This is a genomic window from Halomonas heilongjiangensis (genome assembly GCF_002879645.1).
Taxonomy (GTDB): Bacteria; Pseudomonadota; Gammaproteobacteria; order Pseudomonadales; family Halomonadaceae; genus Halomonas; species Halomonas heilongjiangensis.
In genome coordinates, this window is the sequence record NZ_PNRE01000010.1 from 1 (window position 1) to 40,668 (window position 40,668).

Consider the following 40,668-nt stretch of genomic DNA (forward strand, 5'->3'; position numbering starts at 1 on the left):
GGCCGGCGTGTCGGCGAGCAGGGCCGCCTCGTCCAGTTCCACCACCAGCGAGGGGGAGTCGAGGGTGAGCTCGCTACCCGGGGCCAGCACGCCCTCGTCGAGTGCGAGATGGCCGCTCAGGCTACCGCGGCCGGCCAGGGTCAACCAGTCGAGTCCTCCCAGGTAGGGGTTGAAGAGGTCCCAGGCATCGGCTCGGGCGGCCACGGTGAGGTCGCCGGAGAGGAAGCGGGCGGCGGCCGCCCCCGGGTGGTCGGCGGGTGCGAAGGGGGCCACGGCGGCGGTCGCTTGCAGGCCGATGTCGTTGGCCAGCGGCTCGCGGCCACGGCGCAGGGTCGCCGTCTCCAGCATCAGCTCCAGCCGCTCCACCCCGACACGGCGCTCCTCGAGGGTCAGGCCGGCCAGACGCAGCCGTCCCTCGCCCTCGAGCTCGTGATCACCGACCCTCAGCGAGCGTAGGCCGTGGGCCTCGAGCAAGCGGATCTCGAGGCGCCGCGAGAACAGGGCCATCAGCGAGAGATCGAAGGTGGCCGCCTCGACCTCGAGGCGCAGTGGCAGGTCGTCGTCCTGGCGTTCCAGCCGCAGCGACTCGACGCGCAGTCGCCCGGGCCACCAGCTGCGACTGCCGGTCCAGCTCGCCGAGAGGCCGGGCGCTGGTGTCAGGCGCGCCTGGACCCAGGCGGTATCGAGCAGCCAGTTGACGCCGGCCAGGTAGCCGACGACGAGCACCAGCGGCAGGGCCGCCAGCCACCACCACCGGTGTCTCCGGTCGTGCCGGCTGGACGGCGCATCCGGGGTCTCTCCTTGCATGGATTACCGCTCCTGGGATTGTCCCGGGTCATGGTAGCGCCCGGGAAGGCTTCGTTGTCGCGGGTTTTATGGCATCATCTGCCCTCCGGCAGTGGCCGGCAGACGTGGATCGCCAACGACGCAGGGCAGGCACAGCAGCATGTTTCTCGATGAATTCCATACGCTCACGGGGGAGCAGGTACGCATCTCCGCCGAGCAGGCCAGTCGATTCGCCAAGCGGGTCGCCGGCGATTACAACCCTATCCACAACCCGGATGCGCGCCGCTTCTGCGTGCCCGGCGACCTGCTGTTTGCCCTGGTGCTGGCCCGCTTCGGCCTCTCCCAGCAGATGAGCTTCCGCTTCCTGAGCATGGTCGGTGACGGTACGCCACTCTGTTTCCAGGTGCTCGACGACGGCCGGATCCGTGTCTGCGACGAGGGTGGCAAGTGCTACCTCGAGGTGGAGCGCAGCGGCGACACGACCCGTGACGAGACGGTGGTCGAGGCCTTTACCCGCTGCTATGTGGCCTTCTCGGGCAAGAACTTCCCCCACTACCTCAAGCCGCTGATGGAGCAGAAGGGCGTGATGTTCAATCCGCGCCGCCCGCTGGTGATCTACGACAGCATGGGCTTCTCGTTGGAGCGACTGGATGGTCTGGCGCCTGGCCTGGAGCTGGCCCGCTCGTCGCTCGAGGTCACCGGCAAGCGCGGCGATGCTCTGCTGGAATTCCGCATCGCCAGTGACGGTGAGCCGATCGGTACCGGCTCCAAGAAGCTGGTGGTCAGCGGTCTGTGCGACTACGACGCCGCCGCCATGGACGAGATCGTCGACGAGTTCTATCGCCTCAAGGCGGCCCACGAGGCCGAGGCCTGACGGCGGAGCCGTCAGACCACCACGGTCACCGGGCAGGGGGCCCGGTCGATCACCCGGTGACTGACGCTCCCCAGCAGTGACTCTCGCCACTTGCTGAGCCCCCGCCGCCCCATGACGATCATCGGCGCGTCGTCGGCGTGCCGACGGGCGCGGGCGACGATCGCCTCGGGAATACGCTCATCGTGATTCAGCACCTCCTCGATGCCGGCCGGTATCTCGCCCAGCGCCTCCCTGGCCAGGCGGAAGACCCGCCCGGACTGGCTCTCTTCTCCGCCGTCGGCGCCTGACGGTCCGCCGCCCGGCTGACAGAAGATCAGCTCCACCGGCACCTCGGCACTGCGTGCCAGGTCGCCGGCCAGGGCGGCCGCCTTGTGGCAGGGGGCGGCCCCGTCCACCGGCACCAGCACCCGCCCGATATGCGAGGCCTCGAGCAGGCTGGCATCGGCATGCACGATGGTCACCGGGCAGCGGGCCCGGTGTACCACCTCGTTGCTGACGCTGCCCTGCATGAACTTGCCCATGTCGCTCAGGTGCCGGGCCCCCAGCACCAGCAGGCAGCCGGCATGCTGACTGGCGTGCTTGACGATGGCTCGGTCGGGATGCCGGATGAAGGTCGCGTCCTCGAGTGTCACCTCGGTGGGGCTGAGCGCCAGGGCGGGGTCGACGGCCTTCCTCGCCAGGGCGAATGCCGTGGCGGCCTGCTCGCGACGCAGCGCCCGGTCGCGGTCGGTGTCGACCTGGCGATTGGCGGGAATGTCGCTGAGCTCGGCCGGGTTGAGCGGCATCACATGCAGCAGTTGCAGCGGGGCATCCAGGAGCCGGGCCAGCAGGCTGGCAAGACGGGCCGCCGCCGCGGCCGTCGGCGATCCATCCACGGGCACGATCACCTGCGAGACGCGCTCACTCATCGACATTCCTCCCTGTTGCCTGAATCGGTCGCATGTAACCGCTGCGGTGGGCGGCGGTCCCTGATGGATAGACTAGCGCAGGCCGTGCCGTGGCGTCTCGCCGGGCACCGATTCAGGCCACGCGCAGCCGCTTGCCGAACATCAACCCGCCCCAGGAGAGCCGGTTGGCCAGTACGTTGAGGCCGATCGAGCCGGCGAACCCCATCACGACCAGCAGCAGGGCGTAGAGGGGTAGCGGGAAGTTGAGCCGCTGGTCCCAGAAGTCCACCACGCCGAAGAACAGCGGATGGGCCAGATAGATGCCGAAGGAGTACTCGTTGATTCGCCTGACCAGGGGGGGCGCCGGGCGGCCGTGCAACCGGGTCAGGGTCCACAGGGCAAAGAGGATGAACAGCGGGATCACCCAGGTCTCCTTGGAGGAGTAATTGAGCCAGCCCGGCAGCGAGAGCAGCACGACCAGGCTCGTCATGGCGACCAGCCAGCGGGGACGCGCGAGTTCGCCCAGTAGCGGCACCCGCTCCGGGGTGGGGTAGTGGCGCACCAGCAGCAGGGCGAGGAAGAACAGATAGATCCAGCCCAGCGGCGCGATCCACAGCAGGTAGCCGGGCGGGTCGATGCCGAGCCACCGGGTCAGTCCCCAGTAGCTCATGCTGATCAGGCTGCCGATCACCAACCAGGGGCCGGGCTCGAGGAAGCGTCCCAGGTCGAAGCGGGTATAGGCCCAGTAGAAGGCATAGAACTGCATGGCGATGATCAGGAAGTAGCCGTGCCAGCCGGCGTAGAGCAGATACTCGACGGCGTTGTCCACGAAGCCCACCTCGCCGTCGCCGGCGTTCACCCGCACGAATTCCGTGGTGGAGTAGATCAGGCCATAGACCAGGTAGGGCACCATCACGTACTTGATGCGGTTGGCCAGGAAGCCCTCGGGAATGGCGTTGCCGTAGCGTGCCGAGAACAGGAAGATCGAGATGAAGATGAAACTCGGTGTCCCCAGGACCGTGGGGATCCGTGCCAGATTCAGGGCGAGATGGTCGAGGTGCTGGTTGATACGGTCGAGGAAGTGAAAGCCGAACACCGCCAGGCAGCCGTAGCATCGCAGCCAGTAGATCTCCTCGATTCGTTTCATGGAAGCCCCGATTTCCCTTCGCCACGGATCAGTGTTGAACATCTGCAACCAGTGCGTTGTCGGACCACGTCAGGTGGCACGAATTCCCCCGAGTCGGGAAATTATCATTCCATTTCGCGGACATGGAGGGCCGAGCATGAAGGAGGGACTGCGCTGCTGTGCCATGCTGCTGGTCATGCTGGCCGGCCAGGCGCTGGCCGGCCAGGTCACTCACCACCGCTTCCATTCCGAGACCCTGGGACGCGACTATCCCTACACCCTCTATCTGCCCGACGGCTACCATGAGTCTGGCCTCGAGTATCCGGTGCTCTACCTGCTGCATGGCTCCTTCGGCAACGACCAGGACTGGGTCAACCGCGGGGCCCTGAAGGCGGTCGCCGACCGGCTGATCCGGCAGGGACGCATCCCGCCCACGGTGATCGTCATGCCCGGCAGCCACAGCTGGTGGATCGATGGCCACAACGAGAACGCCCGCTCCGCCTTCCTCGATGACCTGCTGCCCCATGTGGAGGCACTCTGGCGGGTGGTGCCCGAGCGCGAATGGCGCGCCGTTGCCGGGCTCTCTGCCGGCGGCTACGGTACCGTCAACTTCATCCTCGAGCGTCCCGAGCTGTTCGCCGCCGCCGCCGCCCTGAGCCCGGCCAGCTACCATCCCCTGCCGCCGGCCAACTCCACGGCCCGCGAGCATGCCGCCTTCCTCACCCCCGAGGGCCGCTTCGACGCCGATCTCTGGCAACGGCTCAATTACCCGGCATACCTCGACAGCTACCTGGCCCAGGAGTACGTGGTGCCGCTCTATCTCAGCGCCGGCAACCGCGATGCCTTCGATGCCGTCCGCCACGCCCGCAAGCTGCAACTGGCGCTGGAGGAGCACCAGCCCGGCCAGGTGCCGTTCGAGGTGTTCCGCGGTGGCCACACCTGGCGGGTATGGCGTGCCAGCCTGCCCGGCGCCCTGACCTTCCTGTTCCGCTACCTGCAGCCGCCCCGGCCACTCGGGGACGCCACGCACGCGGTGCCGGCGCCCTGAGCGGGTGCACGTCGGGCCGGCTTGGCCTATGGTCGTGGCAGACCCTCAACGGATGGAGAGACCATGATTCGCACGCTGCTGGCGACCACCGATGGCCGGATCCTGTCGGGCGACGAGGCGCTGATCGAACGCTGGCGACAGGAGGCCGGCAGCCGCTTGTGGATCGACCTGCAGGGCGAGCCACGGGAAACGGAGCGTCGCCTGCTGGAGCAGTTCGACAGCCATCCGCTGGCCATCGATGATGCCCATCGTGAGCGTCACCCGCCCAAGATCGAGGAGTTCGAGAACCATACCCTGATCATCTACCGGGGGATCTCCTCCTTCGACGCCAAGCTCAACTACGAACCCCAGCAGATGGCCTTCTTCCTCGGCGAGGACTTCCTGATCAGCCTGCATCCCGGCAGTGCCGACAGTATCGAGCGGCTCTTCGCCCACGACGGCGGCCCCCTGCTGCAGGAGTCGCCCGAGCACGTGGCGCTGCGGATCATGTATGCCTCCGCCGGCTACTACCTGAACAGCCTGCTGGAGTTCGAGACCGAGATCAGTGACCTGGAGGACGAGCTGCAGCTGGCCGGCAACGACGGCCTGATGCGCCGCATCGTCGCCTACAAGTCGCGCCTGGTGAAGATGCGCCGGCTGTTCAACTATCACAAGGGCATCACCCAGGAACTGATCGCCTACGACTATCGCCATCTGCCCCGCGAGAATCCGGCGACCCTGCACGCCATCAACGATGTCTTCGAGCGCTTCGAGCGGCTCCACAGCCTGACCCAGATGTACTACGACATCTGTGGCGACCTGGTGGACGGCTACCTCTCGATCTCGTCGCACCAGCTCAACACCACCATGCGCATCCTCACGGTGATCACCGCCGTCTTCGTGCCGCTGACCTTCCTCGCCGGCATCTACGGCATGAACTTCGCGCACATGCCGGAGCTTGGCTACCGCTACGCCTACTTCGTGGTGCTGGTCGTGATGCTGGCCATCGGCATCGGCCTGCTCTGGGTGTTCCGGCGCAAGAAGTGGTTGTAAGAGAAGGGGGCGAGAGTGGTGGCGAGAGTCGCTGCGAGAGTCGCTGCGAGAGGGGTGGCGAGAGTGGCTATGAGCATGGCCGTGGAAGGGGCCATGACGGTGACCGCGAGCGAGGCGTGTTGACGCAGGGCGGTTGGCCTGACCGCCGCTAGCCCTTACTCTCGGGGCTTCACCTCATGTTCAGGCCCGACCATGCACCCCCAGCGAGAGCGACTGCACAACGAGCTGCACGCCCGGCCCTCGATCTACTTCGTGGAGCCGGCCCACCTGTACCACTATGCCTTTCTCGATACCGACGGCGTCGGCGACGGCATCGTCCCGCGGCTCTGCGAACTGGCCGGGACGCGCCCGGCCCCGGGAGCCGTCCAGGACATCCTGACCCTCGACGATGGCCAGGTGCTGAAATGGGAACGGCACACCGAGTTCTTCACCCTGACGCTGATGGTGCCGCGCGAGCCGGATGGCGAGGCCTGGCCGCCGCCGCCGCCGTGGCTGGCGGCCATCGTCGCGGCGCATCGCGCGGCGCTGATCAATGCCACCCTGATCCTGACCGAGTCGGAGGACGGCTGGGGCGGTGACACCGCGGCCTACGGCTTCCGCGACCCCGCCGGCTCGCGGATCGGCGGCGGCGACGCCACCGTCTGGAGCGACTTCAGGCTCGACGCGAACGGCGTCAACCGCCTGCTGCTCGTCAACCGTGGGCTCAACGACTTCCGCCTGGGACGCATGGCCCGCCGGCTGCTGGAGATCGAGACCTACCGCATGATGGCCTCGCTGGCGCTGCCGCTGGCCAAGGAGCTCGCCGCTGAGCTGCGGGATTACGAGACCGAGCTCGGCGAGCTCTCCGACCGCAACGCCGACCGGCAGGAGGCGAGCCCGCGCCCGCTGCTGACGGCCATCTCGCTGCTGTCGTCGCGCCTCGAGCGCAGCGGGGCCCGCACCCGGCAACGCTTCAGCGCCACCGAGGCCTATGCGCGCATCGTCTACACCCGCATCGAGGAGCTGCGCGAGACACGGGTCGGGGACTGCCAGCGCCTGGGCACCTTCCTGATGCGGCGCTTCCTGCCCACGGTACGCTACTGCGCGGCGGTGGACCGGCGCCAGGAGAGCCTGGCCCAGAGCGTGGCGAGGCTCAACGACCTGCTGCGGACCCGCGCCCAGGTGGAGATCGAGGAGCAGAACTCGGAGATGCTGCAGAGTCTCAACGAGCGCTCCAGCAGCCAGTTGAAGATCCAGAAGGCGGTCGAGGGGCTGTCGATCATCGTCATCAGCTACTACATCGTCAGCCTGTTCAAGCTCTCCCTCGAAGGACTCGATGCGCTCGGCCTGCCGATCGAGCCGCGCCTCGCCGCCACCGTGCTGGGGCCGCTGGGCGTCCTGATCGTCGGCCTGCTGGCCTGGCGGATCTGGCGGGTCAAGAAGCACTGAGCGCGGGGCGGGCGATCATGGCGTCTCGCGCTTGACCCGGGCCTGCAGGGCGAGCAGCCCCAGCATCAGCAGTCCGGCCAGGCCGGCGAGCAGCAGGGGGAAGGCCCGGGTGCCGGCCCGCTCCAGCAGCGGGCCGGTCAGCGAGGGCACGGCCATGGCGCCGGTGCCCGCGGCCAGGAAGATCAGCCCGGTGGTGCGCCCACTCATCGCCATCAGCTGGTTGCCGAGCCCGAACAGGGTGGGAAAGATCGCCGAGGCGGCGAGCCCGAACAGTAGCGCCACCGCCTGCAGCGACAGCCAGCTCAGGTGCAGCGCCAGGGCGGTGGCCAGGCCCAGCACCAGGCAGCCGCGCAGCACCCGCCAGGGCGAGAAGCGCCTGAGCAGTACAATGGCCAGCAGGCGCCCGGCGGAGAGGGTCAGCCAGAACAGCGTCACCAGCAGGGCCGCGTCACCGGGGGCCATGCCGCTCAGGGTGGCGTAGGCGGTGATCCAGCCGGCGAAGGTGATCTCCATGCCCACGTAGAGGCCGAACATCAGCAGGAAGATCGCCAGCCGCCAGGCGTCCGGGGGGGGTGGCGGCGGTCGCTCGCCGTCGCCGCGTCGCGCCGGCCGGGGGCTGGCCAGCCTGGCCAGCGGCCAGAGCAGCAGCAGGCTGTAGAGCGCCACCAGCCAGAAGGCCCAGGCGACGTGCCCGGTCAGTGCCAGGGCGGCCACCAGGGCCAGCGGCACCAGCATGTTGCCGAGCCCGAAGCAGAAGTGCAGGGCGCTGATCCAGGGGGGCGATGCCGTGCCATGGGTCCACAGCAGCAGGGTGTTGGTGCCGGCATTGATCGACACCTCGGCGAAGCCGAGCAGGAAGACCACCGCCGTGAGTACCGTCAGGGCCTGGCTGAAGGGGACCGCGGCGAGCCCCGCCGCCATCAGCAGCACCATGCCGATCAGCACCCGGTGCCCCGGGAAGCGGTCCACCAGCATGCCCGAGACCACCGAGCCGAGCATGTTGCCCAGCGCCCGGGCGGTGAACAGTACGGCGATCTGGCCCATGGTCGAGCCGGTCATCTCCGCCAGGTGCGGCAGCGCCGGCCCCAGCAGGCCACCGCTCATGCCGATGGCGAGGAAGGCGAGGAAGTAGGTCAGGGTCACCCGGTGATGGTGCCCGGTCGCGAAGGCCAGCATGTCCGCTCCATGGAGTCGTTGGCGAGGGCGCGATTGTCGCACGTTCGACATGCAAGACGATCCTCCCCCGGGGGGAGGGTATTGGCCAGGCGGGGGGCGGGGGGGTTACTTCTCCGCGTCGATCCGGGCGAGCAGGTCCTCGACGGCGCGCTCGAGCTGGCGGTCGCGATTGGCCACCTCGTCCTCGGGGGTCTGTTCCACCATCAGGTCCGGCATCGCGCCGTTGTGCTCCATGTCGGTGCCGTCGGGCAGGTACCAGCCGCGGAACGGCCGCCTCACCGTGGCACCGTCGATCAGGGGCTCGCTGTTGGTGGAGATCACCCCGCCGTAGGTCTGCTGACCGACCAGGTTGCCGCGCCCCAGGGTCGAGAAGGCATGCGCCAGGATCTCGGCGTTGGAGTAGCTCTTCTCGTTGGCCAGCATGTTGATCGGCAGGGTGTAGCGTGGTGCGTCGAGCCGGCCCTGGGGGTAGTGGCCGGTGGCGTCCGGATCGGCGCCGGAGGGGAGGGTGTAGGCGTGCTCGCCGGTCATGATCGAGGTCAGGATGCGGTCCGTGGTGTGGCCGCCGCCGTTGTTGCGCACGTCGATGATCAGGCCCTCCTTGCCTATGGCGGCGGCATAGAGGTCGCCCTGGAAGCCTTCGAGCGAGGTCTGGTTCATCGACTGGATATGCAGGTAACCGAGTCGGTCGTCGGAAAGTGCCTCGACCCGGCGGCGATTTTCCGCCCGGAAGGCATCGTACTTGAGGCGTGCGAGGTCGTTAAGGCCCACCGGGGTCAACAGGGTCTGGTACTCGGCGTAGCCGTCGTCGGGACGCTCGAAGGTGACAATCACCTCCTGGTCGACACGTCCGCGGAGCCGGTACAGCAGGGTATCGTCCTCCTCGAAGGGTTGCAGGTCGATCGCGGTGATGATGTCGCCGGGCTGGAGCGGCATGGGGCCGCGCGCCGCCGGCCCCCCGGGGATGACCTCGGTGACGCGGTAGCCGGCCCTGCCGCCGGTGCGCGATACGCGCTCCCGCTCGATGCCGAAGCGTCCCGAGGGCTCGCGCAGCTCCGATTCCGGGCCGGGGTTGGTCACCCCCAGGTGGGAAGCCGCCAGCTCGCCCATCAGGCGGTTGGCGATGTCGCTGAACTCGCTGGACGTGCGGGACTGGGCGATCAGTGCCTCGTAATCCTTCACCAGCGTCGGCCAGTCCAGTCCCTTCATGTCCGGCCGGTAGAAGTGTTCGCCGATCACTCGGGCCGCCTCGTGGAATTTCTGCAGCGACTGTCGGCGCAGGTCGATGCGAACGCGGTCGGAGATGTCGGGGTAGCGGTGCATACCGCTGGACAGGTCGACCACGCCGACACGCCCGCTGGAGACATAGATGGCGCGATCGCCGGTCGCGCTCAGGTGCTGTACGTCGGCGACGTTGCCCAGGCGCTTGCGCTCGCTGCCGTCCCAGTTCATGACCATCAGCCCGTCGTGACCGGCATTGAACACGTAACGATCGCCCCCGGGCGTCATCTCGTTGGCGGACTGGTGGGCGGGCGAGGCGGTGATGCGCTCGACGCGTCGCCAGGCGCTCTCCAGGTCGAGGCTCGGTTCAGCGTCTGCCGCCGCGGCTTCCGCGTCCGGCGTCACCGGCAGGGGGCCCCGCTGGGAGGCCGCCGCACGGGCGTCGCGGTAATAGGCGGTGCGCTCGCGTGGCGTGTAGGTCTCGAGTTCACGATCCAGGTAGACGCTGTAGAGGTCGTAGCTGTCGCCCGAGCGGTTGGAGATGAAGCTCAACTTGCGGCCGTCGGCCGACCAGCGGGGGTTGAGGTCGTTGCGCGGATGCCGGGTGATGTTGACGGGCTCCCGGGAGCCGTCGGCGGGCACGATGAAGATGTTGGCGCTGTAGTCGAGGTCGTTCTGCGCGTAGGCGATGTGCCGGCTGTCCGGCGACCAGCGCCAGTGGAGCTGGCTGTCCCAGCCTTCGACCAGCGTCTGCTCGTCGCCACTCGCCAGGTCCATCACCACCAGGTCGCCCCGGCCGCGACGGAAGGCGATGGAGCGGCCGTCGGGCGACGGTGAGACCTGGCGATCGTTGTGCTCGCTCTGGACGAGGGGGCGCACCTCGAACCGCACCGCATCGTGCCAGCGGGCCGGGTCGCGCCCGGAGGGGATGTCGTCCGCCGGCTCGGGGTCGAGCTCCTCTTCGGGAATGCTCTCCGGCTCGGCGGGCTGCTCCGGCAGGGGTTCGTCGACGAAAGCGGCCGGGTCCGTCAGGAAGGGAGGATCGAGCAGCAACCCCGGATCCTGCGGCGCGAAGGGATCCTCGGGCTCTTCGCCTGGCAAGGCGGCAGCGGGTTCGCCGCTGCCTTCGGGTTCCTCCTGCGTGGGGGGTGGCGGCTCGTCCACCGTTGACTCGGCCGGTGCCTCGCGCTCCCGGCCATCCCCTCGGCCATCGTCGTCGGGCGAGGGCCGGGCGTGGGTGCGGCGAATGTCGTCGCGCGTCAGGGCCACGCGTGCCTCGCGGATCGACTCGCTGCCATCGGCATCGTTGACGAAATAGAGCCGCAGGCCGTCCGGCGACCAGGCGAGGTCCCGATGCCGGGCATGGGTCCCGGGGGTCACCGCCTGGGTCGGGCTGTGCTCGTCCATGTGGCGGACATAGACCCGCCCATAGGCGATGTAGGCCATCGTCTTGCCGTCGGGACTGAGGGCCGCCTCGCTGACGTCCCGGTTGATGCGCCGCAGCTCCTGATCGTCGCGGTCAGCCGCGGGGGCGCGCAGCGCCACCGGCTCGGGCTCGGCGTCCGGGTCCTCGAGGTCCAGGGTGAGCAGGGTGTCCCACACCTGCAGGACCGCGGTGCCGCCGTCGCGGGAGACGTCGAAGTGCTGCAGGTCGCGCTCGTCGAAGTCGGTGAGGCGTTCGAAGGTGCGTTCCCCGCCATCGAGCGCCACACGGTAGAGGTTGACCGTCTCGTCCTCGCGGTCGGACATGAAGAGCAGGGTGTCGTCGTCGGCCCAGCGGGCGTGGCCGTCGTCCCCGTCGCGCTCGGTGAGCGGCTCGAAACGGTTCTCCTCGCGGTCGTACAGCCAGATGTTCATGGCATCCGGGCCGCGGTAATGGCGGCGGCTCCAGCCATGGTAGGTCCCGCCCCGGGTGAAGGCGAGGCGCTGGCCGTCGGGCGAGAGCTGCGGGTCGGAGCCGAAGGCGTCATGCAGCCGGCGGTACTCGCCACCCTGCGGCGACACCCGATAGGGCCGATGGTCACGATGAACATCGGCCTCGAGCATGCCGGAAAAGGTGATCACCGGCTCGCCATCGGCGTCGGTGGCGTAGGCGGGGTTGCGCAGGTGCTGGTCGGCATGGGTGAGCTGGCTCAGGCGGCTGCCGTCGCGGTGGATGCGCCACAGGTTCATGTAGCCGTCGCGCATCGAGGCGAACACGATCCATTCGCCGTCCGGGCTCCAGCTCGAATAGAGATCGTCGAGCCGGTGTCGGGTCAGCCGTGTCGCTTGGCCGCCGTCGCTCGATACCCGCCACAGGTCGCCCGCCCAGCTGAAGACGAGCTCCGAGCCGTCCGGGCTGATGGAGGGAAAGCGTGGCAGCCCGACCCGGCCGGCCTCGGCCGCCGCACTGACCGGGACACCCGCCAGCAGCCCGCTCACCACCATCAGCAATGCTAGCCACCGCCGGGTTGCACCCGGTGGCCTCGGATTGTCGCGCGGTGCATCCATTCCTCGAGCCTTTTCCATGGCGCCCTGTGCCCACCAAGGTAGCAGCTCTCCAGCGACCCTTGTAACCTCTCGCGATCGCGTCCGACGGCGGGGCGTTGCCGGTGCATGGCTCGCCCAGCGGTGTGTTCGCCAGGCGGGCCGGCGTTCAGGTGACGACCGAGCAGGAAGAACGCACACGACAGCGGTCAAATTCAGAAAGAATCGTTCCGGCTCACCATGTCCAGTTCGGCCACGGTCGTGTTTCAATCTGGCCTCCACCGAGGGGAATCACCCTCTTCTCGTGACCACGGATGAAAGCCCATTCATGCAAGGAGGTTGAGACAAGTGGCACACGATACCCTTCCGGAGAACGTTCCGGCCACCATGGCGGCCATGCTGCTGACCGGGCATGGCGACATCGACAAGCTGGTCCATCATCGGGACGTGGCGACGCCCAGGCCAGGGCCGGGCGAGGTGCTGGTACGGGTCACGGCGACGGCGAAGAACAACACCGACCGCAAGGCGCGCGAGGGCCTCTACCCCACCAAGGACAAGGGCGAGGTGACCTCCTTCGCCATGGGCGGCTCGCCGACCCTGACCTTCCCGCGCATCCAGGGCGCCGACGTGGCCGGGCGCGTGGTCGCCGTGGGCGAGGGGGTTCCCGCCTCGCGCCTCGGCGAGCGCGGGCTGCTGGACTTCAACCTCTACCCGGATGCCCGCCGCGACCTCAACCTGATGCCGGACTACTACGGCCACGGGGCCGACGGCGGCTTCGCCGAGTACATCGCCGTGCCGTCGGACCAGTTCCATCATGTGCCCAACCCCGAGCTCGCCGATGCCGAGCTCGCCGCCCTGGGCATGTGCTCCTACCAGACCGCCTACCATATGATGACCTCGGCCCGAGTGAGCGCGGGTGAACGGATTCTCGTCAGCGGCGCCAGCGGCGGCGTGGGTACGGCGCTGATCCAGCTGTGCCGCATCGTCGGTGCGATCCCCTATGCGGTGAGCCAGCCCGACAAGGCCGAGGGATTGCTCGCGCTCGGCGCCGAGGCGGTGATCGATCGTGGCGATCTGCCGACCTTCGTCGAGCGGGTGCTCGAGGCCACCGACGGCGCGCCCATCGACGCGGTGATGGACCTGGTCGGCGGCGAGATGACCGACCGCTTCATCGACACCATGATCGGCGACATGCAGCGCCGCACCACCTACCCGCGGCTCTCCATCGCCGGGGCCAGCGGCGGCAACCTCAGCGAGATCATGTGGACCCGCATCTACCTTTATCAGGTGCAGATCTTCGGCGTCTCCCACGGCACCCGCGAAGAGGCCGAGCAGCTGGTGGACTGGATCCGTAGCGGCCAGCTGAAGCCGGTGCTGCACGCGGCCTTCAGGCTCTCCGAGTTGCACGAGGCGGAGCGTTATTTCGTCAACCGCGGCAGCAACTACCTGGGCAAGATCGTGATCGTTCCCGACAGCCAGTGGCGCGAGCATGGCGCGCCCTTCGCACTCGAGGGGCGGGCATGAAGGAGGAACTCGTCATCCAGCTGATGGACACCCATGCCGGCGGCGACGTCAGCCGCATCGTCACCGGCGGCATCGACCCGCTGCCCGGCGCCACGGTCAGGGAACAGATGCACTACCTGCGCGACGACGCCGATGGCCTGCGCAAGCTGCTGCTCGACGAACCCTACGGTATCCCCGAGATGTCGGTGGATCTGCTCGTGCCCCCCAGCCACCCCGAGGCCGCGGTGGGCTACATCATCATGGAGGTGATGGGCTACCCGATCTACTCCGGCTCCAACACCATCTGCACCGCCACCGCGGTGCTGGAGCTGGGCCTGGTGCCCAAGCAGGAGGGGCGCCAGCGCTTCGTGCTGGAGTCTCCCGCGGGACTGGTGCATATCGAGGCGCTGGTGGAGAACGGGGTGGTGGAGGCGATCACCTGCAAGGGGCTGCCCAGCTATATCGATACCTATCGGGCCAGCATCCACGTGCCGACCATCGGCGAGGTGACCTACTCGGTGGCCTACAGCGGCGGCTTCTATGCCCTGGTGGATGCCGCCGAGCTGGGCTTCCACCTGACCCGGGACGAGGAGCGCGACCTGGCGGCGTGCGCCTACAAGATCGTCGAGGCGATCCAGGCCGAGCGTGGCTTCTCCCACTACACCCTGGGCGACGTGGGGCCGCTGCCCTTCCTGCACTTCATGGGGCCGGTCGAGCAGGTGGCCGACGGCTTCTACCGCTCGCGCTCGACCACCTACGTGCACCCCGGCGTGATCTGTCGCAGCACCACCGGTACCGGTACCTCGGCGCGGTTGGCGCTGATGCACCATGAGGGCACCATCACGTCGGGCGATCGGCTGGAGACCGTCTCGCTGCGCGAGACCGGCTTCATCGGCGAAATGACCGGCACACGACGGGAGGGCAGGCACCGGGTGGTGGAGAACAACATCACCGGCAAGAGCCACGTGCTCGCCCGCTCGGAAATCGTCGTCAACTGCGAGGATCCCCTGGTGGAGTGCGCCGGCCTGCACCATATCCTCACCAGCGGACACGCCTCGCAGGGGTAGGGGTCACACCGGCACCTTGCCGCGCAGCGCCTTGGTCTTGCCCTTGCGGGTCTTCTTGTCCACCCGGCGGCGCTGGGAGCCCTTGGTGGGCTTGGTCGGCCGGCGGGCCTTCTGCTGCTTCACCGCGCTGCGGATCAGCTCCCTGAGGCGCGCCAGGGCGTCCTCCTTGTTCAGTTCCAGGGTGCGGAAGCTCTGCGCCTTGATGACGATGATGCCCTCCTTGCTGATGCGCTGATCGGAGAGGGCCATCAGGCGCTCCTTGTAGAAGGGCGGCAGGCTGGAGGCGAGAATATCGAAACGCAGATGCACCGCGGAGGCGACCTTGTTGACGTTCTGCCCCCCCGCCCCCTGGGCGCGGATCTGGCTGATGTCGATTTCCCAATCGGCCAGTTCCACCGTATTGGAGATGGTCAGCATGGTATGCCTCGTGGTCAGGGCCCGATGGTGCCAGGCTACCATATCGACAGGTCCCGGCCTGAGCCGTGAGGCGGGCCCGGTGGCTAGGCAGGCAGAAGGCGTTCGCAGACGACCCGCAGTGCCCCGGGGCGTGTCGAGGCCGTGGCCTCCATGATGCGCCCCAGGTCTTCACCGTCCGCGGTCAGGGTCCTGGAGTGGCGTAGCTGGACCTGGCAACGGGTCGACTTGACGTGCACCAGGGTGGAGCCGTCCCTGGGCTGGCGCCCCCGCAGCCGGGAGACGATAAAGGTCATCAGCAGGTTGACCCAGGAGCGCGGGCGTACGGCCACGATGTTCAGCTCGCCGTCGTCGATCGTGGCCTCGGGGATGCGCTGGCCGCCGCCGAAGAAGGCTCCCGAGGAGATCGCAATCGACAGCCAGAGGCCCTCGATGCTGCCGCCGTCATGGGTGATCCTCGCCTGGAAGCCCCACCGTATGCCGATCCGCCTGGCGAGCACGGCCAGGTAGCTGAAGCGGCCGAACGCTTTCTTGTGATTCGCGGAGGCCTTCCTGGCAGGGACGGTCCCCAGGCCGATGTGGGCGACATTGAGGAACAGGGTGTCGTTGACCCAGCCGACGTCGACATTGACCGTCCGGCCCGAGGCAATCAGGCGACATATCTCGAGGGGATCCTCCGGCAAGCCGAGATTGCGGGAGAAGTCGTTGGCGGTGCCCGACGGCAGCACCGCCAGGGTGGCGTTGCGCTCGAGACACAGCGCCGCGCCCCGGCTGACGGACCCATCGCCGCCCGCGACCATCACCAGGTCGCCCTCCCGGACCTCCCGTGCCCATGTCGTGTCGGAAAAGTCCCGCACCGAGACATCGCCAAGCCCCGCTCCCCGCAGGTGCTCCAGCCAGAAGGCCTGCCCACGGCTACCATCACCCGCATCGGCATTCGCGACCAACCAATGGCGCATCCCGGCGTCTCCCTGACCTGGCGTGATCCCGTGAGAATAGCGTATGGGCGCTGCTTAAAAACCGTCTGACACTGGAGGGAGCCGCTGGGTTCGGCTCAGCGGCGTACCCGGCGCTCCAGCGCTTCCCGGTACGTCCGGATCCGTGCCGCATTGGTCCCCACATCGCCGCGGCCCATGCGGGAAGCGGAGCGCACGTCGACGCGCACGCCGTCGTCGGTCTCGGTCAGGCGGATCACCACGTCGTCCTTGAAGCCGAACCAGGTGGTAGTGTCGGTGGCCTCGATCCTGTCGGCGGTGACGCTGGCGAGCTCCCAACCCAGGTCCAGGGCGGCGGCCTCCGCGACCGAGAGGGCGCTGTCGCGCGGCATGTCCAGGTCGATCGGCTGGATATCCGGGTAGGCCTCGCGCTGCTGGCGGGCGACCGCCTCGCCGGGGTAGTCCACCGCGTTGGGGGCCGCTTCCCGGGCGTCGGCCAGCGCCGCGAAGGCGGGCGGGTCCTCGGTGTCGGTGGTGATGTCGTGGATGGGTGGCGCCTGCTGGGCGCGCTGCCAGTGCACCCAGGGCACGGTCATCATGCCGGCGACGGCGACGATCACCAGGCCGCCGGCCAGGGCGGCGCGCAGGCGTCGGCAGATGGTGGCGATGACCAGCGCGATCAGCCCCACCCCGGCGGCGCCGGCGGCGGCGTAGGCGCCGTAGCGCAGCAGGCCGAAGGCATCGCCCAGCGGGAGCAGCCCGAGGCGGTAGGCGGGCCCTGCGGCGGCCATCAGCAGCGCGGCGAGCACCAGCAGGGCCAGGGCGAGCCAGGCGACATTCACCGGCCAGCGGCCACCGCGTAGGCGGCCTGGACGCAACAGCGACATGAGAACTCCTTAACGCCGGGTTTCGATAGTGTCAGCATAATCGCCGCAGGGACCCGGTGCCGCATGACGACTCGCGCGGACGTGACCAGGACGGAATGGACCACCAGAGACGACAGATGCCAGTACAGACCCCCGACGACCTCCTGGCGGCCGAAGTGCGCCGTCTCCTCGAGACGATGCCCGAGGCCAGGCTGCCGATCACCTACCATCAGGTGGCCGACGCCCTGGGGCTCACGCCCCCACGCACCATCCAGCGCGTCGCCCAGGCGCTGGAAGCCCTGATGCGCGAGGACGCCGACGCCGGGCGGCCCTTCATCGCCGCCCTGGTGGTCAGCCGTCGCGGCGACCTGCCCGGCAGGGGGTTCTTCGACCTGGCCGTGGAGCTCGGCCGCTTCCCCGCCGACCCGGCACGGCAGGCCGAGGCGTATCGGGACGCGTATCGTCGGGCGATGGCGGCACGTGGTTAGGCAGGCGCGATGCCACCACGCACGGCCGCCTCGACCTCAAACGTTCAACCACACGAGGAGGTCATCGAAGCCATTTATAATCGCTGTGGCCTTGCTGAAGTCGTGCTGGAACGTCATGTCGTTTGGTATCGCAATACAAGAGATACCGGCCCCCGTGGCCGCCTTTACCCCATGCTCAGTATCCTCAATGGCGAGGCACTGCGAAGCCGCAAGCCCAAGACGCTTCATGGCCAGCAAGTAGACGTCGGGTGCTGGCTTGCTGGCGTCGACGTCATCACCGGAGACAACAGTAGAGAAGAGGGCATGCAGTGCGTTGTCTCGCAGTGTCGCATCGACACCATTTCGACCAGCGCCCGTAACAACCCCTAGCGCCACGCCTCTCTGGTAGAGATAATGTAGTACCTCTTTGACGCCGGGGCGGAGTGAGAAGGCAGTACTCTTCAGCCGTTGCTGAGTCGCTGTGCTCTTCTCGCTTACCAGTTCTTCATGCGACCCGCTGAGATGAAATCTCTCAACCATGTCCACGGCATTCGCGTCGGTTGGCTTGCCCGCATAACAAGCCTTGTACATCTCCTCGTTTAACCTGATCCCCCGTCGTTCGAGAATCTGTTGCCACATCTGGAAATGTACGGGCTCGGAATCGACAAGTGTTCCGTCATGGTCGAAGAGAATGGCACGAATTGTCATGGTACTTTCCAGAAGTTAGACAGGCTGTTGGCAGTCGTGGACACCTGAGCCACCCTGACAGTCTAAAGTAAAATCGGAATGCACCGCTAACCTGGTTTCCCCGATCGCCCACCGGCCTTGCCCCTGTTGCATTAGTGCACCAAAAAGCCCCGCACAGGACGGGGCAAGGGACCCTGTATAGGGTTACGTGACCGCTCAGCTGGCCGACGGCAGAAACGACAGATCCGGCACCAGAGGGCTTGTCGTAATCGCGAGCGTGGTCACGACAAAGGGAGACGTCATCGCACGCAGCAGCGCCGAATTCACCCGGGGGAGCGGTGGAGTCGAGAATGGTACGAAGGGAACCAGGAAGCGCCTACCTCGGGTCTGGACTCAGAGGAGGCGACGGGATGGTCTCGGCCGAGACGGCCGACAGTCAACGAGAGGTCCCCACCAAGGCAAGTGGATGTACGTCAGCATACACGGATCGGGGGGACCCGTATGCTTCCGTCTCCCTGACGATGCCCTGTGAGGTGCCGGCGTTATTCTACCAGCGCTCTGCCCGACGACATTGTTTGTGAATATGCTGGCGCTGCTGCTGCAGCCGTACCCAGCCGTTATCCCCGAGGCCGGCTTGTTGCAAAGCCTGCTGCAGGGACGAGGAGTCGGCAAGCTCGGCGAGCGTGGCGGCCATGTCCTGGATCTGGCGTTTGACGAAGGGGTAGCTGAAACGGCATTCCCGGGCGAAGGCTCGCCAGTCTCGCGGCAAGAGTTGCATCGAGTTGAACTGCTCACCCACCGAGAAGGCCAGCTCGGGGTTGTAACCGAGCACGATGGTGCCGACCAGGTCGTACGCCGGGGCGATCTGCCATCGACCCTGGGCATCCTGCAGCAGCGAGACGTTCTTGGCATGGCCGTCGCTGTTGCCGACCAGCACATTGAAGAGCTGCCAGCGAAGCAGGTGCTGGATGGAGGCCGCCGAGGGTTTGCAGGCCTCGCGTACCCTTTGCACGCCCTGTCCGAAACGTGGGCCACCGAAGGCCTGGTATTTCTGGGTGCGCGCCAGCCCCATGGCCTGGCACAGGTCTTCCTGATGCAAGCGTTCGATATGGCGTGTGCCGATGCCACGACGATCGTAACGTTCGACGATCAGGTAGGGATGGCGGCTGGCATGCCCCATTGCGGTGGGAGGGCAGGCCAGCCCGGCCAGTCGCGCCAGGGTGTTCAGGTACAGCTCATTGAGGATGACCTGTTCGCGCCCCTCGACGGCGAACTTCAGAATATGCGAGGAAGGTGCGACACCGGAGGGCAGGTAGAGTGCGCCATCCCACACGAGCACGGGGATCTTGTCCTGGGCGCCGGCCAGGGACAGGCGAGGGCGCTTGGCCGGGTCGTCGTCGGCCATCAAGGCATAGCGCTCGCGGAAGGCGGCCCACTGGCCGAGCCGGTCGAGCTCCAGGGCGCGATAGTCGCCCGATGACTGGTCGCGTGACAATGGGGCCTGCCCAGGGGGCAGGATCGTCAGGGCCCCGGCGCAGTCGCCGCCGATGGCGGCCAGCAGAGAGAAGTCGTCGTCGGGAATGCCCAGTCGCTTGATCAGGGCCTCGCGTGCCTGCTCTTCCGGCAGCAGGTTGCCGAACCAACGATGGGCGCGTTGGTCTTCCGGCAGCCAGGTCTTCCGGCTCAATGGCAGGCTATGCGAAATGGCCTGCCCCGTTGCTTGCCAGGCGTCGTCGTACTCGAACCCCATCAGTCGTCCATCGTCACCGCGCCACAGGGTGCCCACGCGCTGTTCGTCGCGCCAGACATGCAGCTCCTGTTGAGGCCTCACGACGGGGTCTCCTCGGTGGGATAGGCGACGAGATCGATACCCAGGGCATCGAGCACCATCATGATGCGTCCGAAGCCGCAGGAGTCGCGGCCATTTTCCAGTTCGCTCAGGAAGCGAATGCTCAGCCCACACAGGCCGGCCAGGGTTTCCAGGGTCAGCCCTTGCTGCTTGCGCGTGCGGCGAATCAGTTGGCCGAGCGCCTTGGCATCGCGGATATTGACCGAGCCGGGCGGTTGCATGGGTATCTGTCTCTCGAGCGGCGTGATGGCATAAGGTCGCATGAGGCCGAATTTTCCTGATAGGGATAATTCTATCAGGGGAATGGGCGAATGCACGCGAAATTTCCCGATAGGGAAAAAGTTGGTAGATAGTAGGCAGGGAGGCAAATATTTTCCCTATCGGGAAAGTAGACTAGGCCCCATGGGACTCCCGCAGCGGATCGAGCAGCGGGCTCAGGCCGTTGTGGTCGATCTCATGCATCAGATGCAAGAGCTGGCCGATCTCGCCGGGCGGGAAGCCCTGGCGGGCAAACCAGTTGAGGTAGGGACCGGGAAGGTCGGCGATCAGCCGGCCTTCGTACTTGCCGTAGGGCATCCGTCGGGTAACCAGCTTTTCCAGATCCTCGGGTTTCACGCATCGCGCTCCTCTGCAGTACGCCGATTATGCCATGCTGCGCTTGTGGCGAAGGGAGACCATCGCCAGTCCCCCCTTGGCGGAACAGGAAGCCAGCCGTGGCCGGTGCAAGCCTACTGACACTGATCGATGATATCGCGACGATCCTCGACGATGTGTCGTTGATGACCAAGGTGGCGGTCAAGAAGACCGCCGGAGTGCTCGGCGACGACCTGGCGCTGAACGCCCAGCAGGTCAGCGGGGTGAAGGCCGACCGCGAACTGCCGGTGGTGTGGGCGGTGGCCAGGGGCTCGCTGCGCAACAAGGCGATCCTGGTGCCGGCGGCGCTGCTGATCAGCGCCATCGCCCCCTGGGCCGTGACGCCGCTGCTGATGCTGGGGGGCGCCTTCCTGTGCTTCGAAGGCGCGGAAAAGCTCTTCCATGCCTTTACCCACGACGAGGCCGAATCGGCGCAGGAGCATGAGCGGCTGGTGCGGACCCTGTCCGATCCGGATGCCGATGTGGTGGCGCTCGAGCAGGACAAGATCAAGGGCGCGGTGCGTACCGACTTCATCCTCTCGGCGGAGATCATCGCCATCACCCTGGGCAGCGTGGCCGGTGCGCCCTTCCCGCAGCAGGTCGCGGTGCTGGTGGGCATCGCCCTGATCATGACCGTTGGCGTCTATGGCCTGGTCGCCGGCATCGTCAAGCTCGACGACCTCGGCCTCTACCTCAGCCAGCGTAGCGCTGCGCCGGTGAAGGCCGTGGGCAGCGCCATCGTGCGGGTGGCGCCCTACCTGATGAAGTCGCTCTCGGTGATCGGCACCGCCGCCATGTTCATGGTCGGTGGCGGCATCCTGGCGCACGGGCTGCCCGCCGTGCATCACGGCGTCGAGGCGCTGGCTCACCTCGCGGCCGACCTGCCCAGCGCCGGCACGATCCTCGGGCCGCTCAGCGAAACGGCACTGAATGCCGTCATTGGCATGGTCGCCGGCGCCGCGGTGCTGGCCGGGGTCAAGGCCTTCGGTATGCTCAGGCGGCGCCGCCAGGCGTGATCGCTTGCTGGCTGACGCACGAACGGTGCCCAGGCAGGCGCGTTTATTGACTCGCACGCGCAGATGCGCTCATCTGGACAACTGAGCGTGCCATCTGATCACCGTTAGGCTTTGTTCGAAAACTGCCTGCGCTCGCCCATACGGCGTTAAAAATCAGCTTAAAATGCTCATTTACACCCACGTAAACTCCGCTTTTTCGCTGATTTTTGCCTTGTCTGGCCATCGCTCGCCGACTTTTCGGACAAAGCCTAGCCGCGGTACGACCCACAACGGAGTGGTAATGAACTACGTACACATCGTCGCGGTACTGGCGGTTCTTCAGTTCTTCCTGTTTGGCATTCTGGTTGGACGCGCCAGGGCAAAGTACGGAATCAAGGCGCCTGCCACTTCCGGCAACGAGCACTTTGAGCGTGCCTTTCGCGTACACATGAATACGCTAGAGCAACTGATCGGCTTTCTTCCCGCCTTGCTCATCGCTGGCCTGTATTGGCCAAACACGATCATCGCCGGCATTGGAGTGGTCTATCTGGTTGGCCGGTTTCTTTATCGGCAGCTGTATATTGCAGATCCTGCAAAACGCGGCCCCGGCTTTCTTCTGACAGTCATCCCTACCTTCACTCTCTTGGCCGCAGCGCTGGTTGGCGCAGCGACCAGGTTCGCGGCCTGACAATTCGTTCGAGCGATGCTGGACTTCCCCCAGAGGACTTGGGATCTTGGGTGAGATCCATTCTCAGGTGGCGGATGCCACATAGCCGAAGCGGCAGGCACCAGCTATCGTGGCGGTCGCGGACAGGAGGTCGAAAATGGCTGAGGTCATGTTGTTCCACCACGCGCAAGGGCTGACCCCTGGCGTCGTCGAGTTTGCCGACCGGCTACGCCGGTCTGGGCACATCGTCCACACGCCCGATCTCTTCGATGGCCACACCTTCGATGATCTCGAGAACGGCATGAGATTCGTCGAGCAACTCGGGTTTGGCGAGGTGATTGAGCGTGGGGAGCGGGCGGCTCACGGGCGAGATCCTCGCTGGCCGTTTCCGCAATAATGTCCAAGCCTGCGGCTGGGGGTTGGGCCTAAGCTATGCCTGAGTGGCGGTCAGGGAGGTGTGGCATGGCGAAACAGTCCAGTCGGTTCGACTACTCCAAGAGCCGGCATATTCCCGAGCTTACGGTCCTCCGGGCGGCGTTGAGCGATTTCAGCTACGACCGTCATGCCCACGAGGAGTACGCCTTCGGCGTCACCCTCGCCGGGCGGCAGGATTTCTTCAGCGGTGGGCAGTTTCACCGCAGCCCACCCGGCAACGTCATCCAGTTCAATCCCGAGCAGGTGCACGACGGCCACCCGGGCGGCGACAGCACGCTGGGGTATGTCATGGTCTACGTGCCTTCCGCCCAGCTCGAGGCACTGTTCGCCGATGCGGCAGGGTGCGAGCGCGCCGGCCGGTTCAGAGGCAGCGAAACCCTGCTGGCGGACCCCGAGCTGCGCCAGGCTATCCTGGAACTGGTGCACCTGATGACCCACCAGCAGGGCACTCGCATCGATCAGGAGCACGCCCTGCATCGAATGGCGACTCGTCTGGTGCAGCGAGCCGGCAAGTTCCAGCCGGGCGGCACGGTGAGCCGGCCCGATGCGCTGCTGCTGCGCGCCAAGGAGTACATTCTCGCGCATCCGGAGGCGGATCTCTCGCTGGACGCTATCAGTCAGGCCGCACACCTCTCGAAATACCACTTCCTGCGCCTGTTCCGTCAGCAGTTCGGCATCACGCCGCACCAGTACGTGCTCAGCTGCCGGGTCAATGCCGCGCGCAGCGCCCTGGAGGCCGGTGTGGTACCCAACGAGGTCGCCTTCCGCTATGGCTTTGCCGATCTCAGCCACTTCAACCGCCGCTTCAAGCGCATCTATGGCATGACGCCGTATCAGTACCAGCGCAGTATCACCGGCCGGCACTGAACCCAGGCCGCTCGGCCACACCTAACGCACTTCCTGTCGGAGAGACTCCCATGGAGATCGTCGCCTATGCCCTGGGCGTCATGTACACGCCTGGGCCCGTGAATCTGCTCGGCCTGAATGCGGGGCTCAACGGCCAGGCCAGAACCTCGCTCGGCTTCTTCCTCGGGGTGGGGCTGGCCATGTTGGTGCTGTTCGTGGTGTTCGGCTGGGCCGGTGCGGCCTGGGTGCGCGGCGATATGCTCGCCGTGGTGGGGGCGTTGGGGTGCGGGTATATCCTCTATCTCGCCATCAAGATCGCCCGGTCGAGCATCGACCTGGGCGCCGTACGGCAAGCGCCGCGTGTACTTCGCCTGCGCGATGGCCTGATCATGCAGCTCTGCAACCCCAAGGGCATGATCGCGACCCTGCCGATCGCGACGATCCAATTCCCCGCCGCCGGCATCCACGGCGTCAGCCTGCTGCTCTGGTCGCTGGGACTGGCCGTTCTGGCGGTCGGGGCGCCGGGTAGTTATGCGCTGATGGGCGCCGTTGCAGGGCGGCGGATCGAGAACCCGAGAATTCTCACGGGGTTCAGCCTCGCGATGTCGGTACTGCTGGCGGGCGTCTCCGTCTCGATCGGTTATGAGCACGTCTGGCTTCCTCTCGCGACCGGCGCAGGCTGATGGATCGTCATCTACCCCATCGGACACTCGACCGACTCGGGCTCACTCCCGTCGCGCCACCAGCAGGCCCACGCCGGCGCTCGCCAACAGGCTCGCGCAGGTGCGGTTGAACAGCCGGCGCATGGCGGAGCGCGAGAACCAGTGGCGCAGGAAGGCGCCGAAACAGGCATAGCCGGCGATGGCCACCCACTCGAGCGCCAGGAACAGGGCGCCCAGGATCAGGAACTGGACGGCGACATTGCCGCCTGGCGCGACGAACTGCGGGAGGAACGCCGTGAAGATCAGGATGGCCTTGGGATTGCCGGCGGCAAGCAGGAACTCCTGCCTGGCGAGGCCCCAGAGACCCAGCGGGCTGGTGGCCATGGCCTCGTCCCCACTCTCGGCGTTCCACAGCTGGAAGGCCAGCCAGAACAGGTAGCCGGCACCGAGCACCTTGATGACCAGGAACAGCTTCTCGGAGGTGTGGAGCACGGTCGCCAGGCCCGAGGCGGCGAGCGTGATCATCACCACGAAGGCCGCCAGACGGCCGATACCGGCCAGGCAGGCCATGCGCACGCCATAGCGCTTGGCGTTGCTCATGGACAGCAGGTTGTTGGGGCCCGGCGCCATGTTCAGGGCGAAGCAGGCCGGCACGAAGAACAGCAGGGTCATCGAGTCCATGTGGGCCACCTGAGTGGAGTGGTTCAGCGTTCGATTCTGCCGCAGTGGCCTCAGGCGGACAATCCAGGCCTGCGCCCCGAGTACCGTTCCCGCTGTCTGGCACCGCTCTGATGGCCCAGAACGTGGCGGTCGCCGCGGAATCCGAGGGGCTCGGCATCTGCTACATCGGCGGCATCCGCAACAACCCCCACGCCATCAGCGACCTGCTGCGCCTGCCGGAGCATGTCTACCCGGTGTTCGGCATGTGCCTCGGCTACCCGGCCGTTGATCCGGACATCAAGCCGCGCCTGGCGGTGGAGGCGATCCTCAAGGAGGATGTCTACACCGAGGACAGCGAGCAGGTGGCGGCCTTCGACGAGGCCATGCACACCTATTACGGCGAGCGCAGAGGCGGCCACAAGGACTCCGACTGGTCGAGGAACCTCACCCCGCTCTTCGACAGCAAGCTGCGCGCCCATATGCGCGACTTCCTGATCGAGCGCAGCTTCGAGATGAAGTGAGGCCACCCTTCGGCCCTCGGCGACGCGGCGCAGAAGCTACTCTGATGAGCGCGAGGGGGACACGACCCAGTGGGGCCAGGACTCGTGGCGGGGCCGGCGGGAATCGTCTTGTGGTGGCGAGGAGGCTGATGAGTGATGCAGTGGCTGTTGATCGGTAGCGGCGGCATCCTGGTAGCGGTTGCCATCGTGGTCCTGGCCGGACGGGCCCGCGACACGACACGGGCAAGGCGGATGGAAGCCGCACTCATCGAGAGCGCATCCCGGCCGGACAACGGGGCGGTCGATGCGGCATCACGCACCGAGCTTCCGGCCCCCGTTGCCCGCTACTTCAGGAACGTGCTGATGGATCAGCGAAGGGCAATCAAGACGGCGAGAATTCGACAGGCGGGGGTTCTGCGAACCAGTACGACAGCAGGCCGATGGTTGCCATTCACGGCAACCCAGCTCGTCGTGCCGCCCGCTGTCGGCTTTCTCTGGGATGCCCGGGTCGAGATGCCGTTGGCGACACACCTGCGTGTGCTTGACAGCTACATCGACGGCAGGGGGGCGGGGCGTGTCAGCCTGCTGTCTGCCGTGTCCGTCGCCTCGGCCGCCGATACCCCGGCGCTGAATTCGGGCGCCTTGCACCGCTATCTGGCCGAGGCCGTCTGGTGCCCCACCGCACTGTTGCCACGGTCCGGCGTCATGTGGAGCCCCATCGATGATCACACGGCAATGGCCACCATGACCGACCGGGGAACGACGGTGTCGTTGCAGTTTCGCTTCAATGATGCCGGCGAGGTGGTCGGGATCTACAGCCCCGGTCGCTTCGGACGATTCGATGGTGAATACCGTCGAGTCCCCTGGGAAGGGCACTTCCGGGACTATCAGGTCCAGGGGGGGATGCGCGTCCCAGGCTATGGTGAAGTAGGCTGGCACGACGGCGGGACCCTGCAGCTGATCTGGAAGGGTCGTATCACGGAGGTGCAGTATGAGCTTGAGCCATGAAGCGGTGGGTGGCACCTCGGGCGTGCCGGACCGGGCCCAGCAATTTCCGACAGAGCCGCAACGTTGCATGACCGCTGGATGGCCTCGGTTTTCAAGGAGTGAGAGGTCGTTAGATCACGGCGGCTCCAATGATCCGCCACTGCCAGAGCTGTAGGTTCACCAGAAGCAGGGCCAGCGCAAACAGGCTGAAATGCAGCCGCCGCCACAGTCCCCAGCCGAAGACGATCCAGGCGGGCCACAGCGCCATCAGCATGAGCAGGGTAACACCCGCCACCAGCCAGCCGGCATAGTGGAGCAGGAACATTCCGGTGTCCGGGTAGTGGTCGACCATGCGGCTCAGGTCGAAGTCCGAGACCCCATGTCCCCCACCGGCCAGTAGGCGCCGAGCAGCAGGCGTCGACAGTCCATCGCGTCACTCTCAGGGCGGGCCGTTCAGGCTGAGCTTACAACACGCCCGGCCACTATGCCGTCCCGGGCGGAGTCTTGCTTGACATGTCACCGGATGGTGACTTATAAAGTCACCTATAGGTGACATGCGAGGTGGTGCCTGTGTGCTCACAGGCGCCGACAGAGACGGACTGAAGCCAGGAGTGAACGATGGCGCGTGACAAGGAGCTGACCAGGCAGAGGCTGATCGAGGCGGTGGGCACGGCGCTCTCCGAGCAGGGCTTCCAGGGGCTCGGGGTGAACGCCGTGGCGCGGGCGGCGGGAGTCGACAAGGTGTTGATCTACCGCTACTTCGGCGGCCTGCCGGAGCTGCTTGAGGCATACGGCGAGAGTCAGGGGTTCTGGCCCAGTCGGGAGGAAGTGCTGGGCCGGGAGGTGGCGGTCGTCAAGGCGCTGCCCAAGGCCGAGCGGGTCGAGGCGGTGCTGCTGGGGCTACTCGACGCGCTGCGGCATCGGCCACAGACCATCGAGGTGCTGGCCTGGGAGGCGGTGCAGCAGAGCCCACTGACGCAGAGGCTGGCCGAGCGGCGCGAGGCCTGGAGCCGCCAGATCCTCGCCGAACTGTTCGACGATGCGGGCCCCGAGGACCGGTCGTTGTTGACTCTGGCCAGTCTGCTGGTGGCGGGCTTCCAGTATCTGTTGATCCGGGCGCGTCGAGGCACCGTGTACGGCGGTATCGCGCTGGATTCCGAGGTGGGTTGGGCCGAGGTGCGCGATGCCATTCGTAGGGCGTGTCATGCCGGCTGAAGCGAACTGACACGAGTGGCGGGAGGAGAGCGAGACGATGAACAGACGACAGTTTCTGGGTGGGGCGGGGGCTGTGACCCTATTGCTGATGGGGGGCGGTGTCTGGCGGGCCATGGATCAAGGTGTGTTCCGGGCAGCACAAGGCGATGCCTACACGCCCTGGCATGACTGGCGGGAGGCCGACGGCACGCCCCTGGCATTGGTCAAGGCGGGGATCCTTGCCGCCAACCCGCACAATACCCAGCCCTGGGCATTCCGGGTCAGCGAGGACCGCATCGCCCTCTATGCGGATCGGAGCCGCAACCTTGGCAGCTTCGATCCCTACCGGCGCGAGATGTATCTGGGGCTGGGCTGTGTGCTTGAGAACTTGCTGCAGGCAGCGGGCCCGAACGGCTATGCGGCGTCGCTCACCGTGGCGTCCGGCGACTTGTCGCTCGAACAGCCGCACGACGGGCTGGTTCAGGTGGCGGAACTGCGGCTCGCGCCGGCACCGGTCACTCGCCACTCGCTCTACGCTGCCATCGAGCGACGCCACACCCATCGTGGCCCTTATCGGGAGACCCGGCTCAGTGCGGCGCAGCGCGATGGCCTGCTGGCTCAGGTCGAAGGGGAGCGGGTCGGCATCCACCTGGTGGACGATCCCCAGGGGCTGGCTCGCCTCGGCGAGGTGGTGGTGCGGGCCACACGCGCGATCATCGACGACCACGTCATGGTCGCCGACAGCGAGCGCTGGTTCCGCCACTCCCGGCGCGAGATCGAGAGACATCGTGATGGCCCGACGCTGGATGCCGCCGGGCTCTCACCGGTGATGACCACGCTGGCCAAGATGCTGCCGCGTCCCGACGCCGAGACCAATCACCGCTACTGGCTCGAGGCGACCGAGAGGGTGCAGGTGGCCACGGCACCGGCCATGGGCCTGATCCTGGTCGACGACCTCTATGACATCGAACAGACCCTGGAAGCCGGGCGTAGCTGGCAGCGCCTGCATCTGTGGGCCACCACCCAGGGGCTGGCCATGCAGCCGCTCAATCAACCGGTGGAGCGGGTCGATCGCGAGGCGGAACTGGGCATTGCGCCGACTGCCCGGCGTGAGCTGGCGGCGCTGCTGCCCGGGGGCCGGCAACGCCCGACCTTCGCCTTCCGGGTGGGGATAGCCGAAACGTCGGTGCGGCCCAGCCCCCGGCGCAGCGTGGCCAGCACCTTGTTCGACGACGAGGGTCACGCGGCCGAGAGGGCAAACGCATGAAAGCCCTGACGCTCAAGGCCCTGGCGCTGTTCGGTGCGCTGATGCTTACGGTGATCCTCGTGGGGGTGGTCGCGGATATTCGCGGCTTCGACGAGACGCGGGGCGGTTACGAGCCGCCCTATACCGGCTTCACCGGGGAGTCCATCGACTGGCACCGGCTCGACCGTGGCCCGAATGGCTTCGTCAAGCGCGGCCATGTGATCGACGTGCTGGTCAACTGCGAGACCGGCATGATCAGCCTCTCGGTGTTTGGCCTCGAGCGGCAGTGGCGCCAAGTGTCGCCACGGGCCCTGGCGGTACATCAACCACGCGAGGCCTGCCAGCAGGCTGGCTATGTAACACGCTTCTGAGGCAGTGCCTACACTTCGGGAGTAGAGTGGCTACGCAGACGAGAGTCGCCTGACCGGCCGGAGGTGGCGATGGGAGGGATGGGCGTCGGGCGCGTGGCGGCGATCCTGATCGGCCTGGTGCTGGTCGTCTCGCTGGTGGTCGTCACGGCCTACTACCAGCGCGATATCCACCAGGCGCGGGAGCGCGTCGCCGTCGGTAGTCAGGTTGTCGAGACGCCCTGCGGGCCGATCGAGTATGCCGTCGCCGGTGAGGGAGTGCCGGTGCTGGTGGTGCACGGTGCCGGCGGAGGCTTCGATCAGGGCCTCGACGCTCTCGAGACCCTGGCCGGGGAGGGCCTGCAGCTCATCGCCATGTCGCGATTCGGCTATCTGCGCACCCCGCTCCCGCCGGATGCCTCCGCCGCCGCCCAGGCGGATGCGCACGCCTGTCTGCTCGATGCGCTGGAGATTCCGCGTGCCGCGATCGTCGGCGCTTCCGCCGGGGCGCCTTCATCGCTGCAGTTTGCGCTACGCCACCCGGAGCGCACCACGGCACTCGTGCTGCTGGTTCCCGCCGCCTATGTGCCTCGGCCCGGCAACGCCCCGCCGCTGGTGACGCCGCGTGGTACCGAGCTCCTGTTCGAGACGGCCCTGCGGTGGGACTTCCTGTTCTGGGTGGCCCCCAAGCTCGCCCGCGACACGGTATTGCGCGCGATCCTCGCCACCCCGCCGGAGGTAGTGGAGGTCGCCAGTACCGACGAACAGGCACGGGTGGCGAGGATGATGGAGCGTATCCTGCCCGTGAGCCCGCGCCGGGCGGGGTTGCTCAACGATGCGGCGGTCATCTCGACGCTGCCGCCCTACGCGCTGGAGCGTATCGACGTCCCGACGCTGATCATCAGCCTGGAGGATGACCTCTTTGGCACCTATGACGCGGCGCGCTACAGCGCGGAACAGATTCCCAACGCCCGCTTCATCGGCTATCCGCGCGGTGGGCATCTGTGGGTCGGGCACCACGCCGAGGTGATGGGCGACATCCGCGCTTTTCTCAGGCAAACAGGGGCGGCAGATGAACTATGAGCAGGCGGTGGAGAGTATCTGGCGGCATGCCGAAGGGGGAGTGACCAATGATGCCGCCCGGCTGAAGGAACTCGTTCGCTACGCCACCCTGGCCCCCTCCGGACACAACACCCAGTGCTGGCGGTTCCGGGTGGCAGACGGGGCCATCGGCATTCTGCCCGATCTCTCGCGGCGCACCCCGGTCGTCGACCCGGACGATCACCACCTCTACGTGTCGCTGGGATGCGCTGCCGAGAACCTGAGTCTGGCAGCCCGGGCGTTCGGCATGACGGGCGAGGTCACGTTCAGGCCCGAGGGGGACGGGGAACTCCTCATCACCCTGGATTCCTGTCGGGCAGAGGCCGCCCCACTCTTCGAGGCCATCCCCGCACGGCAGTGCACGCGCACCGACTACGACGGCTCGTCGCTTGCCGGCGAGGAGCTGCGCCTGCTCGAGGCCGCGGGAACCGGGCGTGGGGTAGCCGTCACCCTGCTGACCGAGCGCGAGGCCCTCGAGAAGGTGCTGGAGTATGTCGTTCAGGGCAACAGCCTGCAGGTCAACAACCCGGCGTTCCGGCACGAACTCGAGGACTGGATTCGCTTCGGTGATCGGGAAGCGGTCGAGGCCGGGGATGGGCTTTCCGCTCGGGTGATGGGCAATCCCCCGACCCCGCGTTGGCTGGGACGCTGGCTGTTTCGCGCCCTGTTTCGTGAAAGAGCCGAGAATGCCAGGGTGGCCCGCCAGATTCGCAGCTCCGCCGGGATCGCCGTGTTCGTGTCGGATGCCGATGACAGGGCGCACTGGGTGGAAGCCGGGCGCTGCTATCAGCGCTTTGCCTTGCAGGCGACGGTGCTCGGCATCCGCAATGCATTCGTGAACCAGCCGGTCGAGGAGGCGGGCGTCCGCCCGGCGTTCGCCAAGGCGTTGGGCCTGAGCGGCGGGCGGCCCGACCTGGTGGTGCGATTCGGGCGGGGGAAGGCGATGCCTCGTTCGCTGCGCCGGCCGATCGAGTCGGTCCTGATCCCGCCAGGCCCGTCATGACGCCGCCTGCGTCGAGGGTCTTCCCGGTACGCTTTCCCCCCACCACCAATCGGAGGCACCATGGAAACGCTGTTGAGTTCACGGACGGAGGTGACGGAGTCCGCACTGGCCGCCATCGCGCACATGCCGACCGCCAGTCTGCCGGTGCTGATGGACGAGGCGTTCGCCCAGCGGCTGACCGATGCCGACGTCATGCGGATCGCGGTGCTGCTGGCGCAGAAGAGCTACGACGAGGGCGGCTGCCCCATCGGCGCGGTGATCATCGACAACGCCACGCGGCGGATTCTCGGCAAGGGGCACAACACCCTGGTGCAGGAGAGTCACCCCTACAATCACGGGGAAACCTCCGCCATTCGCGATGCCGGCCGCCTCGATTTCAGCCGCACCACGCTCTTTACCTCCCTGAGCCCCTGCGACATCTGCGCGACGCTGCTCCACATGCGGGGCTTCGCCCGCGTGGTGGTGGGCGATGTCACCAACGCCTCGGGCAATGAACCCCTGCTGCGCGACAAGGGCATCCAGGTGGATATCCTGGAAGACCCGCGTGGCATCGAGCTGTATGCCCGCTTCCGTGCCGAGCGGCCCGAGCTCGATCGGGAAGACTGGCAAGGCGTGAGGGCCACGCGTGAGCCATGACGGTGGCTCGAGTGGCGTGAAGCCGGCGGGCGATGGGTAGGATAAGGGTTTCGGCGCGAGGATGAAGCGTACCCCACATTACACACGCCCCCAAATCGGGGGCGTGACGGTAACGGTCGCTATCGTGGTCACATCGTGGCTTCATTCATGTAGCCAGGCAGGAAGGTCGCCAGGCCGGGGAAGGCGATCAGCAACAGCGCCATGAACGCCATGATCAGGAACATCGGCGCCGCCGCCTTGGCGATGAAGCCAAGACTGTGGTTGGTCAAGCCCTTCATGACGAAGAGATTGAAGCCGACCGGGGGCGTTATCTGGGCCATCTCCACCATGACCAGAACGAAGATACCGAACCAGAGCAGATCGATGCCGGCCGCGTTGAGCATGGGCGTGACGACGGCCATGGTCAGCACCACCGCCGAGATGCCGTCGAGAAAGCAGCCCAGCACGATGTAGACGAGCATCAGTGCCACCAGCAGCATGAAGGGGGAGAGATCCAGCGACCCCACCCACTCGGCCAGGCCGCGCGGTAGCCCGGTGAAGCCCATGGCCAGCGTCAGGAACGAGGCGCCTGCCAGTATCAGGGCGATCATGCAGGAGGTCTTCGCTGCTCCCATCAGACTTGCCACCAGCGAGGAAAAGGTCAGGCTGCGCTGTATCGCGGCAAGCAACAGGGCGCCGACGACCCCGAGAGCGGCGGCTTCGGTCGCCGTAGCGAGGCCGGAGTACATCGAGCCGATCACGGTAATGATCAACAGCGCGACAGGAATCAGCAGACGCGATTCATAGAGGCGATGCTTCATCGTCATGGCCGGCTCTTTGACGATGTTGGGCTTCTTCAGGATGCCCCAGGCCACGACATACCCCATGAACAGCGCAGCCAATATCAGGCCAGGGAGTATCCCCGCGATAAAGAGCTTGGGGATGGACTGATTGGTAATCACCCCATAGACAATCATGGTCAGCGAAGGGGGAATCATCAGGCCGAGAGTGGAGGCGCCGGCCAGGGTTCCCACGCTCATGAAGTCGGAATAACCGCGTTTCTTGAGCTCCGGCATGGACATCTTGCCCACGGTGGTCAGCGTGGCGGCGGAAGAGCCCGAGACCGCGGCGAACAGGGTGCAGCCGATGACGTTGGTATGCATCAGCCGCCCAGGCAGCCAACTGAGCCAAGGGCTCAACCCGCGGAAGAGGCTTTCCGAAAGCCGCGTGCGGTACAGGATTTCTCCCATCCAGATGAACAGCGGAAGGGCCGTGAGCGTCCAACTCGTCGATGACGTCCACAGCGTGCTGTACATCGAGGCGCCGATCGGGCGGCCAGTGAAGAACGCGATGCACACGATGGCCACCCCGACCAGGGACAGGGCCACCCAGACGCCGGAGCCCAGCAGCAGGAAAAGGATGAGCAGAAGCGCAATGGCCAGTTCGGTGATGTCCATCAGAGACTCCTCACGGGATGGGTTCCGTGGTGGTTGGCGCCTGCGGAACGAAACAGCGCGGCCAGGGTGCGCACGAAATGATCGAGTATCGAGATCGTGAAGGCCGTGGAGCCGAGCGCGAGCAGCGACTGGGGGATCCAGAGCGGCATCGCATCCTGCCCTGATGAGACGTCGCCAAACCGATAGGACCAGTAGGCCGCATCGAAGGCGTGCCACGTGATGAAGCCGGCAATGCCGCCGGCGACCAGCAGGCACCACAGCTCGCCAATGGGACGAAAGCGCCCAAGCCGTTCCACCAGGAGACCGACGCGGATATGTCCGCCTTCGTGAAAGGTATAGGCCGCAGCAAGGAATGTGCTGGCGCCCATCAGATAGCCGGCGTAGTTGGTGGCGCCAGGCAGGGTCGTGCCGCTCCAGCGCAGCACCACCTGGGCGACGATCACGATCAGCATGATGAAAATGCATAGCGCGGCAAGATAGCCGAAGACGCGATAGAGCGTTTCCAGGCATCTGGCTGCACGAGAAGAGTAGGTGTTCATGGGAGCGACCCCTAGTTCAACCAGCCAAGCGGAGTCCCCATTCCTCGGAATGGGGACGTGAATCGTGCCGTCACTGCATGGCACGATATTCCTCTACCAGTTGCTGGCCTTGTGGACCGGCCTTCTCTAGCCACTCCTCCTGCATCGCTTCACCGATACGGTTGAATGCCGCCTGCAGCTCCTCGTTGGGCTGGTTGATCGCAACGCCCTTGTCGCTCAGGCGGTTCTTGAGTTCATCGGTGAGCTCCCTGGCCTGCTCCCCGCCGCGCTGCTCGGCTTCTGCGGCAATGGTCAAAACTTCCTGCCTCGTTTCCTCGTCGAGGGCCTCCCAGCGGTCCTTGTTGACGAAGACGTGGCTGAGTACGAGCCAAGCCTTGGCATCGTAGAAGTGGGGGAGGTAGTTCCACAGCTGGTGGTTGTAGACGGGGTCGCCGGAGGAAATCAGCGATTGCACCATGCCGGTGGCGGCTGCCTGCGAAAGCTCGGCTTCCTCGATCAGGGTCGGCGTCATGCCCATCAGTTCGGCAAAGCGTGCCGTCGCCGTATTATACGCTCGGAACTTGAGCCCTTCCGTATCCTCGGGCGACTCGATCTCGCGGTCGAAGAAGATGCCTTGCGGAGGCCAGGGAATGTGGTAGAGCAGCTGAAGGTTCTGCTCCGCCATCATCTCGTCCAGTGCCGGCTTGGTCACCTCCCATAGCTGTGCGGACTCTTCGAAGGAATCCGCCAGGAAAGGCACGGAGTCGATACCGTAGAGGATGTTCTCGTTCTGGTGAGCGGAAAGGACGTGGACGCCGATCTGTGCCTGGTCGCGCTGAACGGCGCGCTTGATCTGGTCGCCGGGGAACAGCGATCCGCTCGGGTGAACGCGTATGTCCAGCTCGCCATCGGTGGCCTCGCGCACCTGATCGGCGAACCAGCCGACGTTCTCGGTGATGTAGTTGTCCGACGGTTGCGGGGAAGGAAGGTCCCAGACTTCGGCGTGAGCCAGGCCGTTGACTGCCAGGGTCAATGAAGTAATGGCGACGGTCTTGCGCAGTACATGGACCATGCTGTTGGTCTCCTCTTTTCTAATTGTAGGAAGGGTGGTCGGGGCTTTTCTCTTGTCGTTATTGTCCATTTTTCCTCTGGTTCTTGGTCAATGAAGCCGTTGGCTATCCCAGGCTTCGTGTAGGGTCGTGGGCAGGCTGTGCTTGACGATGCGGTGGCTGGGAGTTCGCTCGAAATCATCCACGATGGCGAGATAGCGTGGGCACTGGTAGGAGGCCAGCCGTTCCTTCAGCCACAGGTGAAGCTCATGAAGCTCGATGTCACGATCGGCCTTCGGCTTCAGGAAGAGCTTGATCTCCTGCTCACCGATATCGGCGGCGACACCGATCATCGCGCACTCCTCGATATCGGGGTGCTGCTGGGTGACCGACTCCACTTCCCAGGCCGAGACGTTCTCGCCCCGACAGCGCACGCTATCGGTAATGCGCCCGAGAAAGTAGAGAAAGCCATCCGAATCGAGCCAGCCGCGGTCGCCGGTTTGCAGCATGCCGTTTGCCAGCGTCTTCTCCGTTGCCTCGGCGTTTTGGAAGTAGCCATCGAACAGCACGCCAGGCTGCGTTTCGCGGACCACCACTTGGCCTGGCTCGCCTGTGGGTACCGGGCGGCCGTGGTCATCGTGAATGGCGATGTCCAGCCAGGGAACGGCGCGGCCTACCGACCCTGGCTTTCCTTCGGCATTGAAGGTGGTCAGGCTCGAGGCTTCCGTCATCCCATAGCATTCGCGGATCTCGAAGCCGAAGCGGTCCTGCAGGGTCGACCAGATGTCGCTGGGACACCCACCTCCCCAGGCGATACGCACGTTGTGCGTGGTCTCCAACTCGCTGGGCGGTTGCTTCAGCAGAATCTGCAGGACACCGCCCAGGTAATGGATGTGGGTCGCGCCGCTGGCGTTGACCTGCTCCCAGAAGCGGCTGGCGCTGAAGCGCTCGGTCAGGCTGAGTCGCACGTCGAAGAACAGCGGCAGCAATAGCATCTGGGCGCCGCCGATATGATAGAAGGGCTCCCACTGGAAGAAGACATCGCCCGGCTTGATCGAGCAGAGCAGCTCGACGCTCTTCAGGGCGTAGGCCATCATCGCGTGAGTGACGCGTACTCCCTTTGGCTTGCCCGTGGTGCCGGAGGTGTACATCAAGGCGTATAGCTCCGACATGGCAGGCGCCGGTGCATCCAGCCTCTCCTTGCCTTCCAGATGCTCGGAGATCGTGTCTTCCGCACCTCCCAGCAGTAGCACCTTGCCTTTGAAGGCCGCCCCGCTATCGACAACGACCGGCCACAGGTCGGCATCGGTGAACAGGACCGCGGGGTCGCAATGCTCGAGGATGTACTTCAATCCATTGCCGCGCTGGCGAGCATTGACCGGCACCCAGACGATACCGGCCTTGGCCAGTGCGAACAGGATAGCGATGGCCTCGGGGCCGTTGTGCATCATGACCGCGGCACGCTCGCCGGGGCGAATACCCAACTCCCCGCGAAGGTAGGCGGCGAGCGCCTCGGCCTGACGGTCGAGCTCGCCGAACGTCAGGGGGCGTTGATCGAAGCTCCCGAACAAGCGCTCCGGCTCGCGCGTTGCGATATCGCGCAGTGCGAGAATGAAACTGGGGTCGTTGAGGTTGAATATCATAGTTGTCAGATCTCGATTCAACCATTTCGGCGCTCGAGGAAGAGCTCCATCATGCGTGCCGGTTCGCCCGAGGCGTAGGCCTCGCCCTGGATGCGAACCCCCGCCTCGAGGCAGTCGCGGAAGCCGGGCTCGGTGATCTCCTTGAAGCGCTGACGATCCAGACGCATCGCAACGGGCGGTTTATCGGCGAGCTCTTCACCCAGCGCCAGCGCTTCCGGCAGGACCTGGTCGGCCGCGACCAGCCGGTTGATCAAGCCGAGGGCATGCGACTCGTCGGCATTCATCAGGCGGCCGCTCAGGGTCAGGTCGATGGTGCGAGCGAGCCCCAGGTGTTCGCGCATGATCCAGGGGCCGGTGGTGCTGGCGATACCCGAATTGATTTCGGGCTGCCCCATGCGGACATCGGCATGGGCGATGCGGAAGTCGCACAGCAGGGCCACCTGGAAGGCCGAACCGGCCGCCACTCCGTTGAGCGCGGCAATGATGGGCTTGGGGCTGCTGCGCAGCTTGCCGTAGAGCGTCTCCCACTCTCCCACCCAGCTTTTGGCCCGCTCCGCGTCGAAGGACCGGGTCTCATTGAGGTCCTGGCCGGCACTGAAGGCTCGTTCGCCCGCACCGGTCAGCACGATGGCGCCGAGCGAATCGTCGTTGGTGAACTCCTCGAGTGCGGCGATGAGTTGCTGGCGCATCTCGCTGTGCCAGGCGTTAAGGACTTCGGGGCGATTCAGGGTGATGACGCCTACACGGCCTTGCTTGTTGGTGAGGATGTGTTCGGACATGATTGCCTCTCGGTTGTTTGTGTCTTTGTGATTGCAATGCGATCAGTCATGATCTACATTTAATCAATGTAGTTGAATAGCGAGCGTTGTAAAACCCAAAATCGACACAAGAAGCGACTTTTCTTGCGAAAAGATCCGACTAGGAAGGGGTAAGGCGTTGAGCGAAAAAGAAAAAGTGGACCGCTTGATGGTCAAGAGCGTGGTGAAGGCGTTTCGGATCCTCGAGGTCTTCGATGCCGAGCATCCGGCGATGAGCGTCAAGCAGCTGGCGGAACGCTGCGACATGGACCGCAGTGCGGCGCAGCGCTTCGTGCACACGTTGACGCAGCTAGGCTACCTGCAGCGCAACGAGGAGACGCAGCTGATCGAGCCCAGCGTGCGCACGCTGGATATCGCCGCGCACTACCTCCATGCGCACCCACTGGTCGACAAGGTACGCCCCTACCTGCTGAACCTGAGCAAGGAGACGGAAGGTTCGGTCAGCCTGACGATTCTGGACGGGCAAGACGTGGTGTATCTCTCCCGCTTGCTGAGCCGCAACATGCTGGATACCGACATCACCATCGGCTCGCGCCTTCCGGCATTCTGCACGGCCCCGGGGCTGGCGATGCTGTCTCAGCTGGCAGAGCAAGAGGCTGTGGAGATTCTGGAGCGGACGCAGCGAAAGGCCTACACACCGAGTACCGTGCATGAGGTGCCTGAGATCATGGAGCGCTTGGCCCGATTCAGGCGCCAGGGATATGCGCTGTCGGTAGAGGAGTATTTTCTCTCCGACATCTCGATCGCGGTACCGGTCCTGGATAGGCACAACCGACCGCGAGCGGCTGTCAGCATCTCGATGTCCCGGGTGCGGAGCATGCCCGAGGAACTGGAGCAGAATCTCTCGGATCTGCTGATCGCCACGGCACGCCAATTGTCGAGGCTGTAGCGGCTGCCGAGTCTGCCAACGTCGCGGCACCTATACGCTCGGGCGACTTCCGCATTACTCATGTCGCGGAATATCTGAAGGAGTATCGCACCACGCCGAACAAGGCCCGGGTATTCTGCTCGGAGTGCGGCAGCCCGCTCTATAGCGATCGCGACGATCTTCCCGAGGCCAAGCGGCTGCGGCTGGGTACCCTGGATAGCTGGTGTCGTCCAAGGCGGAGTGGTTCGATCTCACCGATGAGCTGCCCAAGTTTCCCGAGTTTGCGCACTGAATTAGCAGCGCATACGGCTCCAGCGTTGGCCTGACCGAGGCTTGCACCGCAAGGGCGTGATAGCAAGCGCGGTCTCGAGATGAGGTGGTGCCACCGTTAAAGACGCCTCAGGAAATGAGCTGAAGTATGGGCTATCAATGTACAGGCTCAAGAACGGGCGCTTTGAACTCGATTGGTTCAAGTGAACGTAAGGGCAGGCGGTCTCAATGACCAAGTCTCCCCACGAATTTCTCGATGATGGCGGCATGTGCGCCGGATGAAGGCGCCGAGGCCCGTCCCTATGGGGGGCAGCTCCTGAGGGATCGTTTTCAGCCAAGATGTAGTGAACGGCAACACCAGACTGACCCGCCGGCCTCCGGAAGCACCGAGTGAGGAGATTGCCATGCCTGCCATCACCACCGAGCTGCCGATCGGCGTCATCAGTGATACCCACGGGCTGCTGCGCCCCGAGGCGCTCACCCTGCTCGAGGGCTGCGGGCTGATCCTGCACCTGGGCGACGTGGGCAGCCGGGACGAGGACGCCGCCATCCTCGAGCGGCTGGCCGACCTGGCCCCGGTGGCGGCGGTGCGTGGCAATATCGACACCGCGTCCTGGGCCGAGGCGCTGCCGATGACGCGGGACCTCACCGTCAACGGCTGGTGCCTGCACCTGGTGCATAACCTGCAGGAGTTCGATCCCGCCACCTGCTGCGACGCCGTGCTCCATGGTCACTCCCACAAGCCGCGCCACGAATGGCAGGATGGTCGGCTGCTGTTCAACCCCGGCGCGGCCGGCAAGCGCCGCTTCCGCCTGCCCATCACCCTGGGCCGGCTCTGGGCCGACGAGCGCGGCCTGCGCGGCGCCATCCTGCATCTGCCGTTGTGAGCCCCATGCGACCCGCCGGGCGATGGATCACTTGAAACGGGAGCGAGCGGACTTGAAGGACTCGCTCACCGAGTCCCGGGCGCGCTCGACGCCGTCCTTGAGATCCTGCCCGGCATCATCGCTGGCTCTCTGCAGCTCGGCCAGCTTCTGTCTGGCTTCGTTGCGCTGCGACTCGAGCCTGTCGATCTCCTCTGATACTCGATCCGGGCCTCGGCACCCTTGGCACGAGCCTTCAGCTTGTCCAGATCGGCCTGCCACTCGTCCAGTGATCTTACCCAGCAAAAGCGAGACGGCGACCAGGGTCGCCGCCTCGAAGTCAGTGCCGATGGCCCCGCTCTCAACGATCTACTTCCCGTTCCTGCAGGTCGGCAGCGGCGGCATCGGCGTCTTCGCGAGTCTTGTGCACCGACACGATGGCATTCCGATGCAAGTCCACGACCTCCCACTCCTCCGGGTGGGACTTGTCCGGATGCGTGTAGATGGCGCGTACTTCATATCGCTGTTCCATGGCACCCTCCTGACGTTGAATGGGTACCTACCAGTTTAGCGCTACGACCCTGTCAAAGGGCGTGCCAATCGGCAGCGCCTCGCTCGTTCAGTAACCACGACCCCAGCCCGGCGACGGCGAGTCCCAGGGTAGCGAAGAGCATGAAAGGTGGTGACATGGCCTTCGGCCCCGACAGCCGAGCGCTGGCCGCGGCACTGGTGGGCTTCACGGCCGAAACGGGCAGCCTGGCTCGAGCCAACGACTCTCCGAGAAAAGCGGCACGGTTCACAACGCGTAAACAACGGACGCCTATGTGTGCCGTCGTACAGATGGTCAGGATGAAATTACCGATAATGAATACATCTGACCAGAAGGCGAAAGCGCTCCATATCGACCCTTTCACGAGAAAGCGCTGCTCGACAAGGATCACTCTCCCTTCCTGGTCAGAACCATTCCCAATCACAGCTGGCGCACTGGCTAGCCCGCCTGGAAGTCCTCAATCACCTACAGCGTGAAGAAAGCCGCGCTGGCACCGTTGATTTCAGACAACCGTCATCATGCCCGGGCAGTGCTGATTCAGGAGAACCGATATGAAACTTCGCATGCGCCTTTTCAGGAAGCCCGCGGTGATTCTGGCCTCGCTGTCATTGATGAGCCCGGGCGTTGCCCAGGCGACCCTGTCGTCGGCTACCGACTCAGAGATCCTTACGCTCGCTCAAGTTGCTGAATCTACTGATAAAACAGAGGAAGAGCTCCTCGCCGAACAGCAGGCCGAGGCCGACGCCCTGGCCGAGCAGCAGGCCATCGAGCAGGCCGAGGCATACGCCCTGGCCGAGCAGCAGGCCACCGAGCAGGCCGAGGCCGACGCCCTGGCCGAGCAGCAGGCCACCGAGCAGGCCGAGGCCGATGCCCTGGCCGAGCAGCAGGCCACCGAGCAGGCCGAGGCCG

The 40,668-nt window shown here is 65.9% G+C and carries 44 protein-coding genes and 2 pseudogenes; 24 read left to right on the plus strand and 22 right to left on the minus strand.

Going from position 1 to position 40,668, the window contains the following annotated elements; genetic code table 11:
* Positions 1 to 807, minus strand: a pseudogene (locus C1H66_RS01555) (hypothetical protein); the annotation flags it as partial.
* A gap of 139 nt (positions 808 to 946) precedes the next feature.
* On the opposite strand from C1H66_RS01555, the gene C1H66_RS01560 reads away from it, so the two are divergent.
* Complete coding sequence (locus C1H66_RS01560; RefSeq protein WP_102626168.1) at positions 947 to 1,660, plus strand: DUF3581 domain-containing protein; 714 nt, start codon at positions 947 to 949, stop codon at positions 1,658 to 1,660.
* A gap of 11 nt (positions 1,661 to 1,671) precedes the next feature.
* On the opposite strand, the gene C1H66_RS01565 is transcribed toward C1H66_RS01560, so the two are convergent.
* Entirely contained in the window at positions 1,672 to 2,568 is an 897-nt protein-coding gene (locus C1H66_RS01565) for a universal stress protein (RefSeq protein WP_170064069.1), read from the minus strand.
* Positions 2,569 to 2,680: 112 nt separating this feature from the next.
* A complete protein-coding gene (locus tag C1H66_RS01570) occupies positions 2,681 to 3,694 on the minus strand; it encodes an acyltransferase family protein (RefSeq protein ID WP_102626170.1) in 1,014 nt (337 codons plus the stop codon).
* A gap of 136 nt (positions 3,695 to 3,830) precedes the next feature.
* Between C1H66_RS01570 and C1H66_RS01575 the strand changes: the two genes are divergently transcribed.
* From C1H66_RS01575 to C1H66_RS01585, 3 genes are all read left to right on the plus strand, one after another.
* Entirely contained in the window at positions 3,831 to 4,721 is an 891-nt protein-coding gene (locus C1H66_RS01575; RefSeq protein WP_102626171.1) for an alpha/beta hydrolase, read from the plus strand.
* A gap of 63 nt (positions 4,722 to 4,784) precedes the next feature.
* Positions 4,785 to 5,753: a magnesium transporter CorA family protein gene (locus tag C1H66_RS01580; protein WP_102626172.1), complete on the plus strand. Its 969-nt coding sequence runs from the start codon at positions 4,785 to 4,787 to the stop codon at positions 5,751 to 5,753.
* Positions 5,754 to 5,945: 192 nt separating this feature from the next.
* The gene (locus tag C1H66_RS01585) at positions 5,946 to 7,181 is read left to right on the plus strand and encodes a DUF3422 domain-containing protein (protein WP_102626173.1); all 1,236 of its coding nucleotides are present in this window, start codon (positions 5,946 to 5,948) and stop codon (positions 7,179 to 7,181) included.
* A 15-nt stretch (positions 7,182 to 7,196) separates the two neighbouring features.
* Here C1H66_RS01585 and C1H66_RS01590 read toward each other — a convergent pair whose 3' ends face one another.
* The gene (locus C1H66_RS01590; RefSeq protein WP_102626174.1) at positions 7,197 to 8,357 is read right to left on the minus strand and encodes an MFS transporter; all 1,161 of its coding nucleotides are present in this window, start codon (positions 8,355 to 8,357) and stop codon (positions 7,197 to 7,199) included.
* A gap of 105 nt (positions 8,358 to 8,462) precedes the next feature.
* Positions 8,463 to 12,068, minus strand: a complete 3,606-nt coding sequence (locus tag C1H66_RS01595; RefSeq protein ID WP_102626175.1) for a S41 family peptidase — start codon at positions 12,066 to 12,068, stop codon at positions 8,463 to 8,465.
* A 363-nt stretch (positions 12,069 to 12,431) separates the two neighbouring features.
* Between C1H66_RS01595 and C1H66_RS01600 the strand changes: the two genes are divergently transcribed.
* Positions 12,432 to 13,568 carry an alcohol dehydrogenase catalytic domain-containing protein gene (locus C1H66_RS01600; protein WP_102626205.1) on the plus strand — a complete coding sequence of 379 codons (1,137 nt, stop codon included), beginning with the start codon at positions 12,432 to 12,434 and terminating at the stop codon, positions 13,566 to 13,568.
* On the plus strand, positions 13,565 to 14,614 hold the full coding sequence (locus C1H66_RS01605) for a proline racemase family protein (RefSeq protein WP_102626176.1): 1,050 nt from the start codon (positions 13,565 to 13,567) through the stop codon (positions 14,612 to 14,614). The genes C1H66_RS01600 and C1H66_RS01605 overlap by 4 nt, the downstream gene beginning before the upstream one ends.
* 3 nt (positions 14,615 to 14,617) lie before the next feature.
* Here C1H66_RS01605 and arfB read toward each other — a convergent pair whose 3' ends face one another.
* The 3 genes from arfB to C1H66_RS01620 form a co-directional block, all read right to left on the minus strand.
* Positions 14,618 to 15,031 (minus strand): alternative ribosome rescue aminoacyl-tRNA hydrolase ArfB, encoded by a 414-nt coding sequence (gene arfB / locus C1H66_RS01610; RefSeq protein ID WP_102626177.1) that lies wholly within the window; start codon positions 15,029 to 15,031, stop codon positions 14,618 to 14,620.
* Between the two features lie 83 nt (positions 15,032 to 15,114).
* Positions 15,115 to 15,987 carry a diacylglycerol/lipid kinase family protein gene (locus tag C1H66_RS01615; protein WP_102626178.1) on the minus strand — a complete coding sequence of 291 codons (873 nt, stop codon included), beginning with the start codon at positions 15,985 to 15,987 and terminating at the stop codon, positions 15,115 to 15,117.
* A gap of 95 nt (positions 15,988 to 16,082) precedes the next feature.
* Positions 16,083 to 16,850, minus strand: a complete 768-nt coding sequence (locus C1H66_RS01620; RefSeq protein ID WP_102626179.1) for a DUF1499 domain-containing protein — start codon at positions 16,848 to 16,850, stop codon at positions 16,083 to 16,085.
* Positions 16,851 to 16,966: 116 nt separating this feature from the next.
* Between C1H66_RS01620 and C1H66_RS01625 the strand changes: the two genes are divergently transcribed.
* On the plus strand, positions 16,967 to 17,317 hold the full coding sequence (locus tag C1H66_RS01625; protein WP_102626180.1) for a hypothetical protein: 351 nt from the start codon (positions 16,967 to 16,969) through the stop codon (positions 17,315 to 17,317).
* Between the two features lie 36 nt (positions 17,318 to 17,353).
* Here C1H66_RS01625 and C1H66_RS01630 read toward each other — a convergent pair whose 3' ends face one another.
* The 4 genes from C1H66_RS01630 to C1H66_RS01645 all read right to left on the minus strand — a co-directional run bounded on the left by C1H66_RS01630 (position 17,354) and on the right by C1H66_RS01645 (position 20,447).
* The gene (locus C1H66_RS01630; RefSeq protein WP_102626181.1) at positions 17,354 to 18,004 is read right to left on the minus strand and encodes an HAD family hydrolase; all 651 of its coding nucleotides are present in this window, start codon (positions 18,002 to 18,004) and stop codon (positions 17,354 to 17,356) included.
* Between the two features lie 526 nt (positions 18,005 to 18,530).
* Positions 18,531 to 19,814 carry a type II toxin-antitoxin system HipA family toxin gene (locus tag C1H66_RS01635; RefSeq protein WP_170064070.1) on the minus strand — a complete coding sequence of 428 codons (1,284 nt, stop codon included), beginning with the start codon at positions 19,812 to 19,814 and terminating at the stop codon, positions 18,531 to 18,533.
* Positions 19,811 to 20,095 carry a helix-turn-helix domain-containing protein gene (locus C1H66_RS01640; RefSeq protein ID WP_240618180.1) on the minus strand — a complete coding sequence of 95 codons (285 nt, stop codon included), beginning with the start codon at positions 20,093 to 20,095 and terminating at the stop codon, positions 19,811 to 19,813. The genes C1H66_RS01635 and C1H66_RS01640 overlap by 4 nt, the downstream gene beginning before the upstream one ends.
* A 130-nt stretch (positions 20,096 to 20,225) precedes the next feature.
* Positions 20,226 to 20,447, minus strand: coding sequence for a DUF3820 family protein (locus C1H66_RS01645; protein WP_102626183.1), 222 nt, complete (start codon positions 20,445 to 20,447; stop codon positions 20,226 to 20,228).
* Between the two features lie 98 nt (positions 20,448 to 20,545).
* Between C1H66_RS01645 and C1H66_RS01650 the strand changes: the two genes are divergently transcribed.
* The 5 genes from C1H66_RS01650 (at position 20,546) to C1H66_RS01675 (ending at position 24,091) form a co-directional block, all read left to right on the plus strand.
* Complete coding sequence (locus C1H66_RS01650; protein ID WP_102626184.1) at positions 20,546 to 21,481, plus strand: DUF808 domain-containing protein; 936 nt, start codon at positions 20,546 to 20,548, stop codon at positions 21,479 to 21,481.
* Between the two features lie 280 nt (positions 21,482 to 21,761).
* Positions 21,762 to 22,148, plus strand: a complete 387-nt coding sequence (locus C1H66_RS01660; RefSeq protein WP_102626186.1) for an MAPEG family protein — start codon at positions 21,762 to 21,764, stop codon at positions 22,146 to 22,148.
* Between the two features lie 136 nt (positions 22,149 to 22,284).
* Positions 22,285 to 22,524, plus strand: a complete 240-nt coding sequence (locus C1H66_RS01665; protein ID WP_205738618.1) for a dienelactone hydrolase family protein — start codon at positions 22,285 to 22,287, stop codon at positions 22,522 to 22,524.
* A gap of 65 nt (positions 22,525 to 22,589) precedes the next feature.
* Entirely contained in the window at positions 22,590 to 23,429 is an 840-nt protein-coding gene (locus C1H66_RS01670) for an AraC family transcriptional regulator (protein WP_102626187.1), read from the plus strand.
* Between the two features lie 50 nt (positions 23,430 to 23,479).
* The gene (locus tag C1H66_RS01675) at positions 23,480 to 24,091 is read left to right on the plus strand and encodes a LysE family translocator (RefSeq protein WP_240618181.1); all 612 of its coding nucleotides are present in this window, start codon (positions 23,480 to 23,482) and stop codon (positions 24,089 to 24,091) included.
* A gap of 42 nt (positions 24,092 to 24,133) precedes the next feature.
* On the opposite strand, the gene C1H66_RS01680 is transcribed toward C1H66_RS01675, so the two are convergent.
* Positions 24,134 to 24,751: a LysE family translocator gene (locus C1H66_RS01680; RefSeq protein WP_102626188.1), complete on the minus strand. Its 618-nt coding sequence runs from the start codon at positions 24,749 to 24,751 to the stop codon at positions 24,134 to 24,136.
* Positions 24,752 to 24,795: 44 nt separating this feature from the next.
* On the opposite strand from C1H66_RS01680, the gene C1H66_RS01685 reads away from it, so the two are divergent.
* Both C1H66_RS01685 and C1H66_RS01690 read left to right on the plus strand, forming a co-directional pair.
* Entirely contained in the window at positions 24,796 to 25,251 is a 456-nt protein-coding gene (locus C1H66_RS01685; protein ID WP_276308815.1) for a nitroreductase family protein, read from the plus strand.
* 135 nt (positions 25,252 to 25,386) lie between these two features.
* Positions 25,387 to 26,238, plus strand: a complete 852-nt coding sequence (locus C1H66_RS01690) for a DUF6920 family protein (protein WP_102626189.1) — start codon at positions 25,387 to 25,389, stop codon at positions 26,236 to 26,238.
* Between the two features lie 109 nt (positions 26,239 to 26,347).
* Here C1H66_RS01690 and C1H66_RS01695 read toward each other — a convergent pair whose 3' ends face one another.
* The gene (locus C1H66_RS01695) at positions 26,348 to 26,569 is read right to left on the minus strand and encodes a hypothetical protein (RefSeq protein ID WP_102626190.1); all 222 of its coding nucleotides are present in this window, start codon (positions 26,567 to 26,569) and stop codon (positions 26,348 to 26,350) included.
* A 266-nt stretch (positions 26,570 to 26,835) separates the two neighbouring features.
* Between C1H66_RS01695 and C1H66_RS01700 the strand changes: the two genes are divergently transcribed.
* The 6 genes from C1H66_RS01700 to C1H66_RS01725 all read left to right on the plus strand — a co-directional run bounded on the left by C1H66_RS01700 (position 26,836) and on the right by C1H66_RS01725 (position 31,744).
* Positions 26,836 to 27,432, plus strand: a complete 597-nt coding sequence (locus tag C1H66_RS01700) for a TetR/AcrR family transcriptional regulator (protein ID WP_102626191.1) — start codon at positions 26,836 to 26,838, stop codon at positions 27,430 to 27,432.
* Positions 27,433 to 27,469: 37 nt separating this feature from the next.
* Positions 27,470 to 28,678 (plus strand): Acg family FMN-binding oxidoreductase, encoded by a 1,209-nt coding sequence (locus C1H66_RS01705; protein ID WP_146010675.1) that lies wholly within the window; start codon positions 27,470 to 27,472, stop codon positions 28,676 to 28,678.
* A complete protein-coding gene (locus C1H66_RS01710) occupies positions 28,675 to 29,028 on the plus strand; it encodes a hypothetical protein (RefSeq protein ID WP_102626193.1) in 354 nt (117 codons plus the stop codon). The genes C1H66_RS01705 and C1H66_RS01710 overlap by 4 nt, the downstream gene beginning before the upstream one ends.
* A gap of 69 nt (positions 29,029 to 29,097) precedes the next feature.
* Positions 29,098 to 30,087: an alpha/beta fold hydrolase gene (locus tag C1H66_RS01715; protein WP_102626194.1), complete on the plus strand. Its 990-nt coding sequence runs from the start codon at positions 29,098 to 29,100 to the stop codon at positions 30,085 to 30,087.
* Positions 30,077 to 31,108 carry an Acg family FMN-binding oxidoreductase gene (locus C1H66_RS01720; protein ID WP_102626195.1) on the plus strand — a complete coding sequence of 344 codons (1,032 nt, stop codon included), beginning with the start codon at positions 30,077 to 30,079 and terminating at the stop codon, positions 31,106 to 31,108. Before C1H66_RS01715 ends, C1H66_RS01720 begins: the two co-directional genes overlap by 11 nt.
* A 60-nt stretch (positions 31,109 to 31,168) precedes the next feature.
* Positions 31,169 to 31,744: a nucleoside deaminase gene (locus C1H66_RS01725; RefSeq protein ID WP_102626196.1), complete on the plus strand. Its 576-nt coding sequence runs from the start codon at positions 31,169 to 31,171 to the stop codon at positions 31,742 to 31,744.
* Between the two features lie 128 nt (positions 31,745 to 31,872).
* Here the strand turns inward: C1H66_RS01725 and C1H66_RS01730 are convergent, their stop codons facing one another.
* The 5 genes from C1H66_RS01730 to C1H66_RS01750 form a co-directional block, all read right to left on the minus strand.
* Positions 31,873 to 33,180, minus strand: coding sequence for a TRAP transporter large permease (locus C1H66_RS01730; protein WP_102626197.1), 1,308 nt, complete (start codon positions 33,178 to 33,180; stop codon positions 31,873 to 31,875).
* Positions 33,180 to 33,719, minus strand: a complete 540-nt coding sequence (locus tag C1H66_RS01735) for a TRAP transporter small permease (protein WP_102626198.1) — start codon at positions 33,717 to 33,719, stop codon at positions 33,180 to 33,182. The genes C1H66_RS01730 and C1H66_RS01735 overlap by 1 nt, the downstream gene beginning before the upstream one ends.
* A gap of 70 nt (positions 33,720 to 33,789) precedes the next feature.
* Positions 33,790 to 34,770, minus strand: coding sequence for a TRAP transporter substrate-binding protein (locus C1H66_RS01740; protein WP_181423477.1), 981 nt, complete (start codon positions 34,768 to 34,770; stop codon positions 33,790 to 33,792).
* Between the two features lie 87 nt (positions 34,771 to 34,857).
* Positions 34,858 to 36,390, minus strand: coding sequence for a class I adenylate-forming enzyme family protein (locus tag C1H66_RS01745; protein WP_102626200.1), 1,533 nt, complete (start codon positions 36,388 to 36,390; stop codon positions 34,858 to 34,860).
* A gap of 17 nt (positions 36,391 to 36,407) precedes the next feature.
* Positions 36,408 to 37,169 carry an enoyl-CoA hydratase/isomerase family protein gene (locus tag C1H66_RS01750; RefSeq protein ID WP_102626201.1) on the minus strand — a complete coding sequence of 254 codons (762 nt, stop codon included), beginning with the start codon at positions 37,167 to 37,169 and terminating at the stop codon, positions 36,408 to 36,410.
* 157 nt (positions 37,170 to 37,326) lie between these two features.
* On the opposite strand from C1H66_RS01750, the gene C1H66_RS01755 reads away from it, so the two are divergent.
* The 3 genes from C1H66_RS01755 to C1H66_RS01770 all read left to right on the plus strand — a co-directional run bounded on the left by C1H66_RS01755 (position 37,327) and on the right by C1H66_RS01770 (position 39,233).
* Complete coding sequence (locus C1H66_RS01755; protein WP_146010676.1) at positions 37,327 to 38,097, plus strand: IclR family transcriptional regulator; 771 nt, start codon at positions 37,327 to 37,329, stop codon at positions 38,095 to 38,097.
* 74 nt (positions 38,098 to 38,171) lie between these two features.
* On the plus strand, positions 38,172 to 38,402 hold the full coding sequence (locus C1H66_RS01760; protein WP_240618182.1) for a GFA family protein: 231 nt from the start codon (positions 38,172 to 38,174) through the stop codon (positions 38,400 to 38,402).
* Positions 38,403 to 38,750: 348 nt separating this feature from the next.
* The gene (locus C1H66_RS01770) at positions 38,751 to 39,233 is read left to right on the plus strand and encodes a metallophosphoesterase family protein (protein ID WP_102626203.1); all 483 of its coding nucleotides are present in this window, start codon (positions 38,751 to 38,753) and stop codon (positions 39,231 to 39,233) included.
* A gap of 27 nt (positions 39,234 to 39,260) precedes the next feature.
* Here C1H66_RS01770 and C1H66_RS23580 read toward each other — a convergent pair whose 3' ends face one another.
* From C1H66_RS23580 to C1H66_RS01780, 3 genes are all read right to left on the minus strand, one after another.
* A complete protein-coding gene (locus tag C1H66_RS23580; RefSeq protein WP_479723834.1) occupies positions 39,261 to 39,491 on the minus strand; it encodes a sll1863 family stress response protein in 231 nt (76 codons plus the stop codon).
* Between the two features lie 79 nt (positions 39,492 to 39,570).
* Positions 39,571 to 39,741, minus strand: a complete 171-nt coding sequence (locus C1H66_RS22775; RefSeq protein ID WP_170064071.1) for a hypothetical protein — start codon at positions 39,739 to 39,741, stop codon at positions 39,571 to 39,573.
* A 52-nt stretch (positions 39,742 to 39,793) separates the two neighbouring features.
* The gene (locus C1H66_RS01780; protein WP_102626204.1) at positions 39,794 to 40,150 is read right to left on the minus strand and encodes a hypothetical protein; all 357 of its coding nucleotides are present in this window, start codon (positions 40,148 to 40,150) and stop codon (positions 39,794 to 39,796) included.
* A 160-nt stretch (positions 40,151 to 40,310) separates the two neighbouring features.
* Here C1H66_RS01780 and C1H66_RS22780 point away from each other — a divergent pair.
* Positions 40,311 to 40,668 (plus strand): annotated as a pseudogene (locus tag C1H66_RS22780) (hypothetical protein); the annotation flags it as partial.

What these genes read in the sequence shown, in the direction of transcription:
- C1H66_RS01595 (WP_102626175.1), bottom strand. Translation starts at nt 12,068, where the DNA reads ATGGATGCACCGCGCGACAATCCGAGGCCACCGGGTGCAACCCGGCGG.
- C1H66_RS01670 (WP_102626187.1), top strand. Translation starts at nt 22,590, where the DNA reads ATGGCGAAACAGTCCAGTCGGTTCGACTACTCCAAGAGCCGGCATATT.
- C1H66_RS01750 (WP_102626201.1), bottom strand. Translation starts at nt 37,169, where the DNA reads ATGTCCGAACACATCCTCACCAACAAGCAAGGCCGTGTAGGCGTCATC.
- C1H66_RS01570 (WP_102626170.1), bottom strand. Translation starts at nt 3,694, where the DNA reads ATGAAACGAATCGAGGAGATCTACTGGCTGCGATGCTACGGCTGCCTG.
- C1H66_RS01710 (WP_102626193.1), top strand. Translation starts at nt 28,675, where the DNA reads ATGAAAGCCCTGACGCTCAAGGCCCTGGCGCTGTTCGGTGCGCTGATG.
- C1H66_RS01735 (WP_102626198.1), bottom strand. Translation starts at nt 33,719, where the DNA reads ATGAACACCTACTCTTCTCGTGCAGCCAGATGCCTGGAAACGCTCTAT.
- C1H66_RS01580 (WP_102626172.1), top strand. Translation starts at nt 4,785, where the DNA reads ATGATTCGCACGCTGCTGGCGACCACCGATGGCCGGATCCTGTCGGGC.
- C1H66_RS01605 (WP_102626176.1), top strand. Translation starts at nt 13,565, where the DNA reads ATGAAGGAGGAACTCGTCATCCAGCTGATGGACACCCATGCCGGCGGC.
- C1H66_RS01615 (WP_102626178.1), bottom strand. Translation starts at nt 15,987, where the DNA reads ATGCGCCATTGGTTGGTCGCGAATGCCGATGCGGGTGATGGTAGCCGT.
- C1H66_RS01695 (WP_102626190.1), bottom strand. Translation starts at nt 26,569, where the DNA reads ATGGTCGACCACTACCCGGACACCGGAATGTTCCTGCTCCACTATGCC.
- C1H66_RS01640 (WP_240618180.1), bottom strand. Translation starts at nt 20,095, where the DNA reads ATGCGACCTTATGCCATCACGCCGCTCGAGAGACAGATACCCATGCAA.
- arfB (WP_102626177.1), bottom strand. Translation starts at nt 15,031, where the DNA reads ATGCTGACCATCTCCAATACGGTGGAACTGGCCGATTGGGAAATCGAC.
- C1H66_RS01770 (WP_102626203.1), top strand. Translation starts at nt 38,751, where the DNA reads ATGCCTGCCATCACCACCGAGCTGCCGATCGGCGTCATCAGTGATACC.
- C1H66_RS01565 (WP_170064069.1), bottom strand. Translation starts at nt 2,568, where the DNA reads ATGAGTGAGCGCGTCTCGCAGGTGATCGTGCCCGTGGATGGATCGCCG.
- C1H66_RS01585 (WP_102626173.1), top strand. Translation starts at nt 5,946, where the DNA reads ATGCACCCCCAGCGAGAGCGACTGCACAACGAGCTGCACGCCCGGCCC.
- C1H66_RS01745 (WP_102626200.1), bottom strand. Translation starts at nt 36,390, where the DNA reads ATGATATTCAACCTCAACGACCCCAGTTTCATTCTCGCACTGCGCGAT.
- C1H66_RS22775 (WP_170064071.1), bottom strand. Translation starts at nt 39,741, where the DNA reads ATGGAACAGCGATATGAAGTACGCGCCATCTACACGCATCCGGACAAG.
- C1H66_RS01730 (WP_102626197.1), bottom strand. Translation starts at nt 33,180, where the DNA reads ATGGACATCACCGAACTGGCCATTGCGCTTCTGCTCATCCTTTTCCTG.
- C1H66_RS01715 (WP_102626194.1), top strand. Translation starts at nt 29,098, where the DNA reads ATGGGAGGGATGGGCGTCGGGCGCGTGGCGGCGATCCTGATCGGCCTG.
- C1H66_RS01675 (WP_240618181.1), top strand. Translation starts at nt 23,480, where the DNA reads ATGGAGATCGTCGCCTATGCCCTGGGCGTCATGTACACGCCTGGGCCC.
- C1H66_RS01560 (WP_102626168.1), top strand. Translation starts at nt 947, where the DNA reads ATGTTTCTCGATGAATTCCATACGCTCACGGGGGAGCAGGTACGCATC.
- C1H66_RS01705 (WP_146010675.1), top strand. Translation starts at nt 27,470, where the DNA reads ATGAACAGACGACAGTTTCTGGGTGGGGCGGGGGCTGTGACCCTATTG.
- C1H66_RS01665 (WP_205738618.1), top strand. Translation starts at nt 22,285, where the DNA reads ATGGCTGAGGTCATGTTGTTCCACCACGCGCAAGGGCTGACCCCTGGC.
- C1H66_RS01690 (WP_102626189.1), top strand. Translation starts at nt 25,387, where the DNA reads ATGCAGTGGCTGTTGATCGGTAGCGGCGGCATCCTGGTAGCGGTTGCC.
- C1H66_RS01700 (WP_102626191.1), top strand. Translation starts at nt 26,836, where the DNA reads ATGGCGCGTGACAAGGAGCTGACCAGGCAGAGGCTGATCGAGGCGGTG.
- C1H66_RS01720 (WP_102626195.1), top strand. Translation starts at nt 30,077, where the DNA reads ATGAACTATGAGCAGGCGGTGGAGAGTATCTGGCGGCATGCCGAAGGG.
- C1H66_RS01725 (WP_102626196.1), top strand. Translation starts at nt 31,169, where the DNA reads ATGGAAACGCTGTTGAGTTCACGGACGGAGGTGACGGAGTCCGCACTG.
- C1H66_RS01600 (WP_102626205.1), top strand. Translation starts at nt 12,432, where the DNA reads ATGGCGGCCATGCTGCTGACCGGGCATGGCGACATCGACAAGCTGGTC.
- C1H66_RS01630 (WP_102626181.1), bottom strand. Translation starts at nt 18,004, where the DNA reads ATGACAATTCGTGCCATTCTCTTCGACCATGACGGAACACTTGTCGAT.
- C1H66_RS01660 (WP_102626186.1), top strand. Translation starts at nt 21,762, where the DNA reads ATGAACTACGTACACATCGTCGCGGTACTGGCGGTTCTTCAGTTCTTC.
- C1H66_RS01680 (WP_102626188.1), bottom strand. Translation starts at nt 24,751, where the DNA reads ATGGACTCGATGACCCTGCTGTTCTTCGTGCCGGCCTGCTTCGCCCTG.
- C1H66_RS01625 (WP_102626180.1), top strand. Translation starts at nt 16,967, where the DNA reads ATGCCAGTACAGACCCCCGACGACCTCCTGGCGGCCGAAGTGCGCCGT.
- C1H66_RS01620 (WP_102626179.1), bottom strand. Translation starts at nt 16,850, where the DNA reads ATGTCGCTGTTGCGTCCAGGCCGCCTACGCGGTGGCCGCTGGCCGGTG.
- C1H66_RS01740 (WP_181423477.1), bottom strand. Translation starts at nt 34,770, where the DNA reads ATGGTCCATGTACTGCGCAAGACCGTCGCCATTACTTCATTGACCCTG.
- C1H66_RS01590 (WP_102626174.1), bottom strand. Translation starts at nt 8,357, where the DNA reads ATGCTGGCCTTCGCGACCGGGCACCATCACCGGGTGACCCTGACCTAC.
- C1H66_RS01575 (WP_102626171.1), top strand. Translation starts at nt 3,831, where the DNA reads ATGAAGGAGGGACTGCGCTGCTGTGCCATGCTGCTGGTCATGCTGGCC.